Origin of the sequence: Pseudomonas sp. NyZ201, from assembly GCF_049860765.1 — a bacterium.
In the GTDB taxonomy this organism is placed as follows: Bacteria; Pseudomonadota; Gammaproteobacteria; order Pseudomonadales; family Pseudomonadaceae; genus Aquipseudomonas; species Aquipseudomonas bharatica.
Window position 1 is genome coordinate 4531643 of record NZ_CP187557.1, and the last position, 55770, is coordinate 4587412.

At 63.5% G+C, this 55770-nt stretch carries 49 protein-coding genes, 5 tRNA genes and 1 riboswitch (2 of these 55 only partly in view); of the genes, 14 read left to right on the forward strand and 40 right to left on the reverse strand.

Translation table 11 applies throughout. From position 1 onward, the window contains the following. The 11 genes in view from ACPFMA_RS20120 to ACPFMA_RS20170 are tightly spaced (at most 58 nt apart) and all read right to left on the reverse strand, a layout consistent with a single transcriptional unit that may run on beyond the window. Positions 1–893: the 5' portion of an arylsulfatase gene (locus ACPFMA_RS20120; RefSeq protein ID WP_425928535.1), read on the reverse strand. It extends 733 nt beyond the left edge of the window; only the first 893 of its 1626 coding nucleotides appear in the window; the start codon lies at positions 891–893; its stop codon lies off the left edge, out of view. Between the two features lie 16 nt (positions 894–909). Further along, positions 910–1698, reverse strand: coding sequence for a cyclase family protein (locus ACPFMA_RS20125; RefSeq protein WP_425928536.1), 789 nt, complete (start codon positions 1696–1698; stop codon positions 910–912). A gap of 11 nt (positions 1699–1709) precedes the next feature. Continuing rightward, on the reverse strand, positions 1710–2696 hold the full coding sequence (locus tag ACPFMA_RS20130; RefSeq protein WP_425928537.1) for an NAD-dependent epimerase/dehydratase family protein: 987 nt from the start codon (positions 2694–2696) through the stop codon (positions 1710–1712). Beyond that, positions 2687–3679 (reverse strand): fumarylacetoacetate hydrolase family protein, encoded by a 993-nt coding sequence (locus ACPFMA_RS20135; protein WP_425928538.1) that lies wholly within the window; start codon positions 3677–3679, stop codon positions 2687–2689. Before ACPFMA_RS20135 ends, ACPFMA_RS20130 begins: the two co-directional genes overlap by 10 nt. Next, on the reverse strand, positions 3676–4248 hold the full coding sequence (locus tag ACPFMA_RS20140) for a cupin domain-containing protein (RefSeq protein ID WP_064301991.1): 573 nt from the start codon (positions 4246–4248) through the stop codon (positions 3676–3678). Before ACPFMA_RS20140 ends, ACPFMA_RS20135 begins: the two co-directional genes overlap by 4 nt. Positions 4249–4262: 14 nt before the next feature. Beyond that, positions 4263–5030 (reverse strand): SDR family NAD(P)-dependent oxidoreductase, encoded by a 768-nt coding sequence (locus tag ACPFMA_RS20145; RefSeq protein ID WP_420058325.1) that lies wholly within the window; start codon positions 5028–5030, stop codon positions 4263–4265. After that, positions 5027–6214, reverse strand: a complete 1188-nt coding sequence (locus ACPFMA_RS20150; protein WP_425928539.1) for an MFS transporter — start codon at positions 6212–6214, stop codon at positions 5027–5029. Before ACPFMA_RS20150 ends, ACPFMA_RS20145 begins: the two co-directional genes overlap by 4 nt. Next, the gene (locus ACPFMA_RS20155) at positions 6204–8624 is read right to left on the reverse strand and encodes an efflux RND transporter permease subunit (RefSeq protein ID WP_420058327.1); all 2421 of its coding nucleotides are present in this window, start codon (positions 8622–8624) and stop codon (positions 6204–6206) included. Before ACPFMA_RS20155 ends, ACPFMA_RS20150 begins: the two co-directional genes overlap by 11 nt. Before the next feature lie 5 nt (positions 8625–8629). Further along, on the reverse strand, positions 8630–9730 hold the full coding sequence (locus ACPFMA_RS20160) for a WD40/YVTN/BNR-like repeat-containing protein (protein ID WP_425928540.1): 1101 nt from the start codon (positions 9728–9730) through the stop codon (positions 8630–8632). 58 nt (positions 9731–9788) lie between these two features. After that, positions 9789–11153, reverse strand: coding sequence for a DUF1329 domain-containing protein (locus ACPFMA_RS20165; protein WP_064301987.1), 1365 nt, complete (start codon positions 11151–11153; stop codon positions 9789–9791). A gap of 10 nt (positions 11154–11163) precedes the next feature. Then, positions 11164–12843, reverse strand: a complete 1680-nt coding sequence (locus ACPFMA_RS20170) for a DUF1302 domain-containing protein (RefSeq protein WP_425928541.1) — start codon at positions 12841–12843, stop codon at positions 11164–11166. A 318-nt stretch (positions 12844–13161) separates the two neighbouring features. On the opposite strand from ACPFMA_RS20170, the gene ACPFMA_RS20175 reads away from it, so the two are divergent. From ACPFMA_RS20175 to ACPFMA_RS20185, 3 genes are all read left to right on the forward strand, one after another. After that, positions 13162–14082 (forward strand): LysR family transcriptional regulator, encoded by a 921-nt coding sequence (locus tag ACPFMA_RS20175; protein ID WP_064301985.1) that lies wholly within the window; start codon positions 13162–13164, stop codon positions 14080–14082. Between the two features lie 805 nt (positions 14083–14887). After that, the gene (locus ACPFMA_RS20180) at positions 14888–16237 is read left to right on the forward strand and encodes an amidohydrolase family protein (RefSeq protein ID WP_425928542.1); all 1350 of its coding nucleotides are present in this window, start codon (positions 14888–14890) and stop codon (positions 16235–16237) included. After that, entirely contained in the window at positions 16234–16677 is a 444-nt protein-coding gene (locus ACPFMA_RS20185) for a GlcG/HbpS family heme-binding protein (protein ID WP_064301983.1), read from the forward strand. Before ACPFMA_RS20180 ends, ACPFMA_RS20185 begins: the two co-directional genes overlap by 4 nt. Here ACPFMA_RS20185 and ACPFMA_RS20190 read toward each other — a convergent pair. Then, positions 16668–17588: a LysR family transcriptional regulator gene (locus tag ACPFMA_RS20190; protein WP_064301982.1), complete on the reverse strand. Its 921-nt coding sequence runs from the start codon at positions 17586–17588 to the stop codon at positions 16668–16670. The two genes, ACPFMA_RS20185 and ACPFMA_RS20190, sit on opposite strands and share 10 nt — an antisense overlap. A gap of 84 nt (positions 17589–17672) precedes the next feature. Next, the gene (locus tag ACPFMA_RS20195; protein ID WP_425928543.1) at positions 17673–18584 is read right to left on the reverse strand and encodes a LysR substrate-binding domain-containing protein; all 912 of its coding nucleotides are present in this window, start codon (positions 18582–18584) and stop codon (positions 17673–17675) included. Between the two features lie 82 nt (positions 18585–18666). Here ACPFMA_RS20195 and ACPFMA_RS20200 point away from each other — a divergent pair, with 82 nt between their 5' ends. Continuing rightward, positions 18667–19866: an MFS transporter gene (locus ACPFMA_RS20200; RefSeq protein ID WP_420058333.1), complete on the forward strand. Its 1200-nt coding sequence runs from the start codon at positions 18667–18669 to the stop codon at positions 19864–19866. 6 nt (positions 19867–19872) lie between these two features. Next, positions 19873–20634, forward strand: a complete 762-nt coding sequence (locus tag ACPFMA_RS20205; protein ID WP_420058334.1) for an SDR family oxidoreductase — start codon at positions 19873–19875, stop codon at positions 20632–20634. Between the two features lie 5 nt (positions 20635–20639). Here ACPFMA_RS20205 and ACPFMA_RS20210 read toward each other — a convergent pair. Further along, a tRNA-Arg gene (locus ACPFMA_RS20210) sits at positions 20640–20716 on the reverse strand. Positions 20717–21023: 307 nt separating this feature from the next. Here ACPFMA_RS20210 and ACPFMA_RS20215 point away from each other — a divergent pair. Then, entirely contained in the window at positions 21024–21221 is a 198-nt protein-coding gene (locus ACPFMA_RS20215; protein WP_158467722.1) for a hypothetical protein, read from the forward strand. On the opposite strand, the gene phnN is transcribed toward ACPFMA_RS20215, so the two are convergent. After that, on the reverse strand, positions 21209–21811 hold the full coding sequence (gene phnN / locus ACPFMA_RS20220) for a phosphonate metabolism protein/1,5-bisphosphokinase (PRPP-forming) PhnN (RefSeq protein ID WP_425928544.1): 603 nt from the start codon (positions 21809–21811) through the stop codon (positions 21209–21211). The genes ACPFMA_RS20215 and phnN overlap by 13 nt on opposite strands. Positions 21812–22149: 338 nt before the next feature. On the opposite strand from phnN, the gene ACPFMA_RS20225 reads away from it, so the two are divergent. Then, entirely contained in the window at positions 22150–22476 is a 327-nt protein-coding gene (locus ACPFMA_RS20225) for an Arc family DNA-binding protein (protein WP_003254499.1), read from the forward strand. 178 nt (positions 22477–22654) lie between these two features. Here ACPFMA_RS20225 and mgtE read toward each other — a convergent pair whose 3' ends face one another. The 8 genes from mgtE to alaS form a co-directional block, all read right to left on the reverse strand. Continuing rightward, positions 22655–24097 carry a magnesium transporter gene (mgtE, locus tag ACPFMA_RS20230; protein ID WP_009399023.1) on the reverse strand — a complete coding sequence of 481 codons (1443 nt, stop codon included), beginning with the start codon at positions 24095–24097 and terminating at the stop codon, positions 22655–22657. A 375-nt stretch (positions 24098–24472) separates the two neighbouring features. Continuing rightward, positions 24473–24549 (reverse strand) — tRNA-Arg (locus tag ACPFMA_RS20235). A gap of 76 nt (positions 24550–24625) precedes the next feature. Then, positions 24626–24702: transfer RNA gene (locus ACPFMA_RS20240), tRNA-Arg, on the reverse strand. Positions 24703–24778: 76 nt separating this feature from the next. Beyond that, positions 24779–24855 (reverse strand) — tRNA-Arg (locus ACPFMA_RS20245). A gap of 108 nt (positions 24856–24963) precedes the next feature. Continuing rightward, positions 24964–25054: transfer RNA gene (locus tag ACPFMA_RS20250), tRNA-Ser, on the reverse strand. Positions 25055–25126: 72 nt separating this feature from the next. After that, a complete protein-coding gene (gene csrA / locus ACPFMA_RS20255) occupies positions 25127–25315 on the reverse strand; it encodes a carbon storage regulator CsrA (RefSeq protein ID WP_009399024.1) in 189 nt (62 codons plus the stop codon). 168 nt (positions 25316–25483) lie between these two features. Further along, positions 25484–26719 (reverse strand): aspartate kinase, encoded by a 1236-nt coding sequence (locus tag ACPFMA_RS20260; RefSeq protein WP_009399025.1) that lies wholly within the window; start codon positions 26717–26719, stop codon positions 25484–25486. A gap of 87 nt (positions 26720–26806) precedes the next feature. Beyond that, a complete protein-coding gene (alaS, locus tag ACPFMA_RS20265) occupies positions 26807–29428 on the reverse strand; it encodes an alanine--tRNA ligase (protein WP_425928545.1) in 2622 nt (873 codons plus the stop codon). A 227-nt stretch (positions 29429–29655) separates the two neighbouring features. Next, a riboswitch (FMN riboswitch) is annotated at positions 29656–29809 on the forward strand. A gap of 94 nt (positions 29810–29903) precedes the next feature. On the opposite strand from alaS, the gene ACPFMA_RS20270 reads away from it, so the two are divergent. Beyond that, a complete protein-coding gene (locus ACPFMA_RS20270; RefSeq protein WP_064301975.1) occupies positions 29904–30410 on the forward strand; it encodes a 6,7-dimethyl-8-ribityllumazine synthase in 507 nt (168 codons plus the stop codon). Between the two features lie 135 nt (positions 30411–30545). Here the strand turns inward: ACPFMA_RS20270 and astE are convergent, their stop codons facing one another. The 7 genes from astE to ACPFMA_RS20305 form a co-directional block, all read right to left on the reverse strand. Continuing rightward, positions 30546–31556 (reverse strand): succinylglutamate desuccinylase, encoded by a 1011-nt coding sequence (gene astE, locus ACPFMA_RS20275; protein ID WP_279897652.1) that lies wholly within the window; start codon positions 31554–31556, stop codon positions 30546–30548. A gap of 11 nt (positions 31557–31567) precedes the next feature. Continuing rightward, the gene (locus ACPFMA_RS20280; protein WP_009399032.1) at positions 31568–31858 is read right to left on the reverse strand and encodes a hypothetical protein; all 291 of its coding nucleotides are present in this window, start codon (positions 31856–31858) and stop codon (positions 31568–31570) included. Positions 31859–31872: 14 nt separating this feature from the next. Beyond that, positions 31873–33222 carry an N-succinylarginine dihydrolase gene (gene astB, locus ACPFMA_RS20285; protein WP_425928546.1) on the reverse strand — a complete coding sequence of 450 codons (1350 nt, stop codon included), beginning with the start codon at positions 33220–33222 and terminating at the stop codon, positions 31873–31875. A 25-nt stretch (positions 33223–33247) separates the two neighbouring features. Further along, the gene (gene astD, locus ACPFMA_RS20290) at positions 33248–34711 is read right to left on the reverse strand and encodes a succinylglutamate-semialdehyde dehydrogenase (RefSeq protein ID WP_009399036.1); all 1464 of its coding nucleotides are present in this window, start codon (positions 34709–34711) and stop codon (positions 33248–33250) included. Continuing rightward, on the reverse strand, positions 34708–35736 hold the full coding sequence (gene astA / locus ACPFMA_RS20295) for an arginine N-succinyltransferase (RefSeq protein ID WP_009399038.1): 1029 nt from the start codon (positions 35734–35736) through the stop codon (positions 34708–34710). Before astA ends, astD begins: the two co-directional genes overlap by 4 nt. 51 nt (positions 35737–35787) lie before the next feature. After that, positions 35788–36807, reverse strand: a complete 1020-nt coding sequence (aruF, locus tag ACPFMA_RS20300) for an arginine/ornithine succinyltransferase subunit alpha (protein WP_064301971.1) — start codon at positions 36805–36807, stop codon at positions 35788–35790. A gap of 128 nt (positions 36808–36935) precedes the next feature. Further along, the gene (locus tag ACPFMA_RS20305) at positions 36936–38156 is read right to left on the reverse strand and encodes an aspartate aminotransferase family protein (RefSeq protein ID WP_425928547.1); all 1221 of its coding nucleotides are present in this window, start codon (positions 38154–38156) and stop codon (positions 36936–36938) included. A gap of 361 nt (positions 38157–38517) precedes the next feature. Between ACPFMA_RS20305 and ACPFMA_RS20310 the strand changes: the two genes are divergently transcribed. Beyond that, positions 38518–39875, forward strand: a protein-coding gene (locus ACPFMA_RS20310) for an IS3 family transposase (protein ID WP_425928249.1) whose coding sequence is annotated in 2 segments (ribosomal slippage) — positions 38518–38991 and positions 38994–39875 — 1356 coding nt in all. Because the reading frame shifts where the segments join, the coding sequence is not laid out codon by codon here. Positions 39876–39983: 108 nt separating this feature from the next. Here ACPFMA_RS20310 and argR read toward each other — a convergent pair. The 6 genes from argR to acs form a co-directional block, all read right to left on the reverse strand. Next, positions 39984–40964: a transcriptional regulator ArgR gene (gene argR / locus ACPFMA_RS20315; protein ID WP_420058340.1), complete on the reverse strand. Its 981-nt coding sequence runs from the start codon at positions 40962–40964 to the stop codon at positions 39984–39986. Between the two features lie 123 nt (positions 40965–41087). Continuing rightward, positions 41088–41852 carry an ABC transporter ATP-binding protein gene (locus ACPFMA_RS20320; protein WP_009399049.1) on the reverse strand — a complete coding sequence of 255 codons (765 nt, stop codon included), beginning with the start codon at positions 41850–41852 and terminating at the stop codon, positions 41088–41090. 66 nt (positions 41853–41918) lie between these two features. Beyond that, positions 41919–42617, reverse strand: a complete 699-nt coding sequence (locus ACPFMA_RS20325; RefSeq protein WP_009399050.1) for an ABC transporter permease — start codon at positions 42615–42617, stop codon at positions 41919–41921. After that, the gene (locus tag ACPFMA_RS20330; RefSeq protein WP_009399056.1) at positions 42614–43303 is read right to left on the reverse strand and encodes an ABC transporter permease; all 690 of its coding nucleotides are present in this window, start codon (positions 43301–43303) and stop codon (positions 42614–42616) included. The genes ACPFMA_RS20325 and ACPFMA_RS20330 overlap by 4 nt, the downstream gene beginning before the upstream one ends. A gap of 90 nt (positions 43304–43393) precedes the next feature. After that, a complete protein-coding gene (locus tag ACPFMA_RS20335; RefSeq protein WP_064301968.1) occupies positions 43394–44179 on the reverse strand; it encodes an ABC transporter substrate-binding protein in 786 nt (261 codons plus the stop codon). A 598-nt stretch (positions 44180–44777) separates the two neighbouring features. Beyond that, the gene (gene acs / locus ACPFMA_RS20340; RefSeq protein WP_009404949.1) at positions 44778–46733 is read right to left on the reverse strand and encodes an acetate--CoA ligase; all 1956 of its coding nucleotides are present in this window, start codon (positions 46731–46733) and stop codon (positions 44778–44780) included. A 402-nt stretch (positions 46734–47135) separates the two neighbouring features. Here acs and ACPFMA_RS20345 point away from each other — a divergent pair, with 402 nt between their 5' ends. After that, positions 47136–47396: a DUF2790 domain-containing protein gene (locus ACPFMA_RS20345; protein ID WP_009404950.1), complete on the forward strand. Its 261-nt coding sequence runs from the start codon at positions 47136–47138 to the stop codon at positions 47394–47396. 88 nt (positions 47397–47484) lie between these two features. Here the strand turns inward: ACPFMA_RS20345 and ACPFMA_RS20350 are convergent, their stop codons facing one another. Next, a complete protein-coding gene (locus tag ACPFMA_RS20350; RefSeq protein ID WP_064301967.1) occupies positions 47485–49044 on the reverse strand; it encodes a sigma-54-dependent transcriptional regulator in 1560 nt (519 codons plus the stop codon). A gap of 273 nt (positions 49045–49317) precedes the next feature. On the opposite strand from ACPFMA_RS20350, the gene phhA reads away from it, so the two are divergent. From phhA to ACPFMA_RS20370, 4 genes are all read left to right on the forward strand, one after another. After that, on the forward strand, positions 49318–50103 hold the full coding sequence (gene phhA, locus ACPFMA_RS20355) for a phenylalanine 4-monooxygenase (protein ID WP_420058342.1): 786 nt from the start codon (positions 49318–49320) through the stop codon (positions 50101–50103). 43 nt (positions 50104–50146) lie between these two features. Continuing rightward, entirely contained in the window at positions 50147–50503 is a 357-nt protein-coding gene (locus tag ACPFMA_RS20360; RefSeq protein ID WP_064301965.1) for a 4a-hydroxytetrahydrobiopterin dehydratase, read from the forward strand. Continuing rightward, positions 50503–51681 (forward strand): amino acid aminotransferase, encoded by a 1179-nt coding sequence (locus ACPFMA_RS20365; RefSeq protein ID WP_425928548.1) that lies wholly within the window; start codon positions 50503–50505, stop codon positions 51679–51681. Before ACPFMA_RS20360 ends, ACPFMA_RS20365 begins: the two co-directional genes overlap by 1 nt. A 250-nt stretch (positions 51682–51931) precedes the next feature. Continuing rightward, positions 51932–52063: a hypothetical protein gene (locus tag ACPFMA_RS20370; protein WP_009405108.1), complete on the forward strand. Its 132-nt coding sequence runs from the start codon at positions 51932–51934 to the stop codon at positions 52061–52063. Between the two features lie 89 nt (positions 52064–52152). On the opposite strand, the gene arfB is transcribed toward ACPFMA_RS20370, so the two are convergent. From arfB to rluB, 3 genes are all read right to left on the reverse strand, one after another. After that, positions 52153–52566, reverse strand: coding sequence for an alternative ribosome rescue aminoacyl-tRNA hydrolase ArfB (gene arfB, locus ACPFMA_RS20375; protein WP_064301963.1), 414 nt, complete (start codon positions 52564–52566; stop codon positions 52153–52155). A 78-nt stretch (positions 52567–52644) separates the two neighbouring features. Continuing rightward, complete coding sequence (locus tag ACPFMA_RS20380) at positions 52645–54051, reverse strand: amino acid permease (RefSeq protein ID WP_064301962.1); 1407 nt, start codon at positions 54049–54051, stop codon at positions 52645–52647. 718 nt (positions 54052–54769) lie between these two features. After that, positions 54770–55770, reverse strand: the 3' portion of a protein-coding gene (rluB, locus tag ACPFMA_RS20385; protein WP_279900542.1) for a 23S rRNA pseudouridine(2605) synthase RluB. It continues 61 nt past the right edge of the window; the window shows 1001 of its 1062 coding nt (coding positions 62–1062); its start codon lies off the right edge, out of view; the stop codon is at positions 54770–54772.

Consider the following 55770-nt stretch of genomic DNA (forward strand, 5'->3'; position numbering starts at 1 on the left):
ATCTCCATCTTGCGCGCCTCGACACGGCGCTGCTGCGGGCTCAACTGCTCCCAGCCCGGCAGGTCCGCGGCCACCGGCAGGCGCTGTGCGGCGACGAAGTCCTCCGGCAGCAGGCCCTTCTCGCGCTGGCGTTCGATGCGCGCCTGGCGGACCTTGTCGTAGCCCTGGTCATACAGCCCGCGAAACTTCTCCAGCCAGGCCTGCGGCGCCTGCAACGGCCAGTGCGGCGCGGTGTAGGCCGCGTAGGCGAAGAACGGCTTGCCGCTGTCCTGGCCCTTGCGCAGGTAGTCGATCAGCTTGTCGGTGTAGAAGTCCGAGGAGTAGAAATTCTCCGGCAATTCCACCGGCTGGCCATTCTCGCGATAGGTAATACGTTCGATCTTCGCCGTCGGTTGCGTCGGGGGCTTGAAGTGCACGCCGCCCCCTTCGAGCAGGGTGAACGACTGCTCGAAGCCACGCCGGTCAGGGCCCTGGTCGGGCCCAAGGCCAAGGTGCCACTTGCCGACCATGCTGGTGCGATAACCCCCCTCGCGCAGCAGTTCGGCAATCGAATGGGATTGCGGGTTGAGGTAGCCCTCATACCCCGGTTTGCCGCGCTGGAACGGCTGGATCGCCTCCTCCATGGTGCCCAGCCCGGCCAGGTGGTTGTCGGTGCCGGACATCAGCATCGCCCGGGTCGGCGAGCAGGTCGGCGCGGCGTACATATGGGTCAGTTGCAGGCCATGGGCAGCCAGTTGGTCGAGGTTGGGCGTGGCGATCTCGCCGCCAAACGAACCCAGGTCGGAGTAGCCGAGGTCGTCGGCCAGGATCAGCAGGATATTCGGCCGCTCGGCAGCCACGGCAGCGCCGGACACGAGACATGCCAGCGCAGTGAGCAGGAAGGGAAAACGCACGGGAACCTCGCTGTTCTTATTCTTCGAAGATCGCCACGGCGCGAACGAAGCCGGCGGAGGCGTGCTTGATCTTGTACGGGAAGCAGGACACCAGGAAACCGCTGGCCGGCAGGTTGTCGAGATTGGCCAGTTTTTCCATCTGCCCGTAGCCGATATCGCGCCCGGCCTTGTGCCCTTCCCAGATGATCGAGGCATCGCCACTTTCGGCGAAGCGCTGGCGGGTGAAACTGAACGGTGCATCCCAGCTCCAGGCATCGGTGCCCACCACCCGCACGCCGCGATCGAGCAGGTACAGGGTGGCCTCGCGGCCCATGCCGACGCCGGCATCCAGGTAGCCCGGCTGGCCGAACAGGCTGCCGGCCCGGGTATTGACCAGGACGATGTCCAGCGGCTGCAGTTCATGGCCGATGCGCCGCAACTCGGCTTCGACCTCGGCCGCGCGAACCACATGCCCATCCGGCAGATGACGGAAGTCGAGCTTCACCCCGGGTTGCAGGCACCATTCCAGCGGTAGCTCGTCGATACCGAAGGCCGGCTTGCCGCCGTCGGTGGTCGAGGCGTAGTGCCAGGGCGCGTCCATGTGGGTACCGCTGTGGGTAGTGATGGACAGGCGCTCGGCAGCCCAGGACTCGGCGCCCGGCATCTGCTCGATGGCCAGCCCCGGAAACATCGCGGCCATTTCCGGCCAGCCCTGCTGGTGGTCCATGTAGTCGATCTTCGGCAGCAACGGCGGCGGATCGGTGTAAGGGTTGTTGTCCAGGGTCACCGACAGGTCGACCAGGCGGCGTTTGCGACTCAGGGTCATGGGGATTCCTCTCAGGCGGTTGCGGTGAACGCCCGTGAACCACGGACGCGTTGGGTAAGGTCGAGGGCCTGGCGCACCAGCGCCCTGGCCGTGCCGTCATGCTGGAAACCACGCTGCCGGGCCAGGGGCGTGCGCATCGGCGGGAAGCGTCCGAACAGCGCTTCCAGCGCCGGGTCAGGCTGGTAATCGATCAGGCTGCGGCGTTCCTCACCGAAGACCTGCGCCAGCGCATCCACCACCGCAGCGATGGACAGGTGCAGCACCGGCAGTTGCCACACCCGGCACGGCGCATCGGCGTGCAGTTCGAATTCGGCGGCATGCAGCAGGTTGTCGACGCAGCAGGCCGCCGACATCCACCAGGCCGTGGCCTGGGGCGAGACCGGGCAGGTGTAGCGCTGCCCGGCCGCGAAACGTTGCAGCAACTCGCTCATGAACGCCGAACGCAGCCCGGCGCCGTCGCCGGGCCGGGCGACGATGCCGGGCAGGCGCAGGGCGCGGCCATCCACTTCGCCGCGCCGGGCCAGATCGCCGAGCTGCTGTTCGATCATCACCTTGTGCGCGCCATAGGACAGCGCCGGGCGTGTCGGTTGCTGCTCGTCCATGCGCAACGGCAGGTCAGCGCCGTAGACCGCGACGCTGCTGGCATACACCAGTACCGGCGGGCGTTGCGCATTGCGCAGCAGCTCCAGCAACTGCAGGCTGGCAAGCAGGTTGACCTGGCGGCCGAGCGCGTAGTTTTCCTCGGCCGCGCCGCCCGCGATGCTGACCAGGTGGAAGATCACATCAACCCCGTCGGCCAGCCCCCTGCGCAGCAACGCCGGGTCGGTGATACTGCCGGCCAGATGACGCAGGCGCGGGTCTTCGGCAAAGCCGCCGAGCTGCTGGTCGAGCAGGATCAGCGCCTCGATGCGCCGACCGCGCAACTGCCCGGCGGCCAACAGGCGCCGGACCAACCGACGCCCGAGGAACCCGCCCGCCCCGGTGACCATTACGCGCATGGCGCACCTGCCTGGACCACCTGCTGGTCGATGGCGCCGAACAGTGGCGAGCCATCGCGGCAGCGGGCCTCCATGCGCACGCGCTCGCCGAAGTGCATGAACGCGGTACGCGGCGAGCCGTGTTCGAGCATTTCCACTGCGCGGCGCTCGGCGATGCAGGCCGAACCGACGCTGCGGTCGGCATTGGACACCGTGCCCGACCCAATCACGGTGCCGGCGCTAAGACGTCGGGTCAGGGCCGCGTGGGCGATCAACTGGTGGAAACCGAAATGCATGGCGCCACCGTCGGGATGGCCGAACCATTGGCCATTGCGCTGTACATGCAGGGGCAGGTGCACCCGGCCTTCGTGCCAGTCCTCGCCCAGTTCATCCGGGGTGACCGCCACCGGGGCGAAGCTGGAGGACGACTTGGCCTGGACAAAGCCAAAGCCGGTCTTCATTTCCCGGGGCGCCAGGGCACGCAGGCTGACATCGTTGAGCTGCAGGACCAGGCGTACATGCCCGAGCGCCTGTTCGGCGGAGCAGCCCAGGGGCACCTCGTCCACCACCACGGCGAATTCGCCTTCGAAATCGATGCCATGGGCTTCATTGGGCAGCGGGATGTCCTGGCGCGGGCCGAGGAAATCGTCGCCGGCGCCCTGGTACATCAACGGTGTGTCCTCGACGCCTTCGATAGGATCGAGGCGGAAAGCGCGCTGCATCAGCTCGCCATGGCTGAGGAAGCACGAGCCGTCCAGCCATTGCCAGGCTCGCGGCAGCGGGGCCATGGCCTGCTGCGGATCGAAGTCGAAGGCAGTATCCAGCGCAGCGCTGTTCAACGCTTGGTAGCGAGCCAGCAGGCGCGGTTCGAGCTGCGCCCAATCGTCGATTGCCGCCTGCAAGGTCGCGGCGATATCGCCGGCGTCGACCGCCCGGCGCAAGTCCCGGGATACCAGGTGCAGACGACCGTCGCGGCTGCCATCGGCCAGGGTCGCGAGCTTCATGCCAGTACCTCCTGCAGCGGCTCGGCATAACGCCCGTCGAGAAGGATGAAGACCATCCGCGCCATCGCTTCGGTGCGGTTGCTCCAGGCATGGTTGGTGCCGCGCTGGACCACGATATCGCCGCGCTTGAGGTGCACGTCCTCGTCATCCAGCACCAGCCACACTTCACCTTCGGTGACGATGCCGTAGTCGAGGGTTTCGGTGCGGTGCATCAGCTTGTGGCGGGACTCGCCCGTACCGGTGCCGGCATGGGACTCGCCGATTTCGGCGAATACCGCCGCCGCCTCGGCAGCACTGACCTGGTTCTGCACGCTGTCCGGCGGAATATCCACCACGCGGATCAGGCTGCCGAAGGCCGACGGGCTGAGCACCAGCGGCCTGAGGGTCGGGTCCGCGCCATTGTCGATCACGGCCGGGCTGGCATCGCTGCTCCAGACCTCATGGAAAACCGTACCGGGCACAGCCTTGAGTTCGAGGCTGGTGGGCACGGCGCCAACCAGTGCCGCCAGGGCCGTGCCGGTAGCGCTATGGCCGGTGACGACACGTTTGAAGGGGGGAAGTGCTTGCATGTGATGTACTCCGTTCAGTTGCCGTCGCCGATAGTGGTTCCGCCATCGACGATCAGGTTTTGTCCACAGATGAAGGCGCCACCGGGGGCCGCCAGGAGCAAGGCCAGGGCCGCCACTTCGTCCGCCACGCCGACCCGGCGCAAAGGCGTGAGCGCCAGACGGCGCTGCATGACGTCAGGGTTGTCGGTGAGCGGGCGGGCGAACTCGGTCTGGATCACTCCCGGGCTGATGGCGTTTACCCGGATATTCGCCGGCCCCCACTCCACCGCCAGGTTGCGCGCCAGTTGCGCCAGTGCCGCCTTGCTCAGGCCGTAGGCGCCAAGGGCCTTGTTGCCGCGCACACCGGCGATACTGGCCATCAGCACCACGCTGCCACCACCACGCTTGGCCATGCCGGGTAGCAGCGCGCCGGTCAGCCACAAGGCACTTTCCAGGTTGACGCCGAGGGTGGTGCGCCACTGCGCCTCGTCGAGGCTGTGCAACGGGCCAAAATGCGCAGCAACGCCGGCGTTGCACACCAGCACATCCACTTCGCTTGCCTCGCCAGCCAGGGCCAGGACCTGCTCGCGGTCAGCCAGATCGGCAGGACAGGCCTGCGCGTCGATGCCCTCCTCGCCCAGTTCGGCGACGGCGCGCTGGCAGTCCTCGCGGCTCTCGCTGCTGATCACCAGCCGGGCCCCGGCCTGCCCATAGAGGCGGGCGATCGCCAGACCGATACCACGGGTCCCACCGGTGACCAGGGCGCTCTTGCCGGTGAGGGAAAACAACGGATGCAGGTTCATCCGATGGCCCTCGCCGAGGGCGCCGGCATCCAGCGCGGCAGCGCCAGGCAGACCAGGGCCAGCAGCAGTTGCGCCAGCGCCACCACGGCCAGGGCACCGGGGAGTGCCTGCGCACTGCCCGAGGTCAGCGCCAGCACCGCCAGCGGGCTGGCGAATTCGCCGGCGAACAGCGCCGCGGTGAAGCCGCCGGTGGCACGCCCGCGCTGGGCCATGCCGGCACGGGACATTACCCAGGTGATCAGGGTCGGCAGCATCAGGCCGATGCCCAGGCCATTGAGGGCGACGGCCGGGGTCAGCCACAGCGCATCCGGCGCCTGGGCCATCAGACCGCCGCCAATGCCCGCGGTAACGAAGGCCAGCGCCAGCACGTGCTGGCGCGCCCAGCCATGCAACAGGCGGAACCCCAGGGCGCCGAGCATCACGCCCAACTGGTTGGCGCCCATGACCATGCCGATCTGCTGCGGCGATTCGACATGCAGCAAGCCGAGCAGGAAGCCCGCCTGTACCGGCACGATGAACAGGCTGACGCCCGCCAGCAGGCTGAACAGGTACAGCGGCAACAGGGCGCCCCACGGGAAGCCGGCAACACCGCTTTCCAGCCGGACCTCGCTCGCCTCGCCTTCCCAGAGCAGCCAGGCCATCAGCGGCAGCAACAGCAGCCCGACGCCGTACAGCATGTAGGGTGTGCGCCAGCTCTCCTGCCCCAGCGCCCCGCCCACGGCAATGAACAGCGCCGCCGACAGCGAGGTGCAGACCATCTGCAAGGCGAACAAGCGTTCGCGCCGGGCGCCCTGGTAGTAATCGCCGATCAGGGTGGTACAGCAGGTCATGATCCCTGCCTCTGCCAGACCCAGGCCGGCACGGCTGGCGACGATCGCCGGCAGCGACTCCAGCCACAAGGGCAGCAGGCCGAACAGGCTGTAGAGCAGCATCGAGCCGAGCAGCAGCGGCTTGCGCCCGAGACGGTCGGCGATGATGCCGGCGAAGGGCGCGAGCAAGGCGATCACCAGTGCCGGGATGGTCAGGCTGACCGGGACCAGCACCGAGACCAGCGGATCGTCGCCAAAGTGCGCCTGCATCCGTGGCAACACCGGGGCCAGCAGCACCGCGCCAAGGACCGGCAGGCAACTGCCCAGCAACAACAACAGGGATTGCGGCAAACCCGCCTGGGCTTCACGACGCATGGGAGACCTCCTGGCGTACGGACGATTCGGTAGGGAGGGACGCCGGACGCACCGGCAGGAGGAAACGCGCCAGGGCCGGCAGCAGCACCAGCGCGCCGACCATGTTCCAGACGAACATGAAGGCCAGCAGCACGCCCATGTCGGCCTGGAACTTGATGGGCGAGAACATCCAGGTGCCGACGCCGATGGCCAGGGTCACGCCGGTCAGCATCACCACCTTGCCGGTGGACACCAGGGCCCGGTAATAGGCCTCGGACAGGCTGGCGCCCTGGCGCAGGTGGGCGAGCAGGATGCTCATCACGTACAGCGCGTAATCGACACCGATGCCCACGCCCAGGGCGATCACCGGCAAGGTGGCGACCTTGACCCCGATGCCCAGCCAGACCATCAGCGCTTCGCAGAGGATCGAGGTGAGCATCAGCGGGATCACCGCGCAGAGCGTGGCGCGCCAGGAACGGAAGGTCAGCAGGCACAGCAGGATCACCGCGCCGTAGACCCAGAACAGCATTTCGCGGTTGGCCTCGCGCACGACGATATTGGTCGCCGCCTCGATGCCCGCGTTGCCGGCGGCCAGGAGGAATTTCACCTCGGCGGTGTCATTGGCCGCGGCGAAACCCTCCACATGCTGCACCAGCCGGGTCAGGGTCTCGGCCTTGTGATCGGTGAGGTAGACGTACAGCGTCAGCAGGTTGCACGCCTCGTTGTACAAGCCGCGCGGGGCGCTGGCGGTGATCATGTTGAGCATCGCCTGGTTGTTCTGCAGCTCGTACCACTTGGGGTTGCCCTCCGACAACCCGACCAGCATGCGCCGGTTGAGCAACGCCAGGGAGTTGGTCGAGTCCACGCCCGGCAGGCTGCGTAGCTGCCAGTCCAGCTCGTCCACCTTGCGCAGCACGTCGTAGCGCGCACAGGCCCCGGCTGGGGTCTGCACCATGATCGCGAACAGGTCGCTGCTGGCGCCGTAGGCCTGGGTCATGAAGGCGTCGTCGCGGTTGTAGCGCGAGTCGGCACGCAGCTCCGGGGCACCGGCGTCGAGGTCACCGATGGCCAGGTGCAGGCTGACCAGGAAACCCAGCACCGCCAGCACCAGGCTGACGCCGATGCACAGGCTTGCCCAGGGCTTGCGGGTGAACAGGTCAAGAAAGCGCCAGAACGGATGGCGGGCCTTGCCGCTCTGCTCGGCGCGCTCGCTGCGCAGGCTGATCGCGGCAGCACGGGGGCTGACGCCGACGTACGAAAGCAGCACCGGCAGCAGGATCAGGTTGGTGAAGATCAGCACCGCCACGCCGATACTGGCGATGATGGCCAGGTCCTGGATCACCTTGATCTGGATGATCATCAGCACCGCGAAGCCCACCGCATCGCAGAGCAAGGCGGTGAGGCCGGCGAGGAACAGGCGGCGGAAGGTGAAGCGCGCAGCGACCACACGGTGCATACCGCGCCCGATGTCCTGCATGATCCCGTTCATCTTCTGCGCGCCATGGCTCATGCCGATGGCGAAGACCAGGAACGGCACCAGCACCGAATAAGGATCGAGCTGGAAATCCAGGAGCGGCAGCAGCCCCAGCTGCCAGACCACCGCAACCAGCGAGCAGATCACCACCAGCAAGGTGCTGCGCACGCAGCGGGTGTAGGCGTAGAGCACCGCCGTGGTGATGAGGATGGCCACGGCGAAGAACACCAGGATCTGTTGCAGGCCATCGATCAGGTCGCCGACTTTCTTGGCGAAGCCGGTGACATGAATAGCGATGCCATCCTTGGCGAACTCGCCGCGCAACGCCTCCAGCTGCCCGGCCAGTACCGCATAGTCCAGCGCCTTGCCGTCCGGGGTGCGGGCCAGCAGCGGGACCTGGATGATGCTGGAGCGCTGGTCGAAGGCCACCAGTTGGCCGATCTCGTTGGACAACTGCACGTTGCGCCGCAGCTCGGCGAGGGACTCGGGGCTGCCGTTGTAGTCGTCGGGGATGACCGGGCCGCCATCGAGTCCGTCCTCGGTCACCGAGACCCAGCGGGTGGCCGGGGTCCATAGCGACTTCATGTAGGCCCGATCGACGCCGGGCAGCAGGTAGATGCGTTCGCTGAGTTTCTGCAGGGTGTCCAGGTAGGCCGTGTCATAGATTTCGCCGCGCGTGTTGGCGACGGCAATGCGCAAGGTATTGCCCAGGCCGGACAGTTCCTTTTGCCGCTCCAGGTAGTTGGCGATATAGGGATGCCCGGTGGGGATCATCTTCTCGAAACTGGCATTGAGCTCCAGGCGCGTGGACTGCCAGCCCAGCACCAGGGTGGTCAGCAGGCACAGCAACAGGACCCAGTGCCGGTGGTTGAACAGGGCCCGCTCGATCAGCGAGCCGGAACGCGGGTCGAACCCGTCCGGGCTGCCCGGGTCGGGATGGCGGCTTGCGCAATTCATGGCGATCACTCCGAAGCGGAAAGGGTAGGCGCGGCGACGCGGGACAACCCGGTGAATCCGGCGGTCACCAGGCTGCCGTCGGCGGCCTGGACTACCGCCGCCACCGGCTTGCGCTGCGGGGTAAAGGCGGGCTCCAGGCCACCGGCGGCACTGGTGAACAGCCCACCGGACTGATTGCTCAGCAGCACCCGGCCATCGCCGAGGGTAATGGCGTCGCTGAACGACACCGGGGCCAGGGTCGGCAGCGCTTCGGCCTGTTGCGCCCCCGCGGCGAGGACGAAGGCGTTGCCCTTGAGCCCACCGATCAGCAGCGCGCCGTCGGCCCGGGTGGCAAGGGTGAACAGGCTGCCGTGATAAGGGCTGGGCAGCGGGTGGAAATGCTCGCCATCGTCGGAACGGGCCAGGTAGCCCTGTTCGCCAGCCAGCACCCAGGACTCGCCCTGGCGCGCCACGGCATACAGATGCAGGCCGTCGGGGTTGTCGATGCGGCCCATCAGCGAGTGCCAACTGGCGCCGCCATCGTCGCTGCGCAGGGCCAGGCCATAGGCACCGACCACCAGCACGCTGCGCTCATCCCTGGCGGCCACGGCGAGGAAGGGTTTGTCCGCGGCTTCGCCGGCGATGCGCTCGGCGGTTTCCAGCCGCGTCACGGCCGTCTCGTCCTGCGGCGTCTGCTGCGCGGCGCGGCGGGCATCCTCCAGTTCGACTTGCGCGGCGCGCTCGCCGTCCAGTTGCAGGCTCCAGCGCTCGCCGCCATCGCGGGTCGCCAGGACCACCCCGGAATGTCCTGTCACCCAGCCGTTTCGGGCATCGGCAAAGGCTACGGCGGTCAGGCCCACCGAGACCGGCACCGCAACCTGGCGCCAGTGCTGGCCGTTGTCGTCGGAGAGCAGGATCAGCCCGCGCTCGCCCACCGCCACCAGCCGCTCGCCGGCCCGGGCCAGGGCGGTGAAGACGGCGCGCTGCGGATGGGCGATCTGCATCGCCGGGCTTTGCAGGACATCGCCGACCGCACGCTGCTGCAGCATGGCCTGGGCCTGGCAAGTGGAAGCCAGCGGCAAGGCGAGGACCAGCAGCAGGCCGCTCGACTGAAGCAATCTGTTCATGTCTACCTCGAAATCCAGTACCGATCGGGAGGGCAGCGCCTGCCCTCCTCCTTCGCGGTCAGCGCACGCCGCGCCCGGCCATTGCCGCCGGGGAGAACTCGGCCGCCTTGTAGCGATCGACCACGGCGTACTGCTGGTCCTTGCCGGCGTAGAGGTTCTGGATGAACCAGGCACCGGAGACCAGGTCGTAGAAGCCCGACGACAACTGGGCAACGGCCGGCAGGTCGGGCATTACCGACGGCAGCGACCACAAGGTCTTGGCCAGTTGGCCGTTGGCGTCCCAGCGGTCGCCGAGCATGGCTTGCCAGGTGTCTTCGTCGAGGTAGTAGCGGCCCTTGGGCAATTGGTGGCGCTTGCCCGGCGCCAGGTCGGCTTCCACCACCCACACCCGGTGCAGTTCCCAGCGCACGTAGTCGGGGTTGAGGTGATGCTTGGCGAACAGGTCTTCGGGTTTGGCGGCGGTCTGCACCTTGTTGGTGTTGTAGGGGATGTACATCTCCTGCTTGCCCACCAGCTTCCAGTCGAAGCGGTCCATGCGGCCCTGGAACACGCTCAGTTCGTCGAACGACATGACTCCGGCAGTGGCCGGCGTCGGCGTGTCGCAGCAGGCGTTGGGCAGCTTGCGCACGCGGCGCTGGCCGGTCAGGTAGACGTGGGCCTGGGACTTGTCGCCGTTGATGTTGGTACGCCCCATGATCTGCTCGCCGGCACGCAGGGCCGGGCCGACGTTGAGCAGACGGAACAGCCAGTAGTCACCGTCGAAGCTGGCCGCGTTGCCGTCCTGGTAGTAGTAGGGCATCTCCTGCACGGCCTTGCCGTCGGTGGTCATCACCTGGGCGCCGTCGGCGGTCATCAGGTAATGGCGGAAGTCCATGGCCAGGGACACGCCGCGCCAGTTCAGCAGGTGGTTCCACATGGCCTCGGCACCGTTCTTCGGCAGCGGGAACGGGATGCCGCCATAGGCGCCTTCCGGCACCGGGCCGGCACTGCTCTGCACCAGCTTCGCCTCGCGGGCATTCCTGAGGGTGTTGTCGTAGACCCACTGCGGCGCGGCAGCCGTGCGCCGGGTCGGGTAGACATCGATGCGGTAGCTCTCCGGGTAACGCTTGAACATGGCCTTGGTGCCGTCGCTGAGCCTGGCGGCGTACTGGTCGAGATTCTTCGCGGTGATGCTGTACAGCGGCTTGTCGCCGGCGAACGGATCATTGCGCTTGCCACCCTGTTTGAACGAGGGATCGACCTTGGTGTAGCCGCCGTCCCAGGCCGGGATGCTGCCGTCGGCGTTGCCGGCGCGCTCGGCGCCTAGTGGCGTGAGCTGCTTGCCGAGGTCGTCGGCGCCCGCCGCCACTGCCGGCTGCAGGCCCAGGACTGCGCTGCAAAGCAAGGAGGCACAGAAAGTCTTGAGAGCGAAAGGAATGTTCACGGAGATCCCCTCAGAATGTTGTTTTAACCGAGAAGGCCAGGTAGTCCCGGTCTTTCAGTGCTTGTTTGAAGGTGAATCGGGAGAGGGCATCGAGGTTGGTGTCCTCGGGGCCGTAGTAGTGGGTGTAGGTCAGGCCGAAGGTCACCCGGTCGAGGTAGGTGGCGCTGACCCCGACGTTGAAATCGCCGCCGCGGTCCGGGCCGAAGCTGCTGACCACCGCCGACTTGCCCATGGGGAAGTAGCTGATGCCCAGCGGCACGCTGAGGTCGATGCCGGGGAACACCTGGCGGTAGGTCGGGGTGTAGACCAGCTTGAGGCCGACACCGTCGTCGGTGGCACCCGGATCCAGGGCCGCGCGGTTCTTCGTCACGCTGAGCAGGCGGTTCCAGGCCACCTCGCCGACCAGGCTGGCCTCGTTGGCGATGAAGGACGGGCCCAGCGAGGCGATCATGTTCAGGTTGAGGTGCGCAGTGCGGCCGACGGCGTAGAGCGGGTGGTCGTCGTTATCGGCAACCACGCCGGCACCGATGGTCTGGCCATTGGAAACCAGCGGCATGTTCCAGCGCATGGAGGCTTCACCGGCGAAGCTGTATTCATCGATGCTGGTGGCGAAGCTGGCGCCCAGCGCGCGGATGTCTTCCGGGTAGACCCAGTAGTACTCGCCGATCTGTCCGCTGGCGTAGTTGGGCCCGGTGGCGCTGGGCTTGAGGTACAGCTTGGGCGACTTGTCGTGGTACTGGATGGCGTACAGGCCGTACTCGACGGTGTCGGCGGTGTAGCGCAACTGCAGGCCGCCCTGCCCCGAGCTTTTCGCGTCCTTGTCCTTGCCGTGGAAGAACGCCGCCGGGCTGTCCGGATTGCCGCCGAGAAACGCCGGGAAGGGTTCGCCGACGATCAGGCGTTCGTTGCCGGTGCCGATGGTGTCGCTGACCGAGAAGTAGCTGCCGGCGCCCGGCAGGCGGGTTTCTTCCCATTCGAACTGGTAGTAGGCGCCGACGGAAAGCGCGTCGGTGAGCTGGTAGGTGCCGGACAACTGGCTGACCGGACGGGTGATTTCCTTGAACTGGGTGTTGGGCACCGAAACCGCCTTGACCACATCCACCGGGGCCATGCCGCCGGCAATGCCGTTCGCGCCGAAGAACAGGCTTTCGCCCCAGATCAGGCCGTGGCGACCAAGACGCACCGAGGCGGCGCGGTCGGCGACATCGCCGTTCCAGTAAACGAAGGCATCCAGCAGTTCGCCGTCGCCGCCGTGCAGGTGACGGGTGTCATCGCTGAACCGGTCGTAGGCCACCGAGCGCACATTGGCCCGGGACGGGTCGTTGTTGTCGTTGTCCTTCTGATATTCGGTGTCGTACCAGGCCGCGCCGCTGACCCGGGCGCCGAAGTCGCGGTAGCCGATGTCCAGCTCGGAAAGGATGTCCAGGCGGTTGGAGATCAGGCCCTTGGCGAAGGCACGGTCGCCGTCGTCCTGGTTGAGAGCGACCTGGCCGCGGGTGAGCTTGCTGCTCTGGTCCTGGGTGCGCCAGGCGGCGCTGTACTTGAGTGTGTTGTCCCAGCGCAGGCTCAGGTCCGGGTTGCCGGTCTGCATTTCGAATGCCTGGGCGCCGGGAATGCCCATGACCAGCGCTGCAGCGAGCGTCAGGGTGGAAGGCGCACGCCGCGATGCGGCGATGGAGCGAATAGCCATCGAACGAACCCTCTTTTATTGTTTTTGTTGGCATCTTTTCCTGGCCACCACCGGCCGGTAAGGCAGCCGGACCGGTTCTGGGTCGTGTGCCAGGGGTGGCATCGCCCGGCGGGATAGACCGGACGACGGGCACAGGTTGACCTGCACGGCTGTCTCTGACTAATCGCTTGTCGGGATGCGACCTATCGAGCGGCGCGATACCTCGAAGGCATCGCGCAGGGGGATATCAGGCATCGGCAAAAGCGATACCCGGGCGCATTGACGGCGCGCGAGCGCGACCGGAAGGTATCGGCAAAACAACTACAAGAAGCCCGAGCCATGCGTTTTCACCATCTGGACCTCAACCTGCTGGTTGCCCTGGACGTGCTCCTCGAAGAGCAGAACATCACCCGCACCGCCGAACGCCTGCACATGACCCAGTCCGCCACCAGCGGAGTGCTGGGGCGCCTGCGCACCTTCTTCGAAGACGAATTGCTGGTGCAGGTCGGCCGGCGCATGCAACCTACGCCCTATGCCCTGGAGCTGGCCGGGCCGGTGCGCGAGGTGCTGCTGACCATTCGCTCATCCATCACCGCGCGGCCGGTGTTCGACCCGGCGGCCAGCAAGCGGCATTTTCGTTTGGTGACCTCGGATTACTTGATCAGCGTGCTGTTCGCCCAAGTCATCCAGCGGATTCACCAGGAGGCGCCGGGGATTACTTTCGAGATGCTCAGCCCCGGCGACAACAGCTCCGAACTGCTGATCCGCGGCGAGGTGGACCTGATGATCGTGCCCGAGCGCTACCGGATCGACGATCACCCGGCGCAGCTGCTGTTCGAGGAAGACCATGTCTGCGTGGTCTGGCGCGACAACCCGGAGGTCGGCGACAGCCTGAGCCTGGAGCAATACCTGGCCATGGGGCATATCTCGGTGGGTTTCGGCCGCAACCGGCACCTGAGCATCGAGGACTGGATCATGAACCAGTACGGGGTGAAGCGGCGCCTGGAGGTGATCACCAACGACTTCAACACACTCGCGCAGCTGCTGGTCGGCACGCCCCGGCTGGCGACCATGCACCGGCGCCTGGCGCAGCTTTATGCGCGGTACCTGCCGCTGAGGATATTGCCGACACCCATGGAGATTCCGCTGATGGGCGAATACATGCTGTGGCACCGCAGCATGGAAGGCGATCCGATGCTGAAGTGGTTGCGCGGGCGGATTCGGGATTGCATTCAGGATATCGATCTGCCGGTGACCTGATGGAGCCGGCCACAGAACTCCGGCTCGACTCGGTCGACTGTGGGAGCGGGTTTTACCCGCGATGACGGCGGTGAATACACTACCGCTATCGCTGGCAAGCCAGCTCCCACAGGGTCCTGCGTCGGCCACGGAATTCCGGCTCGAACCGATCGACTGTGGGAGCGGGTTTACCCGCAATGACGGTGGTGAATCCACTACCGCTATCGCTGGCAAGCCAGCTCCCACAGGGTCCTGCGCCGGCCACAGAATTCCGGTGCGACTCGATCGACTGTGGGAGCTGGCTTGCCAGCGATTGCGATGGTGAATTCACTGCCGCTATCGCGGGTGAACCCGCTCCCACAGGGTGGACTGCGCCGGCCGCAGAATTCCGGCTCGACTCGACCGACTGCGGGAGCTGGCTTGCCAGCGATTGCGATGGTGAATTCACTGCCGCTATCGCGGGTGAACCCGCTCCCACAGGGTGGACTGCGCCGGCCGCAGAATTCCGGCTCGACTCGGTCGACTGTGGGAGCGGGTTTACCCGCGATGACGGTGGTGAGTCCACTACCGCTATCGCTGGCAAGCCAGCTCCCACAGGGTCCTGCGTCGACCACGGAATTCCGGCTCGAACCGATCGACTGTGGAAGCTGGCTTGCCAGCGATTGCGATGGTGAATTCACTGCCGCTATCGCGGGTGAACCCGCACACAGGGGGCCGCGCTGGACCTATCCATCCGGTCAATGCCTAGCCATCGACAGCATCTGATAGTCCCCACCAACACAGCCCCCTAGCCTGCGTCACAAACGACAAGACGAGGCACCACTCCATGACCGCCCTGCACCTGCACTGCGCAACCCTCTTCGACGGCACCGGCCTCGAACCCCGCCAGCACCAGACCCTGATCATCGAAAACGGCCAGATCCGCCACGTCGGCCCCAGCGCCCAGTCACCCCGTCCGCAACCCGGCGACCGCGAAGTCCATGGCCATTTCGTGATGCCCGGCCTGGTAGACGTGCATACCCACCTGGCCTTCGGCAATGCGCAAAGCGAGGAAGACATCGATATCTGGACCAGCGACGAATTCCGCGCCCTGCGTGGCCTGTTCTTCGCCCAGCACGTGCTGGCGGCTGGCGTGACGTCGATGGTCTGCCCCGGCGACAGTGGCCAGCTCAGCATCGCCGTACGCAACACCGTGGACGCCGGCTTGTTCGAAGGGCCACGCATTGCCGCCAGCAGCCGGGTGATCACCAACCGCCAGAGCCTCAACGACTGGTTTCCCAGCCGGGTTGGCGCACCGGAGTACTTCACCGCTGCCCTGGTCACCAGCCGCACCGAGGCCATTGCGCAGATCCGCAAGCAGGCCAAGGACGGCGTGGACCTGATCAAGATCGCCATGGACGGCACTCACCGCCGCGCCAACGGCGAGATCATCGCCGCCTTCACCGCCGACGAAACCCGCGAGATGGTCGAGGAAGCCCACCGCCTCGGCTGCCGGGTGGCGGCCCACGCCTACGGGCGTGAAGCGGTCATGTATGCGGCCAGGGCCGGGGTCGACCTGGTGTTCCATGCCTTCTACATGGACGACGCCTGTATCGAGGCGCTGCTCGAAGCAGGCAGCGTCCTCGCGCCAACCATGACCTTCCCGCAGAACACCGTGGACTTCTGCCAGGCCCATGACCCGGCCATCGCCACCGGCTATGCCGGCTACTGCGCTCGCACCCTGGAGTCGGGTACACCGGTGCTGAAACGAGCCAAGGCCGCCGGTGTCCCGTTCGCCTGCGGCAGTGACAGCGGCTTTGCCGTGACGCCTTATGGCGAGTGGCATGCCCGCGAGCTGGAACTGCTGGTACGACGCCTGGACTTCACCCCCGCCGAAGCACTGTTCGCCGCGACCCATGTCGGCGCGCGCCTGATGCCCCGTGGCGAAACCCTTGGCACCCTGGAATCGGGCAAGCAGGCCGACCTGCTGATCCTCGATGGTTCGCCGCTGGAAGATATCCGTATCCTCCAGGACCGCAGCCGCCTGCTGGCCGTGTACAAGGCCGGCGAACCGGTGAAGTTGCAGCGTACCGCCTACGACCCCAGGCAGGTATCGGACTTCAACTCCCTGAAGTGGACCGATCTCTACACCCGCGACCGCGTCGCCGAGCTGGGCAAATGGAGCCTGTGGACATGAGCACTCTCGACGTTGAAACGGCCGCGCGGCTGGCGGCGACCACCCTGCGCCAGGCCCGCGAGCTGGGCATCAAACCCCTGGCTGCGGCGGTACTGGACGCCGCCGGGCATCCACTGGCAGTGCTGCGTGACGAGCAGGCCAGTTTCCTCCGGCCGCGCATCGCCAGCGGCAAGGCCCGCGGCTGCCTGGGCATGGGCGTGGGCGGTCGGGAACTGGCACGACGCGCGCAGGCGATGCCGACGTTCTTCGATGCGATCAACAGCCTCACCGACGGCGAGGTGATCCCGATGCCCGGCGGGATCCTGCTGCGCGATACCCAGGGGCGGCTACTCGGGGCGATCGGCGTCAGCGGCGATAGCTCGGATAACGACGAACACTGTGCGCTGCTGGCGATTGCCGCTGTCGGCCTGCGGGGAGACACCGGCGACCCTCAAAGCTGAGCCGCCTGCTCCAGCAACAGCTGACGGAACCAGGCGAGCATCGGGTCCCCGGTCTGCTGCGGATGCCACTGCAGGGCCTGGGCAGCAGGCGGGAACTCGACAGGCGCCGGTAGCACCCGCAACGGATAACGCTGCGCCAGCGCCTCGGCCTGGCGGCGCAACAGCGTGGCGATACGCGGTGTGCCGACCACGAAATCGGCCATCAGGGCAAAGTTCTGCACGGTGGCCACCACCCTGCGCTCGATGCCGATGTCCCGCAGGTGCTGGGCCTCCAGGGAGAGCGTCTGCCCATCGGCGAACTCGCGCAGAACGTGTTCGCCTTCACGAAAGCGCGCCTCCGTCAGCGCCTGGCCAACCGGCCAATGTGCGGCGCAGACGATGCAGCACAATGCATCGTCGAGCAACGCGGCGTGGGGGTAGGCGGGATTGATCCGGCGTTGCGGCACGATCGCCAGGTCGCTGCGACGGTACTCCAGGGCTTCGGCGACCTGGTCGCCATCACGGGACCGGGACAGCTCGCGCACCACCAACGAAGCGCCGGGCGCGAGGCGGCGCAGCGCGCGGCTGACCGCAGGCATCAGGGTAGCCGCCACATAGTCCGAGGCCATCAGGGTGAAACGGCGCTCGCAGCGGGCCGGATCGAATTCGGCCGTGGTTTCCACCAGCGCGTCGGTCATCAGCAGCAGTTCGCGGACCCTGGGTGCCAACTGCCGGGCCAGCGCACTGGGCTGCAGTCCGCGGCCAACCGGGACCAGCAGCGGATCCTGGAAGTGCTCGCGCAAGCGCCCCAGGGCGGCACTGGTCGCCGACTGACCAAGGTTCAGGCGCTCGGCCGCCCTGCTGACGCTGCTTTCTTCGAGCAGGACATCGAGGGCGACGAGAAGGTTGAGATCGAGGCGGCGATAGCGCATGGACGGGTTATACCTCAACGTTGCCCGCACACGTCCTCGCGTTTAATGCTGCCAGGTATCGCCGTCGGCGATACCTGGCCTGGTTCAGGCCACTGTACCCGGGCCGCTGCCTCTTGCCTCTTCGAGCAACCAATCCACGAAGCCGGAAAGCAGTTGCGTCGGGTCGGCCCGACGCGGGAACAGGGCCACGTATCCGGTCCGGGAAACGCTGATGTCCGGCAGGGGCGTCATCAGCGTGCCGCGAGCGATGTCGATCTCCAGCATCGGCAGCGGCCCGATGCCGATTCCCAGACCGTCTTCCACGGCCTGGCGGGTCACGAAGAAATGATCGAAGGTTTGTCGCGGATGGCCTTCCAGGTGCTCCAGGCCGGCAGCTTCCAGCCAGCCCAGCCAGTCTCCGGCGCGGGTTTCGCTGGCCAGCCAGCGATGCCCTTCGATGTCGCCTGGCTCGCGGATCGGGCGCCGGGCAAACAACGCAGGACTCATGATCAGCGTGTCGTGGTCTTCCAGCAGTGGCACGACGTGGTGATGCGGCCACAGGTCCGGCCGGGCAGCGCCGCGCCGGATCGCGACGTCGACACCGCCGCGCAGGTCCTCCACCACGCTGGAAACCGTGGTGACCACCACTTCGATGTCCGGATGCCCGGCGTGATAGCGCTCGAGCCTGGGGATCAGCCAGCGCATCGCCAGGCTGGTGGGTGCACTGACCCGAAGGATGCGTCGCACGCTGGGCCTGCCGCAGGCTTCGGCCGCTACGGCGAGGCGATCCAGGGACAGGCCGACTTCAGCGGCAAAGACCCGGGCCAGCGGTGTGGCAACCATCCGCCGCCCCTCCTTGATGAACAGGCGCTGGCCCAACCAGTCTTCGAGCGTAGCGATCTGCTGGCTCACGGCCCCTTGGGTCACGCCCAGCTGCAGGGCAGCATCCGCGTAGCTACCCACCCGGGCCGCCACTTCGAAAACACGCAATGCGTTGAGAGGAGGAAGACGGCGCATCACTCGTTCCTATAGAAAATCTAATGTATTCCGTTAGGAGATATGGTTTGTGCAAGTTATCTAACGCATTCACCATCATTGCATGAATACTCAAACCCGGCTTCCAGTGATTCCCGGCGGCACGCCCGCAACCGCCTCACGCAGCTTGTCGGCAGCCTGCCTGACCCACGCCCTGCATGACGGCTACACCGATGCGCTGTATGTGTTCCTGCCAGTCTGGCAAGCGCAGTTCGGCCTCTCCTATGCCGGGCTGGCGGTTATCCGCGCGCTCTATTCCGCAACGATGGGCGGCCTGCAGATACCCGCCGACCGCGCATTGCGCAACTGGTCGCCGCGGGCGGCGCTGATACTCTCGACCGCACTGGCCTTGGCCGGCCTGCTGCTGATGGCCCTGCCCCTGGGCATGATCGGGCTTTGCGCGGGGCTTGTGCTGGCAGGCATTGGCTCGAGTATCCAGCATCCGCGCAGTTCGATGCTGGTCACCGAAACATACGGGGCAAATTCGCGGCGTCCCTTGGGTATCTACAACTTCTCCGGCGACCTGGGCAAAGCGCTGCTGCCGGCGCTGGTGGCGGTGCTGCTACCGGTTATCGACTGGCAAGCGGTGATGGTGCTGATGGCAGCGCTGGGCATCCTGCTGATCATGGCCCTGGCCAGGCTTGCACCAGCGACGCCGGTGCAAGCGCAGCGAGCCGCAACACGTGCCCCGGGGCGCGCCCAGGACGGTCGGGGCTTCGCAATCCTGGCCACGGTCGGCGCCCTGGATACCGCAACGCGCATGGGCTATCTGCTGTTCCTGCCCTTTCTCATCCAGGGCCGCGGTGGCGACTCGCCGACGATCGGGGTCGCCCTGGCCCTGCTCTTCATCGGTGGCGCATTCGGAAAATTCACCTTCGGCTGGCTTGGCGAGCGGATCGGCGTGGTGCGCTGCGTCATGCTCGCCGAGTGCGCAACGGCGCTATTGATCGCGGCGACGCTGGTCACTCCGCTGCTGCCGACACTGCTCCTGCTACCCGTGCTGGGGATCGTGCTCAACGGAACCTCGTCGGTTCTGTACGGCACCGTCCCGGAATTATCGAAAGGCGATACTGGACGCGCTTTCGCGGTGTTCTATACCTGCGTCATCGGCTCCGGCGGTATCGCCCCCATCCTTTTCGGTGCGATCGCCGACCTGAGCAGCCGAGGCACTGCGCTGCTGCTGACCGTGCTCACCGCACTGGCCGTCGTGCCCCTGGTGTCGACGCTGCGCCCGTATCTTCAGACCAGCCCAACTTCGAGGTAAGCATCGATGGACACGACTCCCCATGCCCCCGTCATGGTGATCACCGGCGCCAGCCGCGGCATAGGCGCGGCAACGGCCAGACTTGCCGCCACGCGCGGCTACGACGTGGTCATCAGCTACGTTTCCAATGAAGCGGCCGCCCAGGCCGTGGCCCAGGAGGTGCGCGCCGCTGGCCGCCAGGCGCTGCCCGTGTGCGCAGACAGCGCAGACCCGGAACAGGTCGCCCGGCTTTTCGCCGCGGTCGACGAGACCTTTGGCCGACTCGATGTGCTGGTCAACAATGCCGGGATCATTGCCCGGCAGTCACGCCTGGAGGATCTGGATATCGAGCGGATACGACGGATCTTCGCCGTCAACGCCATCGGCCCGATACTCTGTGCGCAGCAAGCGGTCAAACGCATGTCCCAGCGCCATGGCGGCGCTGGCGGCGTGGTGGTCAATGTATCCTCGGCAGCGGCCAGGCTCGGCAGCCCGAACGAATACGTGGACTACGCCGCCTCCAAGGGTGCACTGGAAACCTTCACCACCGGCCTAGCCAAGGAAGTTGCCGGGGAAGGCATTCGCGTCAATTGCGTTCGGGCCGGCCACATCTATACCGAAATGCACGCCAGCGGCGGGGAGCCAGGACGGGTAGACAGGGTCAAGCACACGATTCCGCTAGGCCGGGGTGGCCAGCCGGAAGAGATCGCGCAGGCCATTCTCTGGCTGGCAAGCAGCGAAGCGTCATTCGTGACCGGGGCGTTTCTGGATGCGACAGGGGGGAAATGAAGGGGTGGTGTCCCAGGGCAGGTTCGAACTGCCAACCTTCCCCTTAGGAGGGGGATGCTCTATCCAATTGAGCTACTGAGACCCTGAGCCGATGACGGGCGTCACGCGGCGGAAGGCGTGCATGTTAACCAGACGGGAGGTATTTGTCATTCCATGGATCGGGCTTTTTGCCTGCCCGAATCCACAAGCTGCGTGCAGGCTTCGTGCAATTTGCAACGGAGCATAAGGCCATCATTGCATGATGCACGGAAGAGCCCTGCTCTAATTAACGTAACTTGTTGATTTTAAAAGATAAAATAAAAATATTCAGATGGCACGCGGCATGCTGAAAGGAAGATAACGGAAAGGAAGATAACGGAATGTACCCACCCAACAGCCGGATCACGCCCATGACTCACGCCCTGCTCGCCTTGAATGCCCTGGCCCTGACCGCCGTGATTGCCATGGGCCTGTTGCCCGCGAAGACGCCGGTCCATTCGCTGGAATACCGCACTTCGATGCAGGCGCGTCCTGCGGTCATGGGTGAGGCAGAAACCACGCTGACGCAGCAGGTCAAGGTGAACGCGCAGGAACGCTACGCTTTCTGAGTCGGCAAGCCAGCTTCGCGCAAGATATCCAAAAGGCGCTGCGCCGCATCGGCCAGGCTGGTGGAGTTATCCAGGTAATGCACATCGGCGCCCAGACCGCCTGAAACCAGGGCGTTGCGCGCCAGACGGGCTTCGATTTCCTCTGCGGATTCCCGCCCGCGATTCTTCAGGCGCCGAGCCAGCACCGCGGCAGAAACGGTGATCAACACCGGCAGCAGGTGCGGATATCTGCTGCGAGCCTCTTGCAGGTTGGCCCGAGAGCCGTTGACCAATACCCACTGGCCAGCGGCAAGCCAACGATCCATCTCCACAGGAATGCCATAACTGAGGCCGTTGGCCTGCCAGTCCAGGGCGAATCCGCCCTGCTCCCGTAGCGCCTGGAATTGCTGAAGCGATACACTGTGCGCCGCTTCGCCCACGGCCTCGGCGGAGCGGGTGATCACCCGCCGCACCACAACCACGCCCAGCGCCTGGAGCGCCGGCCTGGCCTGATCGATGATGCTGTCCTTGCCGGAACCGGATGGCCCCATCAGGTAGATCAATCTCCCGCCGGCCCGGGGTGGGGTCTCGCCCCTTGCGTCATGCTGCATAGCCACTATGCTCATAGATAGGAAAAGCGCAGGTATTTTAGGCGCTTTCCGTTACCTTTTCGCTGGTCTGCGTCGACAGTCAAAAAGGTGGCTGGATCGGGAAGGCGGGAATTGAAACTTTTCAAACCAGTGCTCATTTCTGATAATTGGTACTGGCAAAAAGCCTCCACCCGGTTCAATATTTGTCACAGAATTGACGCCAAGGAACCGGCGACAATGAGGCATTATTGCGACCTCATTCACAATTCAGGTTGAACATTTGACCGTATCGATGGTCCTAGTCTCATCGCGCGGCCAACTTCAAGAACCGCTCCCCCTGAACTAAACCGGTCAATTATATGCGCCCAATGAAACAGGCTATCTACTCAAGCCGAACCGCAGACAAATTCGTCGTCCGCCTGCCAGACGGAATGCGTGAGCGCATTGCCGAGGTTGCGCGTAACCACCACCGCAGCATGAACTCCGAGATCATTGCCCGCCTGGAACAGAGCCTGATCCAGGAAGGTGCACTGGGCGACGAACTGAGCATGCGCCTGGACAGCCCGGAACTGTCCCTGCATGAGCGCGAGCTGCTGCAACGCTTCCGCCAACTGTCCCACCGCCAGCAGAACGCGCTGGTTGCCCTGATCGCCCATGACGTCGAGATGGCAGCGGACGCTTCCTGATCGTCCCGACTGACTTCGGTTCAAAACAAAACGCCCGGCGCAATCGATTGCACCGGGCGTTTTGCTTTCTGGATCCTGGGTGTTGCTGAACCCTGTGGGAGCTGGCTTGCCAGCGATGAGGCCGGGACAGACAACAAAAAAGCCAGCGCGAAGCTGGCTCACTTGATTCAACGATGGCTTACAGCAGGAACAGGGTGGCCAGCCCCAGGAAGATGAAGAAGCCACCGCTGTCGGTCACCGCCGTGATCATCACGCTGGAGCCCATTGCCGGGTCGCGACCGAGGCGCGTAAGCGTCATCGGGATAAACACCCCCATGAACGCTGCCAGCAGCAGGTTGAGGGTCATTGCAGCGGTCATCACCACCCCTAGCGACCAACTGCCATAGAGCAGGAAGGCCACCACCCCGATAACGCCACCCCAGATGAGGCCGTTGAGCAGCGATACCGCCAGCTCCTTGCGCATCAAGCGGGTAGTGTTGCCCGGAGTGACCTGGTCGAGCGCCATGGCACGGACGATCATGGTGATGGTCTGGTTGCCGGAATTGCCGCCGATACCGGCCACGATCGGCATCAACGCCGCAAGAGCCACCAATTTCTCGATCGAGCCTTCGAACAGGCCGATCACCCGGGACGCCACGAAGGCAGTGATCAGGTTGATTGCCAGCCAGGCCCAGCGGTTGCGCAGCGAGCGCCAGACCGAGGCGAAGATGTCTTCCTCTTCGCGCAGACCGGCCATGTTCAGCACTTCGGTTTCGCTTTCTTCGCGGATCAGGTCGACCATTTCGTCGATGGTCAGACGACCGATCAGGCGGTCGTTCTTGTCCACTACCGGAGCCGAAACCAGGTCGTAGCGCTCGAACGCCTGGGCTGCGTCGTAGGCGTCCTCGTCAGGGTGGAAACTGACCGGATCGTCGGCCATGACCTCGGCGACCTGCTTGTCCGGGTCATTGACCAACAGACGCTTGATCGGCAACACACCTTTGAGGATGCCGTCGTAATCGACGACGAACAGCTTGTCGGTATGGTTGGGCAATTCCTTGAGCCGGCGCAGGTAGCGCAGGACCACTTCGAGGCTGACATCTTCGCGGATGGTGACCATCTCGAAGTCCATCAGCGCACCGACCTGCTCCTCGTCATAGCTCAATGCCGAGCGCACCCGCTCGCGTTGCTGGGCGTCGAGGCTTTCCATGAGTTCGTGGACGACATCCCGGGGCAGCTCGGGAGCAAGGTCGGCCAGTTCGTCGGCGTCCATCTCCTTGGCCGCGGCGAGCAACTCGTGATCGTCCATGTCGGCGATCAGGGTTTCACGCACCGAGTCGGAGACTTCAAGAAGGATATCGCCGTCGCGCTCTGCCTTGACCAACTGCCATACGGTCAGGCGGTCGTCCAGGGGCAAGGCTTCGAGAATATGGGCAACGTCGGCGGAGTGCAGGTCATCGAGCTTGCGTTGCAGCTCGACGAGGTGCTGCCGGTGGACGAAGCTTTCCACGTGATCGTTGTGGGCGCCTTCCTGACGGTGGGTCAGGTCTTCGACCAGGCGCTGGCGCTGCAGCAGCTCGACCACCTGGGCCAGGCGGTCCTGCAGGCTTTCCTGCGTTTTTTTTGCTTCGATTTCAGTCATAGGCGAACTCCACTCCCAGCAGCGGAGCACGCCGGGAGATCAATCAGTCACATCGTGATTGGCAAAACAGGCTTTTAAGTAACTACTGGGTAAGTCCATGGTGGTATTCCACAAGCCCCGGCGGGGCTGACGGGCGCAATCATACACCGCTTGAGCTGCCAGGGGCTGAAAATCTCGGTGAAAACAATCGTTTGCGGAAATGACGAAGGCAAACTCCCGAATCCATCAATGCGACGGCCAGTGCCCGAAAAAGAGCACATCCACTCCCTGAAAAATTAGCACGCGCCGGCGACGCCTGGATGACAAATCATTTATCGGGATCAACACATTGCGGAAAACAAAAAGCCCGCCATTAAGGCGGGCTCTTCGTCTATATGGTGCACTCGACAGGATTCGAACCTGTGACCGCTCGGTTCGTAGCCGAGTACTCTATCCAGCTGAGCTACGAGTGCAAGGTTGGCGCTTGATGAACCAGATCACCTCTGGTGTATCCGAAACAACTTCCAGAGGAAACGGCTTCTTGGATTATGGTGCACTCGACAGGATTCGAACCTGTGACCGCTCGGTTCGTAGCCGAGTACTCTATCCAGCTGAGCTACGAGTGCAGGGTTGGTACTTGATGGACCAGATCACCTCTGGTTGAAGCCGAAGCAGATTTCAATGAAACCTGCTTCTTCTATATGGTGCACTCGACAGGATTCGAACCTGTGACCGCTCGGTTCGTAGCCGAGTACTCTATCCAGCTGAGCTACGAGTGCATTTGAAGCCGCGCATTATAGTTCGCTAAATCTTTTTGGCAATCACTTTTTCGTTTAATTTCAACTACTTAGCGATTCATGCCAGATTACATCGCCCTACATGAATAATGGCGGAGAAGGGGGGATTCGAACCCCCGATACCCTTGTGAGGTATACTCCCTTAGCAGGGGAGCGCCTTCGGCCACTCGGCCACCTCTCCGCAACACGGGGCGTATAATAACCAGAGCCTTCCCCGTTTGCAAACTCTTTTTTGAAAAAAAAACGAGAAAAATTAAAGGGTTGGTTCTTCGTCCTTCTCTTTCTTGATCCGCAGATAGATTTCCTCGCGGTGCACAGCCACTTCCTTCGGTGCGTTGACGCCAATGCGCACCTGGTTTCCTTTGACGCCGAGCACGGTCACGGTAATTTCGCCATCGCCAATAATCAGGCTTTCGGCACACCGACGAGTCAGAATCAGCATACGTTACTCCTCACGGGATTCAGTTCAGGGACAACAGTCTGTAGGTAAAGCGGGCTCGGGACTGCAACCAGGACGGTTGCCGGCCTCTGCCGGAGTATTGACCAGGGTGTGAAGGGGCACACAGGTCGAAAAAAGGAGCGCGGCCTGGCCGCGCCCCCGGGACACCGCTTATTCGCCCGAACGGGCCGGAGCGTCCAGCTCGAAGGCGGTATGCAGAGCGCGTACGGCCAGCTCCAGGTACTTCTCTTCGATCACCACCGAAACCTTGATCTCCGAGGTGGAGATCATCTGGATGTTGATGCTCTCCTTGGCCAGGGCTTCGAACATGCGGCTGGCGACGCCCGCGTGGGAGCGCATGCCGACACCGACGATGGAAACCTTGGCGATCTTGGTGTCGCCGATCACTTCACGGGCACCGATCTGGCTGGCGGTGTTTTCCAGCACCTGCTGCGCCTTGGCGTAGTCGTTGCGGTGCACGGTGAAGGTGAAGTCGGTGGTGTTATCGTGCGAAACGTTCTGCACGATCATGTCGACTTCGATATTGGCGGCGCTGATCGGGCCGAGGATCTTGAAAGCCACGCCCGGAGTGTCCGGTACGCCACGGATGGTCAGCTTGGCTTCATCGCGGTTGAAGGCGATGCCGGAAATGATCGGCTGTTCCATGGATTCCTCTTCATCAATGGTAATGAGGGTACCCGGACCCTCCTGGAAGCTGTGCAGCACGCGCAGCGGAACGTTGTACTTGCCGGCGAACTCGACGGCACGGATCTGCAGGACCTTGGAACCGAGGCTGGCCATTTCCAGCATCTCTTCGAAGGTGATCTTGTCCAGGCGCTGGGCCTGGGATACCACGCGCGGGTCGGTGGTGTAGACACCGTCGACATCGGTGTAGATCTGGCACTCGTCAGCCTTCAGGGCCGCCGCCAGGGCCACGCCGGTGGTGTCGGAACCACCGCGACCGAGGGTGGTGATGTTGCCTTGCTCGTCGACGCCCTGGAAACCGGCGACCACGACCACGCGGCCGGCCTTGAGGTCGCCACGGATCTTCTGGTCGTCGATTTGCAGGATGCGCGCCTTGTTGTGCGCGCTGTCGGTGAGGATCCGCACCTGATTGCCGGTATACGACACCGCCGGGATGCCGCGCTTGATCAGTGCCATGGCGAGCAAGGCAATGGTCACCTGCTCACCGGTGGACACGATCACGTCCAGTTCGCGTGGAACCGGCTGATCGCTGATCTGCTTGGCAAGGTCGATCAGGCGGTTGGTTTCACCGCTCATCGCCGACAGTACAACCACCAGGTCATCGCCGGCTTCGCGGAATTTCTTGACCTTTTCGGCTACCTGCTCGATTCGCTCGATTGTGCCGACCGAGGTACCGCCAAATTTCTGTACGATCAACGCCATTTCAAAGCCGCCTCAGCCCGTGAAGGGCACCCAATAAACAAAACACAACGCCGACGGCCCGCTACTAGACAACGGGCCGTCGGCGCCTCAGACACCCTGCTCTGCGAATGGCACGGCCAGGGCCAGTGCGCCGTCCAGCGCTGCGGCGTCCACGCCACCACCTTGCGCCATGTCCGGACGACCGCCACCCTTGCCACCCACCGCCGCAGCGGCTTGCTTCATCAAATCCCCGGCTTTGAGTTGGCCGGTGAGGTCCTTGGTCACGCCGGCGACCAGTACGACCTTCTCTTCGTGGACACTGCCGAGCAGGATCACTGCGCGGCCGAGCTTGTTCTTCAATTGATCGACCAGGGCCAGCAGGGCCTTGCCGTCCTGGCCGTCCAGGCGTGCAGCCAGGACCTTGACGCCCTTGACGTCCACCGCACTGTTGGCGAGATCGTCGCCGGCGGCGCTGGCAGCCTTGGCCTGCAGTTGCTCCAGCTGTTTTTCCAGCTGGCGGTTGCGCTCCAGCACGGCCGACAGCTTGTCGATCAGGTTGTCGCGGCTGCCCTTGACCAGTTGCGCGGCTTCCTTGAGCTGTTCTTCGGCGCCATTGAGGTAGGCCAGTGCCGCAGCACCGGTGACCGCCTCGATACGACGCACGCCGGAGGCCACGCCACCTTCGCTGACGATCTTGAGCAGGCCGATATCACCGGTACGCTTGGCGTGGATACCACCGCACAGCTCGACCGAGAAGTCGCCCATGCTCAGGACCCGCACGCTGTCGCCGTATTTCTCGCCGAACAGGGCCATGGCGCCCTTCTGCTTGGCGGTGTCGATATCGGTCTCTTCGGTCTGCACCTCGGAGTTCTTGCGGATTTCGCGGTTGACGATCTCTTCCAGGGCCTTGATCTGCTCTGGCTTGACCGCCTCCGGATGGCTGAAGTCGAAACGCAGGCGCTGGCTGTTCACCAGCGAGCCCTTCTGCTGTACGTGCTCGCCCAGGACCTGGCGCAGCGCAGCGTGCAGCAGGTGGGTCGCGGAGTGGTTCAGCGCCGTGGCCTTCTGCACATCGGCATCGACCCTGGCCTCGACCTGGGCACCGACCACGAGCTTGCCGCTGGCGATCACCCCGTGGTGCAGGAAGGCACCGCCGGTCTTGGTGGTGTCGCGCACGTCGAAACGCGCGGCGCCAGCCTGCAGGTAGCCGGTGTCGCCGATCTGGCCACCGGACTCCGCGTAGAACGGCGTACGGTCGAGGATGACCACGCCCTCCTCGCCTTCGCCCAGTTGCTCGACCGACTGGCCATCCTTGTACAGGGCGACGATCTTCGCGCTGCCTTCGGTAGCGCTGTAGCCGAGGAACTCGGTGTCCACGTCGACCTTGACCAGGCTGTTGTAGTCCAGGCCGAAGGCGCTGGCAGAGCGGGCGCGCTCGCGCTGCGCTTCCATCTCGCGCTCGAAGCCTTCCTCGTCGATGCTCAGCTCGCGCTCGCGGGCGATGTCGGCAGTCAGGTCCATCGGGAAGCCGTAGGTGTCGTACAGCTTGAAGACCACTTCGCCGGGAATGACGTTGCCCTTGAGGTCGGCCAGGTCCTGTTCGAGGATCTTCAGGCCCTGCTCCAGGGTCTTGGCGAACTGCTCTTCCTCGGTCTTCAGCACACGCTCGATATGCGCCTGCTGGGCTTTCAGCTCGGGGAAGGCGTCGCCCATCTCGGCCACCAGCGCCGCGACGATCTGGTAGAAGAAGCTGCCCTTGGCGCCGAGCTTGTTACCGTGGCGGCAAGCGCGACGAATGATGCGGCGCAGCACGTAGCCGCGACCTTCGTTGGACGGCACCACGCCGTCGGCGATCAGGAAGCCGCAGGAACGGATATGGTCGGCCACCACTTTCAGCGAAGGCTGGCCTTCGTCGGTGCAGCCAATGGCCTTGGCCGAAGCGGCCAGCAGGCTCTGGAACAGGTCGATCTCGTAGTTCGAGTGGACGTGCTGCAGGACCGCGCTGATGCGCTCCAGGCCCATGCCGGTGTCCACCGATGGCGCCGGCAGGGGGTGCAGGACACCATCCGCGGTGCGGTTGAACTGCATGAAGACGTTGTTCCAGATCTCGATGTAGCGGTCGCCGTCTTCTTCCGGCGAGCCGGGTGGGCCGCCCCAGATGTCGGCGCCGTGATCGTAGAAGATCTCGGTGCACGGACCGCACGGGCCGGTGTCGCCCATGGTCCAGAAGTTGTCGGACGCGTATGGCGCACCCTTGTTGTCGCCGATGCGGACCATGCGCTCGGCGGGGACGCCGACTTCCTTGGTCCAGATGTCATAGGCCTCGTCGTCGGTCGCGTAGACGGTGACCCAAAGCTTGTCCTTCGGCAGATTCAGCCACTTTTCGGAGGTCAGGAAGGTCCAGGCGAAGGTGATCGCATCGCGCTTGAAATAGTCACCGAAGCTGAAGTTGCCCAGCATTTCGAAGAAGGTATGGTGGCGCGCGGTGTAGCCGACGTTTTCCAGGTCGTTGTGCTTGCCGCCGGCACGCACGCATTTCTGGCTGCTCACCGCGCGGGTGTATGCGCGCTTTTCCTGGCCGAGGAAGCAGTCCTTGAACTGGTTCATCCCGGCGTTGGTGAACAGCAGGGTCGGGTCGTTGCCCGGGATCAGGGAGCTGGAGGCGACTCGGGTGTGTCCCTGCTCTTCGAAGAATCGAAGGAAGGCTTCACGGATTTCTGCGCTTTTCATAGGTTCTTCCACGGAAACGGCGGCCTGAGGCAAAAGTGCGCGTCAAATGACGAAAACGACGGCAAAGGGCCGCATTATAGCCAGCCTGCGTGCCAGTTGTAGTGGGTTTATACGATGCAAAGGCCCATTCACGGATGAAAAGAAGGTTAATCGAGGCGATTTGCTTAGCAGGCTATGCGTTCATCGGAAAACTGTGTTACAAAAAGCCCGGCCATCACCCATGATGGCAACGTTCTCAGGGCGGGGTGCAATTCCCCACCGGCGGTAATTGCGCCCAGCGCGCATAGCCCGCGAGCGCTTGCAGGCAAGGCTTTGCAAGGTCAGCAGACCCGGTGTGATCCCGGGGCCGACGGTCACAGTCCGGATAAAGAGAGAACGGGATAGGCACCTTGTGTCCGTTCGTCCGCATTTTCGCGAGCGACCATCCCTTTCGATCCAGATGCCCTGTTTCTTATACAAACAGGAGTCCGTTTCAATGCAAGCAACCCCAATCGACAGCAAAGCCCACGGCAACGAGCGTATCGCCTTCGTCCAGGCTTGCTGGCACAAGGATATTGTCGATCAGAGCCGCAAGGGCTTCGTCGAGCAGATGGCCAAGCATGGCTATCAGGCTGGTGATATCGATTTCTACGAAGTCGGCGGCGCCTTCGAGATTCCGCTGCACGCCAAGCTGCTGGCGCGCACTGGCCGTTATGCTGCGATCGTCGCGGCCGGGCTGGTGGTGGATGGCGGCCTGTATCGCCATGAGTTCGTTGCCCAATCGGTGATCAGCGGGCTGATGCAGGTACAACTCGAGACAGAAGTACCGGTGTTCTCGGTGGTACTGACCCCCCACCACTTCCATGCCGGCGACGAGCACCAGAAATTCTTCTTCGAGCACTTCGTGCTCAAGGGCGAGGAAGCGGCGAATACCTGTGCCGATACCTTGTTGAAACTGCGGGCATTGCGCCGCAACGAAGTGCCGCAGAAGGTGGCGGTGTAAATGAAGAAGGCCGCGGTTGATACCGCGGCCTTCTTGGTTGTCTGTTCCGGCCTCATCGCTGGCAAGCCAGCTCCCACAGGGTTCTGCAGCGACGCGGACCCTGTGGGAGTTGGCTTGCCAGCGATGAAACCGGTACTACTGGCCTAGTCCTTCAGCCGAAGCCGGAACGATCAGGATCCCCGCCCGCAGTCCATTCTTCACCTTGGGATTGGGGAAAATGATCCTCGCCCCCTCCTCCTCCACGATCCAGCGCGTCTCGGCCAGATCCTCGGCCAGCAGATAGCCCTTGGACAACTCCGAGAAGTTCTCGATGTCCGCTGGCAGGTGCAGGTGGAAGCTGTCGCTGTGCTTGATGATCTCGCGAGCGACACTGAACAGTTGCAGGCCGTCCAGCTCTTCGGCCGGCACCGGCTCGTTGCCCTCGATGATCTGGATGAGCCGGGTCTCCAGAAGGTCGAGGTTGACCTGCTGGTTCTGCCCGAACGGCCGTGCCTTGCCCAGTTCCAGAGTGAAGGACTCGGCGCCCAGTTGCTCGTAGGTGTAGGCAGTGAAGGTGATCGAGGTCTTGCTCTGCAACAGCACCGCCTCCATGCCGGCAGCCCGCAGGCGCGCCAGCTCGCGGCGGGAATGCTGGCGCCCTTCCTTGTAGGGATAGAGCGCGAACTGCTCGATCTTCGATCCACGGATCGCGGTGTGCAGGTCGTAGTGCAACCGGGTACGCCCCGGAATGCTGAAAAAGGTCGCTGCCAGATGCTCCAGGTCCCCGGCGCGCAGGGCCTCCGGACCGCTGGACAGTTCATGCCGCCCGTTGAACAGGCGATTCACGTCCTGCTCGATATAGCGCTCGCCCTTGCGCATCGCCTCGGGGTTGCCGAACAGGAACAGGACCCGGGCCCTCGGGTGGATCTCGCCCTTGGCGATCCGCCCGAGCAGATCGTCGAGCAATTCGATGGGCGCGGTCTCGTTGCCGTGGATACCGGCGGACAACAGCAGGTCCAGGCCGTTGTCCTGAGACTCCGGCGGCCGCACCTCCAGCGCGCCCTCGGCAAGCCAGCGCAAGCGTACGCCCTGCACCGTGGCCTGGGTCTTCTCGGCCGGCTCGCGTTCGAACAGGGTCAGATCAAGCAGTTTGCCGAGGGAGAGCATGGGGCGATTCCTTAGTGATGATGTCCGCAATCGGGACCATGGACGTGATCGTCATCGTCGCCGACATCCGCCGGCTCCATTTCCAGTTGCAGGCTGACCAGGTTGGTCGCCAGCGGACGCAGCAGCAGGTTGGCGTACTCGGTATCGCCTTCCTCGACATCGACGCCGATCAGCAACTGCCCGCGGCCGTCCTGCTGGATCCACACTTCCTTGCCCTGCCAGATCACCGCAAAGCGGTTGGTGGAGGCTTCGCGCTGGTTGCCATCTTCGTCTTCAAGGATCAGTTGCAGGGCGTCGGACATTTTCGGGTGCTCTTTCAGGGGTTGAGTTGGAACGGATAGACCGAACCCAGCTTGAGGATATGGGTCAGCTCATCCAGCGCCGTACGGCATTCCACCAGCAACTGCGGGTCGGCCAGGTCGTTTTCGACGAGGCGGTCGCGGTAGTGCCTGTCGACCCATTGGGTCAGGGTGTCGTACAACGGGGCGGTCATGATAACCCCTGGATTGACCGCCGCCAGTTCCGTTTCATTGAGCGCGACACGCAGCCGCAGGCAAGCCGGGCCACCACCGTTCTGCATGCTCTGCTTGAGGTCGAATACCCGCACCTCGGAAATCGTGCCGCCCTGGCTGGCCAGGCTGTTCAGGTAGGCCCAGACCCGCTCGTTGTTGCGGCATTCCTCCGGCACCACCAGCAGCATGGAACCGTCGTCGCGGCTCAGCAACTGGCTGTTGAACAGATAGGAACGCACCGCATCCTCCACCGTCACCTGGGCCCGCGGCACGCAGATCGCCTTGAAATTGCCGCCGCGCCTGGCCAGTTTGTCCTTCAGTTCGGCGAGCACGCGCTCGGTCTCGAGGAAGGCATCCTCGTGGTAGAACAGCACCTCGCCATTGCCCACGGCGATCACATCGTTATGGAACACGCCCTGGTCGATCACCGCCGGATTCTGCTGAGCATAGACCACGCCGTCATCGCTCAGGCCGTGCAGGCGGGCCACGGCTTGCGAGGCTTCCAGGGTCTGGCGCGCCGGGTACTTCTGCGGCGCAGGGTAGCGGGTGTCGAACGCGCTGCGGCCGAAGACGAAGAACTCGACCCCCGGTTCGCCGTAGGCACGGCAGAAGCGGGTGTGGTTGGCCGCGCCTTCGTCACCGAACTGGGCAACCGCCGGCAACGCCGCGTGGTGGGCGAAGTACTGCTGATTGGCGAACATGGCGCCCAGCACCCGGCTGGTGGTCGGGTGCTCGATGCTGCGGTGGTACTTGCAGTTCAGGTTGGCCGCGGTGAAATGCACGCGACCGTCGGCGGTGTCGGCGCTCGGGCTGACGGTGGCGGCGTTGGCAACCCACATGCTCGACGCCGAGCAACTCGCCACCAGCAGCGGCATGGCGTCTTTCGCCGCGCGCTGGATCACCTCGGCATCGCTGCCGCTGAAGCCGAGGCGACGCAGCGCCGCCACGTCCGGGCGCTCCTGCGGCGCCAGCACGCCCTGCTTGAAGCCCATGTCGGCCAGGGCCTTCATCTTGGCCAGGCCCTGACGCGCCGCTTCCCGCGGGTTGGAACCCTGCTGGCTGTTGCTTTGCGAGGCCACGTTGCCGTAGGACAGGCCGCCGTAGTTATGGGTCGGTCCGACCAACCCATCAAAATTCACTTCAAACGATTTCATCGGTCAAGGCTCCGTGAACCTGTTGTTATAGGGCGACGCCGGGCGTCAGCGTGGCAGGCAGGACCAGGCTGGCGGTCTCCAGGGAGGCGACCGGGTAGGCGCAATAGTCCGCCGCGTAGTAGGCACTGGCGCGGTGGTTGCCGCTGGCGCCGACACCGCCGAACGGCGCGCTGCTCGCTGCGCCGGTCAGTTGCTTGTTCCAGTTGACGATGCCGGCGCGGCTTTCCAGCCAGAACTGCTGGTAGCGCGCATGGGAGTCGGACAGCAGGCCGGCGGCAAGGCCGTACCGGGTGTTGTTGGCTTCGGCGATGGCGGCCGGGAAGTCGGCATAACGGATCACTTGCAGCAACGGGCCGAAGAATTCCTCGTCGGGGCGATCAGCCACTGCGCTGACGTCGAGGATGCCCGGGGTCAGCAGGGCGGCAGTCGCCTGCGGTTGGGTCATTTCCAGCAAGGCGCTGGCGCCGTTGGCCAACAGCTTCGCCTGGGCATCCATCAGCACCCTGGCCGCATCGAGAGACACGACGGAACCCATGAACGGCGCCGGTTGCTGGTCGAAAGCGCCCACGGAAATGTTCTTGCTGACCTCCACCAGGCGCGCCAGCAGACGATCGCCCCAGGCGCCCTGCGGCACCAGCAGGCGGCGCGCGCAGGTGCAGCGCTGGCCGGCGGAGATGAAGGCCGACTGGATGATGGTGTAGACCGCTGCGTCCAGGTCCTTGACCTCGTCCACCACCAGCGGGTTGTTGCCGCCCATTTCCAGGGCCAGGATCTTCTCCGGACGCCCGGAGAACTGCTGGTGCAAGAGATTGCCGGTGCGGCTGGAGCCGGTGAAGAACAGCCCGTCGATACCCGGATCGGCAGCAAGGGCCACGCCGGTTTCCCGCGCCCCCTGGACCAGGTTCAGCACGCCCGCCGGAAGACCGGCATCGATCCAGCACTTGACGGTCAGCTCGGCGACCTTGGGCGTCAGTTCGCTTGGCTTGAACACCACCGCATTGCCCGCCAGCAGCGCCGGGACGATATGGCCATTGGGCAGGTGGCCGGGGAAGTTGTAAGGGCCGAACACTGCCACTACGCCGTGGGGCTTGTGACGCAGCACGGCGGTGGCGTCGGCCAGCGGGCCGCTCTTCTCGCCCGTGCGCTCACGGTAGCTCTGTACCGAAATGGCGACCTTGTTGACCATGCTGGTCACTTCGGTGGCCGCTTCCCACAGTGGCTTGCCGGTTTCCTCGCCGATGCAGCGGGCCAGTTCGTCCGCGTTGGCCTTCAGTTGCGCGGCGAAGGCTTCCAGCACGGCGATGCGCATGTCCAGTGACTGCCGCGCCCAACCCGGGAATGCCTGGCGTGCGGCGGCGACGGCCTGCTCGACCTGCCCGGCATTGGCGCCCTGCCCCGCCCAGATCACCGCCTGGGTGACCGGGTTCAGGGATTGCAGGGCATCGCCCTGGCCGGCCAGCCACTGGCCTGCGATGTAATGAGTGGTCATTGGTTGGCCTCCCGGGGCGCGGACAGTGCAACGGCGCGTACCTGATCGCCGGCGCTCAGGCGCAGGCGCTTGGCGGTCTGCGGATCGACCACCAGGGTACCGGCCGCCAGGCGCGCGGGCGCTGCGGCGATGCGGCAGTCCTCGCGCTTGCGGTTGTGGATGATGAAAGGCGTGGCGTCATCGCCCGGGGTACCGATCGCCAGCACCAGTGCCTGGCTGTCACGCACCGCACGGATCCTGCGGGTTTCGCATTCGATGGCCGGGCCGGCGTCGAAGATGTCGACATAACCCTGGTAGCTGAAGCCTTCGCTCTTGAGCATCGACAGCGCAGGCTCGGTATCGCTGTGTACGCGACCGATCACATTGCGCGCCGCCTCGGAGAGGAAGCAGGTGTACAGCGGGAACTTGGGCATCAGCTCGGCGATGAAGGCCTTGTTGCCGACACCGGTGAGGTAGTCGGCCTGGCTGAACTCCATCTTGAAGAAATGCCGGCCCAGGCTTTCCCAGAATGGCGAGCGGCCCTGCTCGTCGGACATGCCGCGCATCTCGGCGATGATCTTGTTGCCGAACAGCTCGGGGAACTCGGCGATGAACAGCATCCGCGCCTTGGACAGCAGGCGGCCGTTGAGGCCGCTACGGCTGTCGGCGCGCAGGAACAGCGAGCACAGCTCGGAGTTGCCGGTCAGGTCGTTGGCCAGGAACAGCGTCGGGATTTCCCGGTAGATGTTCAGTTCCTGCGAGGCGCTGACGGTCAGGCCGACCCGGTAGTTGTACCAGGGTTCGCGCAGGCCGACGGCGCCGGCGATGGCGGAGATGCCAACCACATCGCCGGCGTCGTTCTCCAGCACGAACAGGTAGTCGGCGTCGCCCCGCTCGGCCTCGCCACGGAAGGTCTTCTCGGCCCAGCCGACCCGGTGGGCCAGGCGTTCTTCGTTGGCCGGCAAGGTGGTCAGGCCGGTGCCGGTGCTGCGTGCCAGCTCGATCAGCGCCGGCAGGTCACTGCTGCGTACGGGACGAACGATCATGCTATCTCCTCGGGCAGGCGCACCATGGGCGCCCGCGAAACTCAGTCAGTATCAAACCGCGACCAGGCGCACGCTGGCGCCTTCGCCGACGCCAAGGGCCTCGACGGCGTCCTGGCTCAGGTAAACGGGTTTGCCCGGCACCCAGTCCAGTTCCAGCAATACCGCGCGGTAGTCCTGCAACTGGCCGTTGGTCACCAGGTACTGGCGGCCGCCCTTGGTCGGCTGCTCCTGCAGCTTGACCGGCACGACCCGGCTCTGGGCGATCGAACGGATGCCGGAGACCCGCGCATGCAGGGTCGGGCCGCCGTCGAAAATATCGATGTAGTGATCGGTCTCGAAGCCTTCGCGCATCAGGATGTCGAAGGTGATCTGCGCCCGCGGGTGGACCTGGCCCATGGCTTCCTGGGCGGCGTCCGGCAACAGCGGCACGTAGATCGGGTAATGCGGCATCAGCTCGGCGAGGAAGGTACGGCTCTTCAGGCCGCACAGGCGCTCGGCCTCGGCGTAGTTGAGATCGAAGAAGTTGCGCCCGATCGCGTCCCAGAAGGGCGAATCGCCGTTCTCGTCGCTGTAGCCGACGATTTCGGTCACCACCGAGTCGGCGAAGCGCTCCGGGTGCGAGGCCATGAACAGCAGGCGTCCGCGCGAGTTGAGCTCGGCCCAGGCAGTGTTCACCAGTTCCGGCAGCACGTAGAAGCTGGTCAGCAGGCTGTTGCCGGTGAGGTCATGGCACTGGGAAAGCACATGGATCTTGTTGTGGATCTTCAATTCGCGGGAAGCGTGAACGAAGGTTTCGTTACGGAAACTGTAGAACGGCTCGGAGTAGCCGGCCGAGGCGACGATGGCCGAACAACCGACCAGCTTGCCAGTGGCAAGGTCTTCCAGAACGAAGAAATAGCTTTCTTCGCCGTTGAAACTGACTTCGGCGGCGAAGGACGTTTCCGAGGCGGAAATCTTGTCGCCCAGGCGACCGGCATCGTCCGGCAGGGACGTGACACCAATGGGACTGTCCGCAGCCAGACGCTGTACTTCATCCAGGTCAGCCATTTGCGCGGGGCGCATCACCAGCATGGTGTCACTCCTTTCGGATATACGGGCCGACGTGTCGGCGCAAAAAAAGCGGCGTGTGCGCATCGGGCACAGGCCACGGAAATCGGTTCGCTGGCCCGGGCAGGCCAGCGAAGGTGCAGCGCGGTGAATCAGGCCTGGGTCAGCTTGGAGGCAGCGCGCTCGAAGCGGTCCAGACCTTCGTCGATATCGGCATCCTCGACCACCAGGCTCGGGGCGAAGCGGACCACGTCCGGGCCGGCCTGCAGGACCATCAGGCCCTCTTGCTCGGCGGCGTTGAACACGTCCTTGGCCTTGCCTTTCCAGGCGTCGGTGAGTACGCAACCGATCAGCAGGCCCAGGCCACGGACCTGGCTGAACAAACCGTACTTCTCGCCGATCTGTTGCAGGCGCGACTTGAAGCGCTCGTGCTTGGCCTTCACGCCGTTGAGCACTTCAGGGGTATTGACGATATCCAGCACGGCATTGGCGACGGCACAGGCCAGCGGGTTGCCACCATAGGTGGTGCCGTGGGTGCCGACGGCCAGGTGCCTGGCCAGTTCGTCGGTGGTCAGGATCGCGCCGATCGGGAAACCGCCGCCCAGGCTCTTGGCACTGGACAGGATGTCAGGCACCACACCGTAGTGCTGGTAGGCGTACAGCTCGCCGGTACGACCGACGCCGGTCTGCACTTCGTCGAAGATCAGCAGCGCGTTGTGCTGGTCGCACAGGGCCCGTGCGCCTTCCAGGTAGGCCTTGTCGGCCGGGACCACACCGCTCTCGCCCTGGATCGGCTCGATGACCACGGCGCAGGTCTTGTCGGAGATCTGCGCTTTCAGCGCTTCCAGGTCGTTGTACGGCACATGGCTGATGCCGGTGATCTTCGGCCCGAAGCCATCGGAGTACTTCGGCTGGCCGCCGACGCTCACGGTGAACAGGGTGCGCCCGTGGAAGCTGTTGACGGTGGCGATGATCTCGTACTTTTCCGGACCGAAGCGGTCATGGGCGACCCGACGGGCCAGCTTGAAGGCAGCCTCGTTGGCCTCGGCGCCGGAGTTGCAGAAGAAGGCGCGGTCGGCGAAGGTCGCATCCACCAGCTTGCGTGCCAGTTGCAGGGCTGGCTCGTTGGTGAAGACGTTGGAAACGTGCCACAGCTTGTTGGCCTGTTCGGTCAGCGCGCTGACCAGTGCCGGATGGGCATGCCCCAGCACGTTAACGGCGATGCCGCCGGCGAAATCGATCAGCTCTCGACCCGACTGGTCCCAGACTCGGGAACCGGCGCCACGCACGGGAATGAAGGCGGCTGGTGCGTAGTTGGGAACCATTACCTGGTCGAAATCGGCGCGTTGCACCGGAGCTTGCTCAACGGACATCGGAGTCTCCTGAAGAGGAACGCCTGCCTGGAACTGGCGAGCGATGGGGGGATTGTAAGGAGAGATGAACACTCGGCCTTGTCGCCAAGCGACAACTTCTTATAGCGCCAAACCCTGTTTTTCCAAGGCTTTCGGCAATGCGACATATAGCTTCGCAAAGGCGCAGTTTAAACGGTGCGGGGGCTTGGCGGGGAGAGAGTTGGAGGCGGGAAAGACAGGAAATTCAAGGTGTTCGATGATTGGGGGGGGGGGGATAGATGGTTTTTCCGGGATTTGAGGGGCCTCATCGCCGGCAACGCCGGCTCCCACAAAGTGGACTGCCCCCAAGAAGTTGGAGACTAATCCAACCCTTGGGGGAGTTATGAGTAAGTACACCGAGCAGTTCAAGCTCACAGCCATCACTGCCTACCTGGAGGGCACCGATGGTTTCCGAAAGGTAGCCCAGCATTTCGGTATCGATTTCAGCCTGCTGAGGCGCTGGGTGGCGAGCTATAAAGCCCGTTCCACTATCAGTCCCATACCTCACGGTCAGCGCTACGACATCGATTTCAAGCGCAGGGTCGTGCAGTACATGCGCGAGCATCGGCTTTCCCTGCGTCAAACGGCAGCTCACTTCGGCTTGGGACAGTCCTCCCGGGTAGGCATTTGGGAGCACCAGTACTACAGTGGCAACCTTGCCACCTCTACTGCCACTCAACGAAAAAAGTCTGCCGACGTGTCCAAGAAGATCAAGCCACTCAAACCCACTGACACTGACGACGCGCTGAAGCCGCGAGATCAGCTCATGGCAGAACTCGAGTATCTGCGCATGGAGAACGCTGTCCTAAAGGAGCTGAAGGCTTTGAGAGAGGAGAAGGAACGAAGGCAAGAGAAAAAACGCTGATCGTCTCCAGACTCCGAACCCGATTCCCGCTGTCAGCGTTGTTGGCCCTGGTCGAGTTGTCGAACAGCACCTTCTACTACCAGCTCAAAAGCCTTCAAAAGCCGGATAAACACGCCGATCTGAAAGAGCTGGTGGGTCAGGTCTATCACAAGGAAAAAGGGCTCTATGGGTATCGGCGTGTGACGCTTGCGATCAAGAATCAAGGCATCCTGGTGAACAAGAAGGTTGTGGAGCGGCTGATGGCCGACCAAGGTTTGCGGGCGGTCGTGCGGCCTAAAAAGTATCGGTCCTATCGAGGAGAAATAGGCAGGATTGCCGAGAATCTGCTGGAGCGAAACTTCATTGCCCAGCGGCCCAATCAGAAGTGGGTAACTGACGTAACGGAGTTTAAAGTGGCTCAGCAAAAGCTCTATCTCTCACCAGTGATGGACTTGTACAACAGTGAGATCGTGGCCTACGAGATCGCTCGCCGCCCAAGCTATGAGCTGGTGGGGAACATGCTGGAAAAAGCCCTGAGTAGCTTGGGAAAGGAGCCGAAGCTGGTCATCCACTCTGATCAGGGATGGCATTATCAGCAGCGCCAATACCGCGAAAAACTTGAGCAGCGTGGGGTAAAGCAGAGCATGTCGCGCAAAGGAAATTGCCTGGATAACGCCGCTATGGAAAGCTTCTTCGGCACGCTCAAGTCTGAGTTTTTCTATTTGAAGCGGTTTGAGAGCATCGAAGAGCTGACCACCGGTCTGGACGAGTACATCCGCTACTACAACCATGACCGCATCAAGCTGAGGTTAAACGGCCTAAGCCCTGTCGATTACAGGGCTCAAGCTGCTAGCTAAAACTGTCCAACTTTTCGGGGGCAGTCCAAAGTGCGCGTCGAGCACAAATCCATCGACTGAAAGAGAAACCTGTGGGAGCCGGCGTTGCCGGCGATGAGGCCCGAAAGATCAACCGCGCTCGGCGGGAACGGAGGAGAGCTCGAACGGCGAACTGCTGCGCCGCTGGTTGCGGTCTTCCCGCGGCGTGGCGCCGAAGAAGTTGCGGTAGGCACTGGAGAAGTGCGGCCCCGACGAGAAGCCGCAGGACAAACCGATCTGGATGATCGACTTGCTGGTCTGCATCAGCATCTGCCTCGCCTTGTTCAGGCGCAGCTCCAGGTAGTACTGGCTCGGCACCCGGTTCAGGTACTGCTTGAAGATCCGCTCCAGCTGCCGGCGCGAGACGCAGACGTGCTGGGCAATCTCGTCGGTGGTCAGTGGCTCTTCGATATTGGCTTCCATCAACAGCACGGCCTGGGTCAGCTTCGGATGGCTGGAGCCCAGGCGGTTCTGCAGCGGAATGCGCTGGCGCTCACCGCCTTCGCGGATGCGTTCGACCACCAGCTCCTCGGATACCGCCCCCGCCAGCTCGGCCCCGTGATCCCGGGCCAGCACCGCCAACAGCAGGTCCACCACCGACATGCCACCGCAAGCGGTCAGGCGATCGCGATCCCAGTCGAACAAATGGCTGGTGGCAATCACCTTGGGGAAGCGTTCGGCGAAATCGTCCTGCCAGCGCCAGTGCACTGCGGCACGGTAGCCATCCAGCAGGCCCAGCTGCGCCAGAGGATAAACCCCGGCCGACAGGCCACCAACCACGCAACCGGAGCGCACCAGTTGCTTGAGCGCCGCCCCCAGCGCCGCGCCCACCGTCAGCGGCGGCTCGTCGGCGAGCAGGAATAGCTTCTGGCAGTTGTCCAGGCGCCCGTTCCACGGCTCGCCCGGCAGACGCCAATCGCCGTCGACCGGTGCCTCGGCCTGAAGGAAAGCCAGATCGTAGACCACCTCCGGGTGGACCTTCTGCGCCACCCGCAACACCTCTTCAGCCAGCGCCAGGGTCAGGGCCTTGGTGCTGGGCCAGATGAGAAAACCGATTCGCTGGGTGGTCATGAGGTGAGGTCCGGAACTGGTGTCCGCAATGATAGGCGGACTTAAGCAAACGTGGCGCACGCTGCGCAAACAGCGCAGCATGACCTATTTTGGTGCAAAGAGGCAGCCTTAAGCCAACACCAGTTATTTCAGGCTGCCGGACAGGAACTGCTGCAGCCGCTCGGACTGCGGATTGACCAGCACCTCGCGCGGGTTGCCACTCTCCTCCACCAGGCCTTTGTGCAGGAACACCAACTGGTTGGACACCTCGCGGGCAAAGCCCATTTCGTGGGTCACCACCACCATGGTCCGGCCTTCCTGCGCCAGGGCCTGCATGACTTTCAGCACGTCGCCCACCAGTTCCGGGTCCAACGCCGAGGTCGGCTCGTCGAACAGCATGACTTCAGGCTCCATGGCCAGGGCCCGGGCGATCGCCACACGCTGCTGCTCGCCGCCGGACATATGGCCGGGATAGGCGTCCTTGCGGTGCGCCACGCCGACCTTGGCCAGGTAATGCTCGGCCTTTTCCAGCGCTTCCTTCTTGTTCACGCCGAGCACATGCACCGGCGCCTCGATGATGTTTTCCAGGGCAGTCATGTGCGACCACAGGTTGAAGTGCTGGAACACCATCGACAGCCGCGAGCGCATGCGCTGCAGTTGCTTCGGGTCGGCAGCCTTGAGCGCGCCATCCTTGTTCGCCACCAGCTTCAGCTCTTCGTTGTTGAGCAGGATCTTGCCGGCATGGGGCTGTTCCAGCAGGTTGATGCAACGCAGGAACGTGCTCTTGCCCGAGCCGCTGGAGCCGATGATGCTGATCACGTCGCCGGCCTTGGCGGCCAGGGACACACCCTTGAGCACTTCATGGCTGCCGTAGCGCTTGTGCAGGTCCTGGATTTCGAGTTTGTACATTGCTGTCGGTCTCATAAGGCCCGGGGCGCGCCAGCACGCCCGGAGCGAATCAGTTAGCCGCGGGGCTCAACCCTTGCGCGGCGCCAGGTAGCCGAGCCAGCGGCGCTCGGCGAGCTTGAACAGGCGGACCAGGATGAAGGTCAGGCACAGGTAGAACGCGCCGGCGGTGATATAGGCCTCGAACGGCAGGTAGTACTGGGCGTTGACGGTCCGTGCGGCACCGGTGATGTCGATCAAGGTGACAATGGACGCGAGACTGGTGGTCTGCAGCATCATGATCACTTCGTTGCTGTACTGCGGCAGTGCCCGGCGCAAGGCCGAAGGCAGGAGGATGCGGCGGTACATCTTGTAGCGCGACATGCCCACGGCCTTGGCCGCCTCGATCTCGCCGTGGGGCGTTGCCTTGAGGCTGCCGGCGATGATTTCCGCGGTGTAGGCGCTGGTGTTGATGGCAAAGGCCAGGCAGGCGCAGAAGGTCGCGCTGGACAGCCAGGGCCAGAGGAAACTCTCGCGCACCACGGCGAACTGGGCCAGGCCGTAGTAAATCAGGAACAACTGGACCAGCATCGGCGTGCCACGGATCACGTAGGTGTAGAGCCAGGCGGCGAAATTCACCAAGGGCTGTTTCGACACCCGCATCAGCCCCAGCGGAATCGCCGCGAGCAGGCCGAAGAACAGGGAAATCGCCAGCAGCTTGAGGGTGGTCAGCAGGCCGCCCCAATACAGCGGCAACGCTTCCCAGATGACGTTGTAGTCGAAAATCATAGTTCAGCCGCCTTTACGCCAACCGAGTAGCGCTTTTCCAGGTAACGCAGGGCCAGCAGCGAGACACTGGTGATCACCAGGTACATCGCGGCCACCGCCAGGAAGAAGGTGAAAGGCTCGCGGGTGGCATCGGCCGCCTGCTTGGCCTTGAACATCATGTCCTGCAGGCCCACCACCGAAATCAGCGCGGTAGCCTTGGTCAAAACCAGCCAGTTGTTGGTGAAGCCGGGAATCGCCAGGCGGATCATCTGCGGCACCAGCACGCGGAAGAACACCTGCACGTTGCTCATGCCATAGGCCATGCCGGCCTCGGCCTGGCCTTTCGGGATCGCCATGAAGGCGCCACGGAAGGTTTCCGACAGATAAGCACCGAAGATGAAGCCCAGGGTGCCGATGCCGGCAATCAGGGGATTGAGGTCGATGTAATCGTCGTAGCCCACCAGCGGGGCGACGCGATTGAGGATGTCCTGGCCACCGTAGAAGATCAGCAGGATCAGGACCAGATCGGGAATGCCGCGAATGACCGTGGCATACAGATCGCCGAGCCAGGCCAGCCAGCGTACCGGCGACAGCCGCAAGGCCACGCCGATCAGGCCAAGCACGATGGCCAGGGCCATGGACGACAAGGCGAGCTGTAGCGTCAGCCACGCTCCATCGAGGATGACTGCCCCGTAGCCTTTCAACATGATGAGGTCCTCGACCTTAGGGATGAAAAAATGGTGCAAGCCTCAGCGCTTCTGCTGCTTGCACCATTGCACAGGTGATACGGAAAGCGGTTACTTGGGTTCCGGACCGTAGATATCGAAGTTGAAGTACTTGTCCTGGATTTCCTTGTACTTGCCGCTGGCGCGGATGCCGTCGATGGCAGCATTGATGCGTTCCAGGTTTTCCTTGTCGCCCTTGCGCACGGCGATGCCGATGCCGTCGCCGAAGTACTTGGCGTCGGTGAAGGCCGGGCCGGTGAAGGCGTAGCCCTTGCCAGCGTCGGTCTTCAGGAAGCCGTCTTCCAGCAGCGTAGCATCGGCCACGGTGCCATCCAGGCGGCCGGCGGTGATGTCCAGGTAGATTTCGTTCTGGGTGCCATACGGAACGATGGTGGCGCCCTTCGGAGCCAGCACTTCCTTGGCGAAGCGGTCATGGATCGAGCCGCGCTGCACGCCGATCTTCTTGCCTTGCAGTTCGGCCAGGCTGTCGCTGACGGTGGTGCCGTCCTTCATGACCAGGCGGGCCGGGGTGAGGTAGTAACGCTTGGTGAAATCGACCGATTTCTTGCGATCTTCGGTGATCGACATGGACGACAGGATGGCGTCGATCTTGCGCACCTTAAGCGCCGGAATCAGGCCGTCGAACTCCTGCTCGACCCAGGTGCACTTGACCTTCATCTGCTCGCAAAGGGCGTTGCCGATGTCGTAGTCGAAGCCGACGATGCTGCCATCCGGAGCTTTCGAGGCGAAGGGTGGGTAAGCGGCTTCGATGCCGATGCGCAGCGGTTTTTCGTCAGCCACGGACACCAGGGAAAACACGGACAGCGCCAGTGCGCCAAGCAATGCGAGTTTCTTCATCTGGGAACTCCAATCGGTAAAGGGCAATGCCAGGCAGTACGACTGCCCACTATGCGAATGAGTACAACGCAGAGCTGCGCGGGACCGGACCACGGGTCAGGCGTCACGAGCGAGTGATCGGCATTTTAACGACAGCTCGGAAGCCGATATTTCTTCAAAGCGACAAGTAGTTACAGAAGCCTTTGAAGAGCGGCCGGGAGATATTGACAGTTTCGGAGGAATATGCAAAAGCGAAAAACAAATAACCCATGACTGAAGCAATAACCGGGCCCATTATTGGCAAAGCCTTGTATCACGGCAAGTCCAGCCGTTTGGGTGTCGGAAATTTCATCTTCCCATGCACCATGAGCGAGCGAAGCCGTTTCCTTCCGCCCCGTTTTTGTACGAAAGCCGTGTGGGAAAGGTTACCGATGAAAGTCGAAGTAACAAAAAAGCCCAAGGCCCCGGAGGCTGGCTGCCTACGGGGCCTTGGGCTTTTACCTGCAGGTGGTATGCGGACCCTGTGGGAGCGGGTTCACCCGCGATGGCGTCGGTGGGCTCACCACCGTAATCGCGGGTGAACCCGCTCCCACATTGGTTACGCGTCAGCCTTCACTACTCAAGCCACATTCATGGTCTTGTGCGTCTCCACCAGGTGCGCCACCACCCCCGGGTCGGCCAGGGTCGAGATATCGCCCAGGGAGTCGTACTCGGCCGTGGCGATCTTGCGCAGGATGCGGCGCATGATCTTGCCCGAGCGGGTCTTCGGCAGCCCCGGCGCCCACTGGATGACGTCCGGCGAAGCGATCGGCCCGATCTCCTTGCGCACCCAGTTCTTCAGTTCAAGACGCAGCGCCTCGCTCGGCTCCTCGCCACCATTGAGGGTGACGTAGACGTAGATGCCCTGCCCCTTGATGTCGTGCGGCACGCCGACCACCGCCGCCTCGGCGACCTTCGGGTGGGCGACCATGGCGCTTTCGATCTCGGCCGTACCCATGCGGTGCCCGGACACGTTGAGCACGTCGTCCACGCGCCCGGTGATCCAGTAGTAGCCATCCTCGTCGCGACGGGCACCGTCACCGGTGAAGTACATGCCACGGAAGGTCTTGAAGTAGGTGTCGACGAAGCGGTCGTGGTCGCCATACAGCGAACGCGCCTGACCAGGCCAGGAATCGAGGATCACCAGGTTGCCCTCGGCGGCGCCTTCGATCAGGTTGCCCAGGTTGTCCACCAGCGCCGGTACCACGCCGAAGAACGGACGGGTCGCGGAGCCCGGCTTCAGGGCGGTAGCGCCGGGCAACGGGCTGATGAGGATGCCGCCGGTCTCGGTCTGCCACCAGGTATCGACGATAGGGCAACGCTCCTTGCCGACGGTCTGGTGGTACCAGTTCCAGGCTTCGGGGTTGATCGGCTCTCCCACCGAGCCCAGCAGGCGCAGGCTCGAACCGTCGGCGCCGGCAACGGCGGCCTGACCTTCGGCCATCATGGCGCGGATCGCGGTCGGCGCGGTGTAGAGGACGTTGACCTTGTGCTTGTCGATGATCTTCGACACACGGGTGATGTCCGGATAGTTCGGCACGCCTTCGAACAGCAGCGTGGTGGCGCCGTTGGCCAGCGGCCCGTAGACGATATAGCTGTGGCCGGTGACCCAGCCCACGTCGGCGGTGCACCAGTAGATCTCGCCCGGACGGTAGTCGAATACGCGCTCGTGGGTCATCGAGGCGTATACCAGGTAGCCGCCGGTGGTATGCAGCACGCCCTTGGGCTTGCCGGTGGAGCCGGAGGTGTAAAGGATGAACAGTGCTTCCTCGGCACCCATTTCCTTCGGCGCGCAGACGCTGCCGGCCACTTTCATCAGGTCTTCGTACCAGATGTCGCGGTGCTGGTTCCACTTGATATCGGCCCCGGTGCGCTTGCACACGATGACCTTCTGGATGCTGCTGGTCTCGGGGTTGGTCAGGGCGTCATCGACGTTGGCCTTGAGCGCCGTGCGACGACCGCCGCGCAGGCCTTCGTCGGCGGTGATAACGACCTTGGACTTGCAGTCGATGATGCGACCGGCGAGGGCCTCCGGGGAGAAGCCACCGAAGACCACCGAGTGGATTGCGCCGATGCGGGCACAGGCCAGCATGGCGACCACGGCTTCGGGGATCATCGGCATGTAGATGGTGACCACGTCGCCACGGTGCACGTCCTGGCCACGCAAGGCGTTGGCGAACTTGCACACCTGCTCGTGCAGCTCGCGATAGGTGATGTTGCGGTGCTCGGAAGGGTCATCGCCCTCCCAGATGATTGCGACCTGGTCGCCACGTTCTTCCAGGTGCCGGTCGAGGCAGTTGTAGGAAACGTTCAGGGTGCCGTCGGCGAACCACTTGATATCGACATGGTGGTCGTCGAAGGAGGTCTGCTTGACCTTGGTGAAGGGCTTGATCCAGTCGAGGCGCTGGGCCTGCTCACGCCAGAAGCCGTCCGGGTTGACCACCGACTTCTGGTACATGGCCTTGTAGGTAGCCTCGTCGGTCAGGGTATTCGCCGCAACCTCGGGACGAACGGGGTACAGGGAAGCCGCACTCATCTTTGTTACCTCGGTGTAATAGTTGTTTTTGTATGACCTCGTTTTAACTGTACCAGAGCCATCCAGACCATTCGACGTTGGTAGTAACGGCATGGTCTTTTCGCCACTTCTGACCGAAAAGCCGCTCTGGCACGGGCGTTCCGCTTTATCGACGAGACATTGCCAGGCTTTTCCCGGCGATTGTTACGGATTCCGCCAACAGTGTTTATCAAAACGCTGGCTGTTTCGGTTTGATGTCAGCCCCTAGAATTCACCTCGCCAGCAACGGCAACGAGATTAACGTTTGGTAACAGCCCCCACGAAGGCAGTTAATCCCGGAATAACATTCCGCTTTTACTTTGCTACAACGTAGCGCCACAAGCGCTACGCCCCCTTATTCGACCTTGAACAGGTAAATTTAAGATGAAAGCTTTACTGGTTTTGGTACTCGGCAGTGTTTGCGGCGCGGCCATGGCCGCCGAACAGGCAAATAACGGCGCCGAGCAGATTCCGGTTGAACAGTACAGTTACTCGCAACACCTGGATATCGCCAAAGTCCTGTCCATGAGCGAAATCCCGAACGTCTGCGAAGTCGTTCCGGCGCGTATGACCTATGAAGATTCCCAAGGCCGGAAACACATCCTCGAATACCGCGTCATGGGTAACGGCTGCTCCAACGGCTAACACTTGGTTCAGCGCTGGCGCGCCTCTTGTTCAATAAAGAGGCGCCATGCCAGAACTAATGAAACTTTAATAACTTTCAACTATTCAATTAGCCGGCAGACTTGCCGATCGCATAATCACGCAACTTGTTGGCAATGGTCGTATGGGACACACCAAGACGCTTGCCCAATGCCCGGCTGGTTGGATATTCATGCTGCAAGGCTTCGAGCACCGCCTTTTCGAACCGCCCGACAATCTGCGCCAGATCGCCCTCCAGGGAGAACTCGCCCAGGGGGTGACGCGCGCCATAGTCCGGCAGGCGGATATGCTCGGCCTTGACCACGCCCCCATCGCACAGCGATACCGCCTGGAACAGGACGTTTTCCAGTTGTCGCACATTGCCCGGCCAGTGATATTGGCCAAGGCGCTCCAGCGCCGCCGGGGCCAGGCGCGGTAGCGGGCAGCCGATCTGGCGACTGGCCTGGTCGAGGAAATGCTCCACCAACGGCGAAAGGCCATCGAGGCATTCACGCAACGGCGGGATATGCAGCGATAGCACGTTGAGGCGGTGATACAGGTCCTGCCGGAACTCGCCACGGGCACACAATTCGGACAGATCCACCTGGGTCGCGCAGATAACCCTGACATCCAGATAAACCTCCTCGTCGCTGCCGACACGCCGGAAACAGCCGTCTTGCAGGAATCGCAGCAGCTTCACCTGCAGGCGTGGGCTCATCTCGTCGACACCGTCTAGGAACAGCGTGCCCCCGGCGGTCAGTTCAAGCAGCCCGAGCTTCCCCTCGGCGCGGGCGCCTTCGAACGCGCCGGGGCCATAGCCGAACAGTTCGGTCTCGGCCATGGACTCAGGCAGCCCGGCGCAGTTCAGCGCCATCAGCGGCGCCTGTCCGCGCGGGCTGGCCAGGTGACAGGCCCGGGCCAGCAGCTCCTTGCCGGTTCCGGTCTCGCCTTCGATCAGCAACGGCGCATCCAGCGGCGCCATGCGCCGCGCCTCGCGTACCACTGCCGCCATTACCCGCGAACTCTGGAAGATGCTGTCGAAGCCACGCAACTCCTGCTTGCGCACGTTGTAGATACGCTCGCCAATGCGGTCGGCGCGGTGCAGGGTGAGCACTGCACCGGCCAGCGCCTCGCTGTCGTCGTGTTCGGATTGCAGCGGGGCGATATCGGCAAGGAACACATCATTCTTGATCTTCACCCGCAGGCCGTTGATCCGGGCCTTGTTGGCCCGCACCAGTTCCGGCAGATCGAAGTCCTCGGCGTAGCGTGACAGCGGGATGCCCGGCACCTCGTCGACCCGGACGCCGAGCAACTGCGCCGCCGCACGGTTGGCCGCGACGATGGACCCGCCCATATCGATGGACAGCACCGGAAAGTCGAGGGCGCCGAGCAACGCGTTCAACTCCATGTGCCGCCGCTCGCTGGGCATCAGACCGACGCGCTTGACCCCGAATACCCCGGTGATCGCCTCGAACTTGGGCCGCAACGCCTGGAACTGCAGGTTGATCAGGTTCGGGCAGTGCAGATAGATGGCATTGCCATGCTCACCGCCGACCTCGCCGCGAGCGACGTTGATGCCGTATTCCACCAGCAGGTTGAGGATGTCCCGCAAGATGCCGATGCGGTTCTGGCAATGCACTTTGATACGCATGAAAAGTCCTGCAAGGGAGGAGGAAGCGGCGATTTTTCTGCTGGATCGCCGGAAAATTTGTAAATAATACGTTACAAAACCCGTGATTCCCAGCGCTCCGCAAGCACGCGTTTCCGCGCCAGCGCGGTTTCCGTAAAGTCTGCGTTACAAAATTCGTTCGTTCACACTGTCTGTAATCCTTCCCGACCGCTGCAATTCACGGAGCCAGGCGCTATCTCTAAGGGCATGGCGCAAGCCGCACACAACAATAAAAGCCCTCAGCAGGAGAGCAGCATGAAACAGACGCAATACGTGGCCCGCGAGCCCGATGCGAACGGTTTTATCGATTACCCGCCGCAGGAACATGCGGTGTGGAACACCCTGATCACTCGCCAGTTGAAAGTGATCGAGGGCCGCGCGTGCCAGGAATACCTGGACGGCATCGAGCAGCTCGACCTGCCCCACGATCGCATTCCGCAGCTCTCGGAAATCAATGCGGTGCTTGGCGCCACCACCGGCTGGCAGGTCGCCCGGGTGCCGGCACTGATCCCCTTCCAGACCTTTTTCGAACTGCTGGCGAGCAAGCGTTTTCCGGTCGCTACCTTCATTCGTACGGAAGAAGAGCTGGACTACCTGCAGGAACCGGACATCTTCCATGAGATCTTCGGCCACTGCCCGCTGCTGACCAACCCCTGGTTCGCCGAATTCACCCATACCTACGGCAAGCTCGGCCTGGCCGCGACCAAGGAGCAGCGCGTGTATCTGGCGCGCCTGTACTGGATGACCATCGAGTTCGGCCTGATCGACACCCCGCAAGGCCGGCGCATCTATGGGGGCGGCATCCTGTCTTCGCCCAAGGAGACGGTCTACAGTCTTTCCAGCGAGCCGGAACACCAGCCGTTCGATCCGCTGGAAGCCATGCGTACCCCGTATCGCATCGATATCCTGCAGCCGGTGTATTTCACTCTGCCGAACCTCAAGCGCCTGTTCGACCTGGCCCACGAGGACATCATGGGCATGGTCGAGCACGCCATGCAGCTTGGCCTGCACGCACCCAGGTTTCCACCCAAGGCGGCCTGAGCCGCCCTGCACACCTATAACAATCCACGGAAAAGAGATCCTTATGAACGCCTTGTCCCAAGCCCACTGCGAAGCCTGCCGCGCCGATGCGCCGAAAGTCAGCGATGAAGAACTGCCGGAACTGATCCGCATGATTCCGGACTGGAACATCGAAGTCCGCGACGCGATCATGCAGTTGGAGAAAGTCTTCCTGTTCAAGAACTTCAAGCACGCCCTGGCCTTTACCAATGCGGTAGGCGAGATCTCCGAGGCCGAGGGCCATCACCCGGGCCTGCTGACCGAATGGGGCAAGGTCACCGTGACCTGGTGGAGCCACTCGATCAAGGGCCTGCACCGCAACGACTTCATCATGGCAGCGCGCACTGACGAGGTCGCCAAGACCGCCGAAGGGCGCAAGTGATGCATTTCCAGGCCATCACCCGGATTCCGGGTGATCCCATCCTCGGCTTGATGGAGGCCTACGCCAAGGATCCGAACCCGGCGAAATTCGACCTGGGCGTGGGCGTCTTCAAGGATGCCCAGGGCCTGACGCCAGTGCCCCGGGCGGTGAAGATCGCGGAACAGCGCCTGGTGGATCGCCAGTCGAGCAAGAGTTACGTCGGCGGCCATGGCGATGCCGCCTTTGGTCGCCTGCTCTGCCAACTGGTGCTGGGCAAGGATTCCCCGCTGGCCGGGGCCACCCAGACACCCGGCGGCACCGGCGCCCTGCGCCTGGCGGCGGAATTCATCCAGCGCTGCCTGCCGGGGCGCGGGATCTGGCTGAGCGATCCGACCTGGCCGATCCACGAGACCATCTTCGCCGGAGCCAGGCTGAAGGTCGGGCATTATCCCTATGTCGGCGCGGACAATCGCCTCGATGTGACGGGCATGCTCGCTGCGCTGGAAGCGGCGCCCGAGGGTGATATCGTCCTGCTCCATGCCTGCTGCCACAACCCGACCGGGTTCGACCTGTCGCGGGACGACTGGGGCCGGGTGCTGGAAGTAGTGAAGCGGCGTTCGTTGCTGCCGCTGATCGACTTTGCCTACCAGGGCTTTGGCGACGGGCTGGACGAGGATGCCTGGGCGGTGCGCTTGTTCGCCGCCGAGCTGCCCGAATTGCTGATCACCAGCTCTTGCTCGAAGAACTTCGGCCTGTATCGCGAGCGTACCGGCGCCTTGCTGGCATGCTGCGCCGATACGGAAAAACTGCTGGATGTACGCAGCCAACTGGCGTTCATTGCGCGCAACCTGTGGTCGACACCGCCGGATCATGGCGCGGCGGTGGTGGCGGAGATTCTTGCTGATCCCGAGCTGAAAAGCCTGTGGACCAGAGAGGTCGAGGCCATGCGCCAGCGCATCGCACGCTTGCGCAACGGGCTGGTCGAAGCCCTGGCGCCACACGGATTGAGCGAGCGCTTTGCGCATATTGCCGAGCAGCGCGGGATGTTTTCCTACACCGGGCTGTCGCCAGACCAGGTCGCGGCGCTGCGCGAGCGGCACAGCGTGTATATGGTCGGGACCGGGCGGGCCAATGTGGCGGGGGCGGATGAGCAGCGGCTGGATGTGCTGGCTGCGGCTATTGCCGACGTCTGCAAATAAGCACGACGCGGATCACTGTGGGAGCGGGTTCACCCGCGATTACGTACATGAATTCATCATCGCAATCGCGGGTGAACCCGCTCCCACATTGATCGGTGCCCTGCCCCTGATGTTGTAAATTTCCTACCAATCAGCAGGAAAACCTCAATCTGTCATCCAGACTGCGGTATCCTGCCCCCGGCTTCACCGGAGCCGACGCGCTTTTTGGCGTGAACTTCCCACCTACGACCACCTTGCGAGGAACGACGAGATGCATGAAATCCCGAATCTTCCCTTCCCAAGCCTGAACCAAGTCGAGCAGAAGCCGGCCCCCATCAACGCTGAACCCGCGCAGTCGGCGGATCAGCAAGGCGACGAATCGCCGAGCGCCGACCAGGAATAACCGCGCACCACAGGACGTGTGGAAACCTCGGTCGATCGACCGGTTTTCACACGCTCAAGAACACTCCCCTCCCCTTCGCTGCATTCCCCTCAATAATCGACCTTGCCGCGCCCGGCCTTGATCGCGCCGCGTTTGCTCTTGCCGTCCAGACGACGGGTTTTCGAGCCGAGGGTGGGTTTGGTCGGACGGCGTTTCTTTTCCACCTTCACCGCCGACAGGATCAGTTCGCGCAGACGCTCGAGGGCGTCGGCGCGGTTCTGTTCCTGGGTGCGGTATTGCTGGGCCTTGATGATGATCACGCCGTCGCGGGTGATGCGGCTGTCGCTGAGCTGGAGCAAGCGCTCCTTGTAGAACGGCGGCAGGGAGGAGGCCTGGCTGTCGAAGCGCAGGTGCACGGCGCTGGAAACCTTGTTGACGTTCTGCCCGCCGGCGCCCTGGGCGCGGATGGCGTTCAACTCGATTTCTTCGTCGGGGATGTGGACGCTGTTGGAGAGTTGGAGCATTCGGAGGGGACCGGGTAGGAGATGCAAGCAGGATACCCGGTGTTGCATGGATTGGGGCCGCTTTGCGGCCCCAACGGGTTACTTGGCCAAAACAGCCTCAGCCGTCACCCGCTTGCTCTTGAGCATGTAGCAGACCCACATCACCCCGAGCCAGATCGGCATGGCATACACCGACACCTGGATCCCCGGAATCATCAGCATGATGCCAAGAATGAACACCACCCAGGCCAGGCAGAAGTAGTTGCCGAATGGATACCACAGTGCCTTGAACAGCGGTTTCTGGCCGGTACGGTCCAGGTGCTGGCGGAATTTCAGGTGTGAATAGCTGATCATCGCCCAGTTGATCACCAGGGTCGCGACCACCAGCGACATCAGCAGCTCCAGCGCATGCTGCGGGATGAAGTAGTTGAGCAGCACGGCCACCAGGGTCACCGCCGCCGACGCCAGGATCGAACGCACCGGCACGCCGCGCTTGTCGATCTTCGCCAGGCTGGCCGGGGCATCACCCTGTTCGGCCATGCCGTAGAGCATGCGGGCGTTGCAATAGGTGCCACTGTTGTACACCGACAGCGCTGCGGTGAGGACCACGAAGTTGAGGATATGCGCCGCGACATTGCTGCCCAGCATCGAGAAGACCTGGACGAACGGGCTACCGCTGTACGAACCGCCGGCCGCGTCGATGTTGGCCACCAGGCTGTTCCACGGGGTCAGCGACAGCAGTACCACCAGCGCACCGATGTAGAAGATCAGGATGCGGTAGATGACCTGGTTGATGGCTTTCGGGATCACGGTCTTCGGCTTGTCCGCTTCGGCCGCAGTGAAACCGAGCATTTCCAGGCCGCCAAAGGAGAACATGATGATCGCCAGGGCCATCACCAGCCCGCTGACACCATTAGGGAAGAAGCCACCGTGTTCCCACAGGTTGCTGACCGAGGCGTCCGGGCCGCCGCTGCCGCTGACCAGCAGGTAGCTGCCCAGGCCGATCATGCCGACGATGGCCAGTACCTTGATGATGGCGAACCAGAACTCGGCCTCGCCGAACACCTTGACGTTGGCCAGGTTGATCGCGTTGATCAGGATGAAGAACGCCGCCGCCGACGCCCAGGTCGGAATCTCGGGCCACCAGTAGTGGATGTACTTGCCGACCGCGGTCAGTTCCGACATTCCCACCAGGATGTACAGCATCCAGCAGTTCCAGCCCGAGAGGAAACCGGCGAAACCGCCCCAGTACTTGTGGGCGAAATGGCTGAAGGAGCCGGCCACAGGCTCTTCGACGATCATCTCGCCGAGCTGGCGCATGATCATGAAGGCAATGAAGCCGCAAATGGCATAGCCGAGGATCATCGACGGCCCCGCCGACTTCATCACCCCGGCCGAACCGAGGAACAGGCCGGTACCGATGGCGCCACCGAGGGCGATCAGCTGGATATGGCGATTCTTCAGGCCGCGCTTGAGCTCACCTGAATGCGGAGTTGTTCCACTCATGAACGAAGTCACCTGTTGTTTTTATCTGTGACGGGATCGGACCCGCCTCGCTCGTGGCGCGGCGGAATTGGCAAGGTGGTTACCTTGGGCCGGACGCGGCGGTTTCCGCGGACGAGCCCGGAAGATCAGCCTGGCGTCAGCCAGAATGCGCGGTACGCAGAAGGGTCACAGGTAAAACGCGGCGCCCTGTATACCCTTGCATTGACGCAGGGGTCAACACGCCGCGTAACGTTTTGATAACGACACGTCGCGTTCCCGCGGGAGAGATGGAGCCTGGGGGAGTGAATGGCGTACATCGCGCCCTCCGTTTTTGTTCTGTTTCTGTCCCGCTCTGCGGCGGGTCAGGCACTTGGCTGTCGGCCACATCAAGCCCGGTTTTCGGGGGCTTGGGCAAGAGGTTGACGTAAGCGTAAAGGGGGATCGAGAGAGGCTTTCGGCAAGGAATGTTTACAGGCTTCGACGGAGGCGGGATTGGGTAAAGAAAGAGCCAATTGGCGTAAGGATTTTTTTACAAGGTGGTTCAAAATATTTCCAGGGACTGGCTAGCGCGGCCCCCTGTGGGAGCGGGTTCACCCGCGATTACTTTGGTGAATCCACTGCCGCAATCGCGGGTGAACCCGCTCCCACAGAGTCCGCGTTAAGCCAATAGCAGTAACTACAAATCTTGCAGGCACAAAAAAGCCAACCCGAAGGTTGGCTCTTTGTACACCTGGGCCCCTTACTCGGAGCGCGGCTTGCCGCGACCAGTTCCCGGCCCGGAACGCTTAGGCGCCGCCGCCGGCTTGCGCCGTACATCGCTCGGACGCTCGGCCACGGTGGTACGGCCCTTGCGCCCGCCCTCTTCACGCGGCTGACGCGCCGGACGCTCACCCGCAGGCGCTCCGTCCTTGGCCGGACGCAGGGTGCGCACGCGCTCGCCACGGCCCACCGGCTTGCTGGATTTACGCTGCATGCGCTCCAGCTTGTCCTTGGTCTTGGCATTCATCGCCGGCATCGCTACCGGGGTCAGGCCCACTTCCGCCGCCAGGATGTCGATCTCGCCCTGGCTCATTTCGCGCCAGCGGCCCATCGGCAGGTCGGAGTTGAGGAACACCGGGCCGAAACGCACGCGCTTCAGGCGGCTGACCACCAGGCCCTGGGATTCCCACAGGCGACGCACCTCACGGTTGCGGCCTTCCATCACCACGCAGTGATACCAGTGGTTGAAGCCCTCACCGCCCGGCGCCACCTGGATGTCGGTGAAACGCGCCGGACCGTCTTCCAGCACCACGCCTTCTTTCAGGCGGGCAATCATGTCGTCGTCGACTTCACCCCGCACACGCACGGCGTATTCGCGGTCCATCTCGAAGGACGGGTGCATCAGGCGATTGGCCAGCTCACCGTCGGTGGTGAACAGCAGCAGGCCGGTGGTGTTGATGTCGAGGCGACCGACGTTGATCCAGCGGCCCTCTTTCGGGCGCGGCAGGCGGTCGAACACGGTGGGGCGGCCTTCCGGGTCGTCGCGGGTGCAGATCTCGCCGTCGGGCTTGTTGTACATGATCACGCGGCGCACGGACTCTGCGCTTTCTTCGCGCTTGATCAGGCGGCCGTCGACGGAAATCGCGTCGTGCAGGTCGACACGCTGGCCGAGGGTCGCGACCACGCCGTTGACCTTGATCCGGCCCTCGCCGATCCAGGCCTCGACATCGCGGCGCGAGCCGACGCCAATGCGTGCGAGTA

Coding starts and splice junctions, on each gene's coding strand:
- ACPFMA_RS20145 (WP_420058325.1), bottom strand. CDS start 5,030: ATGAACCTGCATCCGTTGTTTTCCCTCACCGGCAAGAGCGCCCTGGTC.
- astB (WP_425928546.1), bottom strand. CDS start 33,222: ATGAAATCGTTTGAAGTGAATTTTGATGGGTTGGTCGGACCGACCCAT.
- ACPFMA_RS20140 (WP_064301991.1), bottom strand. CDS start 4,248: ATGCAAGCACTTCCCCCCTTCAAACGTGTCGTCACCGGCCATAGCGCT.
- ACPFMA_RS20360 (WP_064301965.1), top strand. CDS start 50,147: ATGAACGCCTTGTCCCAAGCCCACTGCGAAGCCTGCCGCGCCGATGCG.
- astA (WP_009399038.1), bottom strand. CDS start 35,736: ATGATCGTTCGTCCCGTACGCAGCAGTGACCTGCCGGCGCTGATCGAG.
- ACPFMA_RS20365 (WP_425928548.1), top strand. CDS start 50,503: ATGCATTTCCAGGCCATCACCCGGATTCCGGGTGATCCCATCCTCGGC.
- mgtE (WP_009399023.1), bottom strand. CDS start 24,097: ATGACTGAAATCGAAGCAAAAAAAACGCAGGAAAGCCTGCAGGACCGC.
- ACPFMA_RS20180 (WP_425928542.1), top strand. CDS start 14,888: ATGACCGCCCTGCACCTGCACTGCGCAACCCTCTTCGACGGCACCGGC.
- astE (WP_279897652.1), bottom strand. CDS start 31,556: ATGCTCTCCCTCGGCAAACTGCTTGATCTGACCCTGTTCGAACGCGAG.
- ACPFMA_RS20335 (WP_064301968.1), bottom strand. CDS start 44,179: ATGAAGAAACTCGCATTGCTTGGCGCACTGGCGCTGTCCGTGTTTTCC.
- ACPFMA_RS20150 (WP_425928539.1), bottom strand. CDS start 6,214: ATGCGTCGTGAAGCCCAGGCGGGTTTGCCGCAATCCCTGTTGTTGTTG.
- ACPFMA_RS20170 (WP_425928541.1), bottom strand. CDS start 12,843: ATGGCTATTCGCTCCATCGCCGCATCGCGGCGTGCGCCTTCCACCCTG.
- phnN (WP_425928544.1), bottom strand. CDS start 21,811: ATGCAGCATGACGCAAGGGGCGAGACCCCACCCCGGGCCGGCGGGAGA.
- aruF (WP_064301971.1), bottom strand. CDS start 36,807: ATGCTGGTGATGCGCCCCGCGCAAATGGCTGACCTGGATGAAGTACAG.
- phhA (WP_420058342.1), top strand. CDS start 49,318: ATGAAACAGACGCAATACGTGGCCCGCGAGCCCGATGCGAACGGTTTT.
- ACPFMA_RS20185 (WP_064301983.1), top strand. CDS start 16,234: ATGAGCACTCTCGACGTTGAAACGGCCGCGCGGCTGGCGGCGACCACC.
- ACPFMA_RS20330 (WP_009399056.1), bottom strand. CDS start 43,303: ATGTTGAAAGGCTACGGGGCAGTCATCCTCGATGGAGCGTGGCTGACG.
- alaS (WP_425928545.1), bottom strand. CDS start 29,428: ATGAAAAGCGCAGAAATCCGTGAAGCCTTCCTTCGATTCTTCGAAGAG.
- argR (WP_420058340.1), bottom strand. CDS start 40,964: ATGACCACCCAGCGAATCGGTTTTCTCATCTGGCCCAGCACCAAGGCC.
- ACPFMA_RS20155 (WP_420058327.1), bottom strand. CDS start 8,624: ATGAATTGCGCAAGCCGCCATCCCGACCCGGGCAGCCCGGACGGGTTC.
- ACPFMA_RS20305 (WP_425928547.1), bottom strand. CDS start 38,156: ATGTCCGTTGAGCAAGCTCCGGTGCAACGCGCCGATTTCGACCAGGTA.
- ACPFMA_RS20205 (WP_420058334.1), top strand. CDS start 19,873: ATGGACACGACTCCCCATGCCCCCGTCATGGTGATCACCGGCGCCAGC.
- ACPFMA_RS20200 (WP_420058333.1), top strand. CDS start 18,667: ATGAATACTCAAACCCGGCTTCCAGTGATTCCCGGCGGCACGCCCGCA.
- ACPFMA_RS20125 (WP_425928536.1), bottom strand. CDS start 1,698: ATGACCCTGAGTCGCAAACGCCGCCTGGTCGACCTGTCGGTGACCCTG.
- astD (WP_009399036.1), bottom strand. CDS start 34,711: ATGACCACTCATTACATCGCAGGCCAGTGGCTGGCCGGCCAGGGCGAT.
- ACPFMA_RS20280 (WP_009399032.1), bottom strand. CDS start 31,858: ATGTCCGACGCCCTGCAACTGATCCTTGAAGACGAAGATGGCAACCAG.
- ACPFMA_RS20320 (WP_009399049.1), bottom strand. CDS start 41,852: ATGTACAAACTCGAAATCCAGGACCTGCACAAGCGCTACGGCAGCCAT.
- ACPFMA_RS20225 (WP_003254499.1), top strand. CDS start 22,150: ATGCGCCCAATGAAACAGGCTATCTACTCAAGCCGAACCGCAGACAAA.
- ACPFMA_RS20345 (WP_009404950.1), top strand. CDS start 47,136: ATGAAAGCTTTACTGGTTTTGGTACTCGGCAGTGTTTGCGGCGCGGCC.
- ACPFMA_RS20175 (WP_064301985.1), top strand. CDS start 13,162: ATGCGTTTTCACCATCTGGACCTCAACCTGCTGGTTGCCCTGGACGTG.
- ACPFMA_RS20190 (WP_064301982.1), bottom strand. CDS start 17,588: ATGCGCTATCGCCGCCTCGATCTCAACCTTCTCGTCGCCCTCGATGTC.
- ACPFMA_RS20135 (WP_425928538.1), bottom strand. CDS start 3,679: ATGAAGCTCGCGACCCTGGCCGATGGCAGCCGCGACGGTCGTCTGCAC.
- csrA (WP_009399024.1), bottom strand. CDS start 25,315: ATGCTGATTCTGACTCGTCGGTGTGCCGAAAGCCTGATTATTGGCGAT.
- ACPFMA_RS20130 (WP_425928537.1), bottom strand. CDS start 2,696: ATGCGCGTAATGGTCACCGGGGCGGGCGGGTTCCTCGGGCGTCGGTTG.
- ACPFMA_RS20380 (WP_064301962.1), bottom strand. CDS start 54,051: ATGAGTGGAACAACTCCGCATTCAGGTGAGCTCAAGCGCGGCCTGAAG.
- ACPFMA_RS20270 (WP_064301975.1), top strand. CDS start 29,904: ATGCAAGCAACCCCAATCGACAGCAAAGCCCACGGCAACGAGCGTATC.
- ACPFMA_RS20160 (WP_425928540.1), bottom strand. CDS start 9,730: ATGAACAGATTGCTTCAGTCGAGCGGCCTGCTGCTGGTCCTCGCCTTG.
- ACPFMA_RS20325 (WP_009399050.1), bottom strand. CDS start 42,617: ATGATTTTCGACTACAACGTCATCTGGGAAGCGTTGCCGCTGTATTGG.
- ACPFMA_RS20350 (WP_064301967.1), bottom strand. CDS start 49,044: ATGCGTATCAAAGTGCATTGCCAGAACCGCATCGGCATCTTGCGGGAC.
- arfB (WP_064301963.1), bottom strand. CDS start 52,566: ATGCTCCAACTCTCCAACAGCGTCCACATCCCCGACGAAGAAATCGAG.
- acs (WP_009404949.1), bottom strand. CDS start 46,733: ATGAGTGCGGCTTCCCTGTACCCCGTTCGTCCCGAGGTTGCGGCGAAT.
- ACPFMA_RS20195 (WP_425928543.1), bottom strand. CDS start 18,584: ATGCGCCGTCTTCCTCCTCTCAACGCATTGCGTGTTTTCGAAGTGGCG.
- ACPFMA_RS20215 (WP_158467722.1), top strand. CDS start 21,024: ATGACTCACGCCCTGCTCGCCTTGAATGCCCTGGCCCTGACCGCCGTG.
- ACPFMA_RS20370 (WP_009405108.1), top strand. CDS start 51,932: ATGCATGAAATCCCGAATCTTCCCTTCCCAAGCCTGAACCAAGTCGAG.
- ACPFMA_RS20260 (WP_009399025.1), bottom strand. CDS start 26,719: ATGGCGTTGATCGTACAGAAATTTGGCGGTACCTCGGTCGGCACAATC.